This is a genomic window from Salinisphaera sp. G21_0, from assembly GCF_017744115.1.
In the GTDB taxonomy this organism is placed as follows: Bacteria; Pseudomonadota; Gammaproteobacteria; order Pseudomonadales; family Endozoicomonadaceae; genus Endozoicomonas.
This window is the reverse complement of sequence record NZ_JAGHQW010000042.1, coordinates 1-54139: the sequence shown is the minus strand read 5'-3', so window position 1 is coordinate 54139 and position 54139 is coordinate 1. Positions and strand designations below refer to the sequence as shown.

The 54139-nt window shown below is 49.3% G+C and carries 47 protein-coding genes; 19 read left to right on the top strand and 28 right to left on the bottom strand.

Annotated features, from left to right (window positions below; genetic code table 11):
* Positions 1–225: 225 nt before the first annotated feature.
* The 4 genes from J7439_RS18235 (at position 226) to J7439_RS18220 (ending at position 3122) form a co-directional block, all read left to right on the top strand.
* The gene (locus J7439_RS18235) at positions 226–801 is read left to right on the top strand and encodes an LPS-assembly lipoprotein LptE (RefSeq protein WP_209203380.1); all 576 of its coding nucleotides are present in this window, start codon (positions 226–228) and stop codon (positions 799–801) included.
* Positions 798–1847 carry a DNA polymerase III subunit delta gene (gene holA / locus J7439_RS18230; RefSeq protein ID WP_209203379.1) on the top strand — a complete coding sequence of 350 codons (1050 nt, stop codon included), beginning with the start codon at positions 798–800 and terminating at the stop codon, positions 1845–1847. Before J7439_RS18235 ends, holA begins: the two co-directional genes overlap by 4 nt.
* A 148-nt stretch (positions 1848–1995) precedes the next feature.
* Complete coding sequence (locus tag J7439_RS18225; protein WP_101746040.1) at positions 1996–2433, top strand: hypothetical protein; 438 nt, start codon at positions 1996–1998, stop codon at positions 2431–2433.
* A gap of 74 nt (positions 2434–2507) precedes the next feature.
* Positions 2508–3122, top strand: a complete 615-nt coding sequence (locus J7439_RS18220) for a LysE family translocator (RefSeq protein ID WP_209203378.1) — start codon at positions 2508–2510, stop codon at positions 3120–3122.
* Position 3123: 1 nt separating this feature from the next.
* Here the strand turns inward: J7439_RS18220 and ilvD are convergent, their stop codons facing one another.
* Positions 3124–4965 carry a dihydroxy-acid dehydratase gene (ilvD, locus tag J7439_RS18215; protein ID WP_209203377.1) on the bottom strand — a complete coding sequence of 614 codons (1842 nt, stop codon included), beginning with the start codon at positions 4963–4965 and terminating at the stop codon, positions 3124–3126.
* A 277-nt stretch (positions 4966–5242) separates the two neighbouring features.
* Entirely contained in the window at positions 5243–5953 is a 711-nt protein-coding gene (locus J7439_RS18210; protein ID WP_209203376.1) for a DUF3581 family protein, read from the bottom strand.
* Between the two features lie 416 nt (positions 5954–6369).
* Between J7439_RS18210 and J7439_RS18205 the strand changes: the two genes are divergently transcribed.
* Complete coding sequence (locus J7439_RS18205) at positions 6370–8937, top strand: tetratricopeptide repeat protein (protein WP_209203375.1); 2568 nt, start codon at positions 6370–6372, stop codon at positions 8935–8937.
* Between the two features lie 39 nt (positions 8938–8976).
* Here the strand turns inward: J7439_RS18205 and lipA are convergent, their stop codons facing one another.
* The 5 genes from lipA to J7439_RS18180 all read right to left on the bottom strand — a co-directional run bounded on the left by lipA (position 8977) and on the right by J7439_RS18180 (position 13073).
* Entirely contained in the window at positions 8977–9987 is a 1011-nt protein-coding gene (gene lipA, locus J7439_RS18200) for a lipoyl synthase (RefSeq protein ID WP_209203386.1), read from the bottom strand.
* Between the two features lie 152 nt (positions 9988–10139).
* Positions 10140–10862, bottom strand: coding sequence for a lipoyl(octanoyl) transferase LipB (gene lipB, locus J7439_RS18195; RefSeq protein ID WP_209203374.1), 723 nt, complete (start codon positions 10860–10862; stop codon positions 10140–10142).
* Positions 10862–11128, bottom strand: a complete 267-nt coding sequence (locus J7439_RS18190) for an HP0495 family protein (protein WP_209203373.1) — start codon at positions 11126–11128, stop codon at positions 10862–10864. The genes lipB and J7439_RS18190 overlap by 1 nt, the downstream gene beginning before the upstream one ends.
* A 107-nt stretch (positions 11129–11235) precedes the next feature.
* Positions 11236–12381 (bottom strand): D-alanyl-D-alanine carboxypeptidase family protein, encoded by a 1146-nt coding sequence (locus J7439_RS18185; RefSeq protein ID WP_502950428.1) that lies wholly within the window; start codon positions 12379–12381, stop codon positions 11236–11238.
* 224 nt (positions 12382–12605) lie between these two features.
* Positions 12606–13073, bottom strand: a complete 468-nt coding sequence (locus J7439_RS18180) for a GNAT family N-acetyltransferase (protein ID WP_209203371.1) — start codon at positions 13071–13073, stop codon at positions 12606–12608.
* A 267-nt stretch (positions 13074–13340) separates the two neighbouring features.
* On the opposite strand from J7439_RS18180, the gene J7439_RS18175 reads away from it, so the two are divergent.
* Positions 13341–13748, top strand: a complete 408-nt coding sequence (locus tag J7439_RS18175) for a hypothetical protein (protein ID WP_163369678.1) — start codon at positions 13341–13343, stop codon at positions 13746–13748.
* Between the two features lie 35 nt (positions 13749–13783).
* Here the strand turns inward: J7439_RS18175 and J7439_RS18170 are convergent, their stop codons facing one another.
* The 8 genes from J7439_RS18170 to J7439_RS18135 form a co-directional block, all read right to left on the bottom strand.
* Positions 13784–14677 (bottom strand): septal ring lytic transglycosylase RlpA family protein, encoded by an 894-nt coding sequence (locus tag J7439_RS18170; protein ID WP_209203370.1) that lies wholly within the window; start codon positions 14675–14677, stop codon positions 13784–13786.
* 168 nt (positions 14678–14845) lie between these two features.
* Positions 14846–15916 carry a lytic murein transglycosylase B gene (gene mltB, locus J7439_RS18165; protein ID WP_209203369.1) on the bottom strand — a complete coding sequence of 357 codons (1071 nt, stop codon included), beginning with the start codon at positions 15914–15916 and terminating at the stop codon, positions 14846–14848.
* 129 nt (positions 15917–16045) lie between these two features.
* Complete coding sequence (rodA, locus tag J7439_RS18160; RefSeq protein WP_209203368.1) at positions 16046–17191, bottom strand: rod shape-determining protein RodA; 1146 nt, start codon at positions 17189–17191, stop codon at positions 16046–16048.
* Positions 17191–19056, bottom strand: a complete 1866-nt coding sequence (gene mrdA / locus J7439_RS18155) for a penicillin-binding protein 2 (RefSeq protein WP_209203367.1) — start codon at positions 19054–19056, stop codon at positions 17191–17193. Before mrdA ends, rodA begins: the two co-directional genes overlap by 1 nt.
* 203 nt (positions 19057–19259) lie before the next feature.
* Positions 19260–19727: a 23S rRNA (pseudouridine(1915)-N(3))-methyltransferase RlmH gene (rlmH, locus tag J7439_RS18150; protein ID WP_209203366.1), complete on the bottom strand. Its 468-nt coding sequence runs from the start codon at positions 19725–19727 to the stop codon at positions 19260–19262.
* Complete coding sequence (gene rsfS, locus J7439_RS18145; RefSeq protein ID WP_209203385.1) at positions 19727–20074, bottom strand: ribosome silencing factor; 348 nt, start codon at positions 20072–20074, stop codon at positions 19727–19729. The genes rlmH and rsfS overlap by 1 nt, the downstream gene beginning before the upstream one ends.
* Positions 20075–20230: 156 nt before the next feature.
* Positions 20231–21469 (bottom strand): glutamate-5-semialdehyde dehydrogenase, encoded by a 1239-nt coding sequence (locus J7439_RS18140; protein ID WP_209203384.1) that lies wholly within the window; start codon positions 21467–21469, stop codon positions 20231–20233.
* Positions 21470–21565: 96 nt separating this feature from the next.
* A complete protein-coding gene (locus J7439_RS18135) occupies positions 21566–23122 on the bottom strand; it encodes an ATP-binding response regulator (RefSeq protein ID WP_209203365.1) in 1557 nt (518 codons plus the stop codon).
* A 246-nt stretch (positions 23123–23368) separates the two neighbouring features.
* On the opposite strand from J7439_RS18135, the gene J7439_RS18130 reads away from it, so the two are divergent.
* The gene (locus J7439_RS18130) at positions 23369–24253 is read left to right on the top strand and encodes an SDR family oxidoreductase (protein ID WP_209203364.1); all 885 of its coding nucleotides are present in this window, start codon (positions 23369–23371) and stop codon (positions 24251–24253) included.
* Between the two features lie 24 nt (positions 24254–24277).
* Positions 24278–25015 carry an FAD-binding oxidoreductase gene (locus tag J7439_RS18125; RefSeq protein WP_209203363.1) on the top strand — a complete coding sequence of 246 codons (738 nt, stop codon included), beginning with the start codon at positions 24278–24280 and terminating at the stop codon, positions 25013–25015.
* Here J7439_RS18125 and J7439_RS18120 read toward each other — a convergent pair.
* Positions 25000–26214, bottom strand: a complete 1215-nt coding sequence (locus tag J7439_RS18120) for a VTT domain-containing protein (RefSeq protein WP_209203362.1) — start codon at positions 26212–26214, stop codon at positions 25000–25002. The two genes, J7439_RS18125 and J7439_RS18120, sit on opposite strands and share 16 nt — an antisense overlap.
* Before the next feature lie 386 nt (positions 26215–26600).
* Between J7439_RS18120 and tesB the strand changes: the two genes are divergently transcribed.
* The 6 genes from tesB (at position 26601) to J7439_RS18090 (ending at position 31440) form a co-directional block, all read left to right on the top strand.
* Positions 26601–27476, top strand: coding sequence for an acyl-CoA thioesterase II (gene tesB, locus J7439_RS18115; RefSeq protein ID WP_209203361.1), 876 nt, complete (start codon positions 26601–26603; stop codon positions 27474–27476).
* Between the two features lie 337 nt (positions 27477–27813).
* A complete protein-coding gene (locus tag J7439_RS18110; protein ID WP_209203360.1) occupies positions 27814–28908 on the top strand; it encodes a polysaccharide deacetylase family protein in 1095 nt (364 codons plus the stop codon).
* A gap of 266 nt (positions 28909–29174) precedes the next feature.
* On the top strand, positions 29175–29396 hold the full coding sequence (locus tag J7439_RS18105; RefSeq protein WP_209203359.1) for a c-type cytochrome: 222 nt from the start codon (positions 29175–29177) through the stop codon (positions 29394–29396).
* Between the two features lie 170 nt (positions 29397–29566).
* A complete protein-coding gene (locus J7439_RS18100; RefSeq protein ID WP_209203358.1) occupies positions 29567–30013 on the top strand; it encodes a hypothetical protein in 447 nt (148 codons plus the stop codon).
* A 109-nt stretch (positions 30014–30122) separates the two neighbouring features.
* Positions 30123–30431, top strand: coding sequence for a hypothetical protein (locus tag J7439_RS18095; protein WP_209203357.1), 309 nt, complete (start codon positions 30123–30125; stop codon positions 30429–30431).
* A 22-nt stretch (positions 30432–30453) separates the two neighbouring features.
* Positions 30454–31440 carry a hypothetical protein gene (locus J7439_RS18090; RefSeq protein ID WP_209203356.1) on the top strand — a complete coding sequence of 329 codons (987 nt, stop codon included), beginning with the start codon at positions 30454–30456 and terminating at the stop codon, positions 31438–31440.
* On the opposite strand, the gene J7439_RS18085 is transcribed toward J7439_RS18090, so the two are convergent.
* Positions 31408–32031 (bottom strand): flavin prenyltransferase UbiX, encoded by a 624-nt coding sequence (locus tag J7439_RS18085; protein WP_209203355.1) that lies wholly within the window; start codon positions 32029–32031, stop codon positions 31408–31410. The genes J7439_RS18090 and J7439_RS18085 overlap by 33 nt on opposite strands.
* Positions 32032–32040: 9 nt before the next feature.
* Positions 32041–33414 carry a UDP-N-acetylmuramate:L-alanyl-gamma-D-glutamyl-meso-diaminopimelate ligase gene (gene mpl, locus J7439_RS18080; protein ID WP_209203354.1) on the bottom strand — a complete coding sequence of 458 codons (1374 nt, stop codon included), beginning with the start codon at positions 33412–33414 and terminating at the stop codon, positions 32041–32043.
* Positions 33415–33645: 231 nt separating this feature from the next.
* Here mpl and J7439_RS18075 point away from each other — a divergent pair, with 231 nt between their 5' ends.
* Positions 33646–34911 (top strand): 6-phosphofructokinase, encoded by a 1266-nt coding sequence (locus tag J7439_RS18075; RefSeq protein WP_209203353.1) that lies wholly within the window; start codon positions 33646–33648, stop codon positions 34909–34911.
* 172 nt (positions 34912–35083) lie between these two features.
* Here J7439_RS18075 and J7439_RS18070 read toward each other — a convergent pair whose 3' ends face one another.
* The 9 genes from J7439_RS18070 to rpiA form a co-directional block, all read right to left on the bottom strand.
* Positions 35084–36427: a two-component system response regulator gene (locus J7439_RS18070; protein ID WP_209203352.1), complete on the bottom strand. Its 1344-nt coding sequence runs from the start codon at positions 36425–36427 to the stop codon at positions 35084–35086.
* Positions 36428–36486: 59 nt separating this feature from the next.
* Positions 36487–37317 (bottom strand): CheR family methyltransferase, encoded by an 831-nt coding sequence (locus J7439_RS18065; protein WP_209203351.1) that lies wholly within the window; start codon positions 37315–37317, stop codon positions 36487–36489.
* Complete coding sequence (locus J7439_RS18060; RefSeq protein WP_209203350.1) at positions 37314–41492, bottom strand: response regulator; 4179 nt, start codon at positions 41490–41492, stop codon at positions 37314–37316. Before J7439_RS18060 ends, J7439_RS18065 begins: the two co-directional genes overlap by 4 nt.
* Before the next feature lie 677 nt (positions 41493–42169).
* Entirely contained in the window at positions 42170–42871 is a 702-nt protein-coding gene (locus J7439_RS18055) for an ABC transporter ATP-binding protein (RefSeq protein ID WP_209203383.1), read from the bottom strand.
* Positions 42872–42891: 20 nt separating this feature from the next.
* Complete coding sequence (livG, locus tag J7439_RS18050) at positions 42892–43623, bottom strand: high-affinity branched-chain amino acid ABC transporter ATP-binding protein LivG (protein WP_502950427.1); 732 nt, start codon at positions 43621–43623, stop codon at positions 42892–42894.
* Between the two features lie 54 nt (positions 43624–43677).
* The gene (locus tag J7439_RS18045; protein WP_286198428.1) at positions 43678–45018 is read right to left on the bottom strand and encodes a high-affinity branched-chain amino acid ABC transporter permease LivM; all 1341 of its coding nucleotides are present in this window, start codon (positions 45016–45018) and stop codon (positions 43678–43680) included.
* Entirely contained in the window at positions 45015–45941 is a 927-nt protein-coding gene (livH, locus tag J7439_RS18040; protein ID WP_209203348.1) for a high-affinity branched-chain amino acid ABC transporter permease LivH, read from the bottom strand. The genes J7439_RS18045 and livH overlap by 4 nt, the downstream gene beginning before the upstream one ends.
* A 170-nt stretch (positions 45942–46111) precedes the next feature.
* Positions 46112–47224: a branched-chain amino acid ABC transporter substrate-binding protein gene (locus tag J7439_RS18035; RefSeq protein WP_209203381.1), complete on the bottom strand. Its 1113-nt coding sequence runs from the start codon at positions 47222–47224 to the stop codon at positions 46112–46114.
* 280 nt (positions 47225–47504) lie between these two features.
* Positions 47505–48179 (bottom strand): ribose-5-phosphate isomerase RpiA, encoded by a 675-nt coding sequence (gene rpiA / locus J7439_RS18030; protein ID WP_209203347.1) that lies wholly within the window; start codon positions 48177–48179, stop codon positions 47505–47507.
* A 170-nt stretch (positions 48180–48349) separates the two neighbouring features.
* Here rpiA and ilvA point away from each other — a divergent pair, with 170 nt between their 5' ends.
* Together ilvA and J7439_RS18020 are read left to right on the top strand one after the other, a co-directional pair.
* Positions 48350–49867 (top strand): threonine ammonia-lyase, biosynthetic, encoded by a 1518-nt coding sequence (gene ilvA, locus J7439_RS18025; RefSeq protein ID WP_209203346.1) that lies wholly within the window; start codon positions 48350–48352, stop codon positions 49865–49867.
* Positions 49868–50238: 371 nt separating this feature from the next.
* The gene (locus tag J7439_RS18020) at positions 50239–51321 is read left to right on the top strand and encodes a hypothetical protein (protein WP_209203345.1); all 1083 of its coding nucleotides are present in this window, start codon (positions 50239–50241) and stop codon (positions 51319–51321) included.
* A gap of 79 nt (positions 51322–51400) precedes the next feature.
* Here J7439_RS18020 and J7439_RS18015 read toward each other — a convergent pair whose 3' ends face one another.
* A complete protein-coding gene (locus tag J7439_RS18015; protein ID WP_209203344.1) occupies positions 51401–52003 on the bottom strand; it encodes a LysE family translocator in 603 nt (200 codons plus the stop codon).
* A gap of 230 nt (positions 52004–52233) precedes the next feature.
* Between J7439_RS18015 and J7439_RS18010 the strand changes: the two genes are divergently transcribed.
* A complete protein-coding gene (locus J7439_RS18010) occupies positions 52234–53583 on the top strand; it encodes an aminotransferase-like domain-containing protein (RefSeq protein ID WP_209203343.1) in 1350 nt (449 codons plus the stop codon).
* 2 nt (positions 53584–53585) lie between these two features.
* The gene (locus J7439_RS18005; protein WP_209203342.1) at positions 53586–53789 is read left to right on the top strand and encodes a DUF2878 family protein; all 204 of its coding nucleotides are present in this window, start codon (positions 53586–53588) and stop codon (positions 53787–53789) included.
* Positions 53790–54139: the final 350 nt, after the last annotated feature.

The following is a 54139-nucleotide window of genomic DNA, read 5'->3' as shown; positions in this document are numbered from 1 at the left end:
AAATACGCCGCCGATTTTAAAGAAAAGATGAGCATTCAATTTGACAACTTTCTGTCAAAATGGAATTACATGGCCGTACCAGTAGGAAAATGAAATGTCGATTTTATTTCGGGACAATTACTAAGCGGCTCACAATCGCAATAATTTTCTTTTTTCTGCCTACCTCCGTCATGGTAGAGTTACAGGTCGAATTTGAACACTTGAAGCATCATTGGTGGAGAGATCATGACCTACCCCTTTCGTTCAGTGAGCACGCTGACTTTGCTGCTGTTAACCAGTCTGTTAACAGCCTGTGGCTTCCATCTGAGAGGAGAAATGAGTACGGACAGTGAGATCCACCAACTGTCCATCACCGGCAATGATCCGGTCTATATACGCTCTCTCTCCGGGGCCATGGAACGCAGTGGCATCGATATCAGCGAGACGGCTCCCTGGCGCATCAATATCATCCGCGTTGAACGTGATACTGATCAGCAGACCGTTGCCAGCGCCGGCTATTTTGAACAGAGAATTGCCATGCAGGTGGTCTACCAGTTGCAGACCGCCTCTGGCCTGCCGCTGTTCGCTCCGGTTCAGTTAACCCGTGAACGCTACATCACCCTGAACCAGGATGCGCCGAATGCGGCGGAGTCAGAACAAGGGATTATCCTTTCTGAGCTACAGCAGGAGCTGGTTGCCACAACCCTGCGCCGGATTCACAGTCTGTCTGAGGCTGAGCTGTCAGCAGCCGCTGAACAAGCCAGGGCTGCGGCGCAAGCCCAGATGGAGAACACTGAATCGAACCGGAACCCTCTGCCTTGAAGCTTCGTATTGACCAACTGGGAGCACAGCTGAAGAAACAGCTGGCACCTGTCTACATCGTCAGCGGTGATGAACCGCTTCAGGTTGCCCGGTGCTGTGATCAGATCCGCCAATATGCCAGGGACACCGGGTTTTCCGAGCGCCATGTTTATCATATTGAAAACGGCTTTGACTGGGGGGATTTTCTCAGCACGGCCAACAGCCTGTCGCTGTTTGCCCAGAAGCAGATTCTTGAGCTGCGAATCCCCAATGGCAAGCCCGGAGATGCAGGCAGTAAAGCGCTGCTGGAATACCTCAGCCACCCCTCACCGGACAATCTGCTGCTGATGATCACGGATCGTCTGGATAACACCCTGCAAAAATCAAAATGGTTCAAGGCGCTGGAACAGGCCGGAGTATTTATTCCCATCTGGCCAATCGAATCCGGACAGCTACCAGGCTGGCTCGCTCAACAGCTTAAAGTGGATGGCTACCGGGCAACCCCGGATGCCCTGAGCCTGATAGCCGAGCGTGTGGAAGGGAATCTTCTGGCGGCATCCCAGGAACTGGAAAAGCTCAAGCTTCTGGCCAGGGACAAAACCATTGATGAAGCTAATGTGCGAGAAGCGGTGTCGGACAGTGCCCGATATGATGTGTTCCAACTGCTGGACAGCGCCCTGGAAGGCAATATCAAGCAGTGTGTGCGCATCCTGGGCATTCTGAAAGGTGAAGGCATTGAGCCTCCGATCATTCTCTGGGCACTGGCCAGGGAGATACGCCTGCTTAGCCATCTCAGCCGACAGCTATCCCGGGGAATGGCAAGGGATCTGGCCATTGAACAATCCGCTAAAGCGCTGGGGTTCGTGCCATTTATGCTCAAGCGCAGGACATCATTGCTGGAAAAGGCCATTCGCCGGAGCAGCGAGCGAAACCTGCGTCAGATGCTGCTGTATACAGGAAAGATTGATCGTTGTATCAAAGGGTTAGAGAAAGGTAACGCCTGGGATAAACTGCTGACCCTGACCCTGAGTCTGGCAGGTTTACCCCCCATTCAGGTCATCAACTGACTTCAGAAAGTAGCCGGGAAACGCTGATTTCATCTGCCTGGCTCATTTATCAATAACATGCCCTGAACCCTGTCGATGAACATGACATGGAACCTAATCTGGTACGCACGGTCTAAAAAATTAAATAATGTTTAATGGACTATGCACTATGAACAGATCTTTTCTTGTTAAAAAGCCATCATTGGACGGCAAATTCTGGTGGGATAACAACAATATTCCCGGCTACCTGATGAATTCGGACATCGAAAAGGCACTTGATACCTTTCGCCGGATAAAGGAGTTTCAGTACATTGAGTTCAATCAGGGCAGACCTACTTATGTGTTTTTGATGGAAGACGTGTGTCCGTATACCCCCTACGATAAGGTAATGGTCTCCATTACTGACCGGGGCGATATGAAATATGTCTTTGTGTACAACGATCCCCGGCCAGAAGAGCGGTGGTGGATCGTTTATCAGCCCATCAATGAGTCAGGGGTGCCGATTAGCACTGAACGATGTGTGGGCTGGTTTATTGATGAGTATGCCGCGCTGGAAAAGGCCAGGGATGTCCTTGCCAAACCAGACAGAACCAGCAAAGTTAATTAAAAGACTGCTGGCAAAGCACTATACTTCGCTGCCAATACAACATCACATAAACAACACATAAAAGTAGTAGTGCAATGACAGCATCTTCCTGGTTATCCATTCTGGCCATTTGCGCGCTTGGAGCCATCTCACCGGGCCCAAGTCTGGCGGCCGTCATGAAAAGTACCGTGCAGGGTTCCAGGGCCCATGGGCTGGTTACCTCGATTTCCCATGCCCTGGGGATTGGCATTTATGCGTTTCTGGTGGCGGCGGGTATCGGTGTTGTGATTACTGAAACGCCCTGGCTCTATAAATTGATTACCTATGCAGGTTCCGCCTATCTGGCCTGGATGGGGTACAAGGCCATTACCTCCGCATCCTCGTTAATTAACGACCAGCATCAGTTACAGCAGCAGCTGAGCCTGAAACAGGCGGCAATTGACGGCTTTCTGGTCTCTTTCCTGAACCCCAAGATTGCCGTATTTTTCCTTGCGCTGTTCAGCCAGTTTGTGACGCCTGATTCCTCGGTAATGACTCAGATACTGATGGCATCCATTGTCACACTCTGCGATGGCGTCTGGTATTGCCTGGTTGCCTCAGTAGCAGGCCATGGCAAAGTGCTGCCAGCGCTGCGAAAAAGAGCCACGCTGATCAACCGGCTGTGTGGCATCCTGCTGATTCTGGTGGCTCTTCGTATTTTGTTTATGTAGTTCAGTCAAAAAGGCTCAAATCCCGAACGGCACCCTTATCCGCGCTTGTTACCATACGCGCATAAGCTTTTAGTGCAGTAGAGACCTTTCTTGGCCGGGGTTTAACCGGCTTCCAGGCATCTTTCCCCCGGGCGTCCATGGCTGCCCGTCGCACAGCCAGCTGGTCTTCGGTCAACTGGACATTAATGCTTCGGTTGGGAATATCTATCCGAATGATATCCCCATTCTCCACCAGACCAATGGCACCACCGGATGCGGCCTCAGGAGAAGCATGACCAATGGAGAGTCCGGAAGTACCACCGGAGAATCGTCCATCCGTCAGCAACGCACAGGCCTTACCCAGCCCTTTCGATTTCAGATAACTGGTCGGGTAGAGCATTTCCTGCATACCCGGCCCACCTTTTGGCCCTTCGTAACGAACGATCACCACCTCTCCCGGCTGCACCCGGTCTTCCAGAATAGCGTTGACCGCGTCCTCCTGACTTTCACAGATATGGGCCGGACCTTCGAAGACCAGGTTATCATCATCAACACCCGAGGTTTTGACCACACAGCCATCGACGGCAATATTGCCATAAAGCACAGCAAGCCCACCCTCAGTACTGAAGGCATGTTCCAGTGAGCGAATACAGCCTTCCGCCCGGTCATCATCCAGTGTTTCCCAGCGATAATCCTGACTGAATGCTTCTGTGGTACGAATGCCGGCAGGACCCGCCTTAAAGAAGGTTTTTACCGACTCATCGCTGGTCTGGATAATATCCCAGCGGGACAAGGCTTCACTGACGGTGGCGCTGCGCACCATGGGAATATCATTGTGCAATAACCCGGCACGATCCAGCTCACCAAGGATACCCATCACCCCACCCGCCCGGTGAACATCCTCCATATGGTATTTCGGGGTGTTGGGTGCCACTTTGCATAACTGCGGAATCCGACGGGATAACTCGTCAATATTACGCATATCGAAAGGTATACCACCCTCCTGTGCAGCCGCCAGCAGATGCAGGATGGTATTGGTCGATCCACCCATGGCGATGTCCAGACTCATGGCATTTTCAAACGCCTTGAAACTGGCAATGGTTCTGGGCAGTACACTCTCATCGTCGTGTTCATAATAACGCCGGGTGATATCAACAATTCGGCGAGCTGCCTCCAGAAACAGCTGCTCACGATCAGCGTGAGTAGCCAGCATGGAACCATTGCCCGGCAGGGAAAGACCCAGCGCTTCCGTCAGACAATTCATGGAGTTGGCGGTAAACATCCCTGAGCAGGAACCACAGGTTGGACAGGCTGAACGCTCATATTCGGCAACGGTTTCATCATCGGCATCTGAAGCGGCGATCACCATGGCATCAACCAGATCAAGCCCATGTTGGGACAGTTTGGTTTTACCCGCTTCCATTGGCCCACCTGAAACAAAAACCACCGGAATGTTCAGGCGCATGGCCGCCATCAACATGCCCGGAGTGATTTTGTCACAGTTGGAAATACAGACCAGCGCATCGGCTGTGTGGGCATTGACCATATATTCCACGGAGTCAGCAATGATGTCCCGGCTGGGCAGGGAATAGAGCATGCCATCGTGCCCCATGGCTATGCCGTCATCCACGGCAATGGTGTTGAACTCTTTCGCCACACCACCATGCTGCTCAATTTCACGGCAAACCAGTTGCCCCATGTCCTTCAAATGAACATGACCAGGCACGAACTGGGTAAATGAGTTAGCGACAGCAATAATGGGTTTGTTGAAATCCCCATCGTTCATACCTGTTGCCCGCCATAGCGCACGGGCTCCGGCCATGTTTCGGCCATGGGTGGATGTTCTGGAGCGATAGGCTGGCATGAAACAGTCCCTCTATAACGGTCAATGGCAAATGGTTTTATTCTTGCTTCTGTCTGTACACGGTAACTTTTAAAAAGCCAATGCACTCCATTGCTGACGGGGTTTTCATCGCCATCCAATGGCGGCCGGTTAGAATATCAAAATTCAGGCGATTTGTCTGACTATGTGGAAATACCACTGGAAAAACCGGAATAGAATCCACTCTTCAAAGTCATCACAGAAAATTAAGACGTATCCATTGAAAAGTGGCCATTACCAGAAGGGCCAAAAAAGACGCTCAGCCGGCAAACTGGTGCTGCCGGGCGCTGTGTTTTTTAATCATGATATCAATGGCTTCCTGGTCGTAGGGCCGCAAGCCGGAGAGAATCATGGTTTTCTCCCCCATCCCCACCACATCACCATTTTCACGGTAAACAAAGTTAAGCGTCACCTTACCCCGCTTGCCATTAACGTCCAAAGTCGCGCCTGCTGCTTCCAGATGCGGGTTTACCAGGTCAACACGCGCCATTTTCAAGGTCATGCTGTCGTAGATGACCAGCGGTTTGACGGCATTGATCATAACCCCATGGGACTTCATCAGCGGCACAAAGACATTGGGAAAACTCTCACCGGAAAAGGCCACATAACTGCGCACCAGCTGCTCAATCATCAACGTATCGTGGCTGCAGGCTCCGTGGCGTTCAATATCCAGATACAGCTTGCCGGAAAGATCATAAATGCTCTTATGCCCTTTTTCGTTGGTACAGATTTCCAGCTCAACACCGTCGGTGACCATGCCATTGAAAGTGACACGCATATCGCTATACAGACCTTCGCTCAGCAGGATCTTGGCAAATAGCAGATCACCCGGAACGCAGAAGCGGGAGTTATCCACATCATGCAGAGGGTTAAAATCATTGGCAATGCGCTTCGCAAACTGGCTGGCCTGTTCGCGGGTAAAGGAAAAGCGGTTGTCTGCCAGAGAGGTACAGTATTGATCAATAAACATAGTGTTAAAGCTGAATTCCTGCCGCAGTCATCCCTTCAGTCAGACGGCACTCAATGCCCCTGGCTATCGGATGTTCAGTCATTAGTGACAAATACCCATGGTAAAACAGCGAACATTCTACCTTGCTCTGGCCCACAGAACAGTAGGGACGGGAAAGCGGCTATTACTCAGAGGCATATGAGCAATAGCAAGCACCTTACCATAAGTGGTTGACCAACCACTTATTTTATGAATATCAAGCAAGCATTGCGAAGGCCGTAGTCCGGGAAATACATCTTAAGTGAGTAGCCCCCTGAAGCCTACCAGTAAATCGTAGCTTTTTGTTTAAAGCATCATTACCGAACTTAACGTTATTGCCGTGGTCTAAAAGTTTACAGTTCAACCGCACTTCAACCCCTGACGCTAGACCCAAACCGATGGCAAACTCTTTTAACCTCTCCCCTCATCTACCGTTTGTCCCCCAAACCTCAAACGATCACGGGGCATTTCTGGAAGCATTAGCGCTAACTGAAGCGATAACAACTTTGAAGTCACATCTGCCAAAAGACCTGCAAACACAGGAACCACTGGATCTACGTAACCGATCTGTCAAAGCAACTGAACACCAGGTTGTTCACTACACGAAAGCACAACTGGAAACGAAAAAGAAACTGTGTCATCGAGGTAACCATGTCACTTTAGAAAGAGAAAAACGATATTTTCAAACACCATCAGCAGAAACACTCTCTCATCTTCTGGACCAGTTCCAGACGACTTATGTGAAATTCTGGGAGCTAAAGGAAATCGTGGAATCCATACCAGAAACTGTGCCAAAGAGCTTATTAAACATAGCGGATGATCTTGAACAGTTTGAAAATCACATTATTGATTTTTTACTGAGCTGCATACCTTCCGACCCGGAGCAAATTCAAGACCTTTTCTTAATAAGTGTTTGGTTACAGTGGACAAAAAACTCTAAAGGTGAAGTAAAGTCGGCTAATCATGTTTTAATCAGCAAACGGATTTTATCATTTTTCGAAAAGGAAAAAATGGCCAATATACCACTCACAAAAATCAATCATAGAGTCACTTGCTGTGATCTGAAGAGCCAGAAAATGGAACCTTATGATGAAGACTTACTGCCCACATTCATCATCACAAGTATTACCAACTCATTAAAATACATACTTTTTTTTAGAGACACTGAAACAATAAAAGCTAATATCATTGAATTTATTCATGACTCCGAATTATTTAAAAAAGCGCAAGACACGCAACAATGGCTTGCAAAAAATTTAAACATTGCAGAATTGTGTGGGTCTGCGCTCAATTTGGTTAATAAAGTAAAATGCAGTAATCTTGCTATCATTCCCGGTTCAACAGACACTCCTGATTTAAACCCGAATTCGTTATTATTCTACGTGTTTCGGTTTGGTGAAAATGGTCAGCTGGCATATAACTCACCGGACATTAGCCTGTCAGCATTGGAACAGCTCCTCCGTTTTCTCCAGATTCCCGAATTCAAGAAGAAAGTATTACCTTTAATACAGAAATTTGCATCAACAGAAATCTACCTGCCAGTTTTGAATATTATCTGTAATTTTCTGATCAATCAAGATACCTTCCACCTTATCGATATCCCCAACAAAGACAGCAGGCTCTATTTATCCGCAGTTTTGTACTACCTGAAAAACGAACCTGAAAAAGCAGAAAGTGAGCTGTTAAAATCCCGGGTCCCTGAAGCCCGATGGTTACTCAGCAAGGTGTATGAGCAAAACAACCGGTTAGAAGAAGCCATTCACCATTCCAGACTGGCCATACAACAAGGTATCAGTGCGGCCAACCTGCAACTGGCGTTGCTGCTGATCAAGAACAGCAAGAATGATATCGGTTCAATAGAGGAAGTTATTACCCTTTTGCAGAGGGCTATAGAGCACTATGATTTTATCGATGCCAAAGACGTATCATTCTATATTCAGGGAATTATTGATGAACTGGAACTCTCCGAAACAAAACCACTCACTCTCGAAGCGACATCTGACGAAACAAAGGGATCCAGAAAACAACGACGCCGCCCAGGCTCAACCAGAAAAGAGAAAACCACAAAAATACCGGGTAAAAAAAGAGTTCAGGGAAGCTTAACCAGAGACCTGAAAGATCAAAAACAAAGCCCTGGCGAAGATCAATGTTCTATCAACGCAAGTCCTGTGTACTCCACAAGCATCGAAAAAACACCTATTCAAGGGGAAAGCATTAAATCAATCCCTCGAATCCGGCTGTCCTACATCAGCCTCTGTGTTACACAGTTATTACACAACAGCGACTTTGAACAGGCTCGAGCCGTGTTAGAACAATTCTGTCAGGAAACTCAGCTCACAATACAACAGGCAAGCTTTGCTCACATGGATTTATGGAGCCTCAGAGTGATAGCAAAAGGATCTGAACATCTGGAAGCCTTCAATGCGTCAGCTAAACAAGAACAGAAGTCCGGTGAGTTAAATATACTGGCTCAATCCGGCAAAACACTCACCGATTACGGCCTGGACCGGAAGGCTGGTGACACGGTTTTATTATCTGACGACCTTCCAAAAACCCAACAGGCCATTCGAAAACTGATTATTGATAAAGCGCTGGGATGGCTATGCTGCCTCCATCCTCTTGACCAGAATTTAGCCGACTATAAGGCTCAGTGGATCACTCAGCCATGCGCTATCGCCAGGCATCATTTAGCCGAATTTGAACATAGCCTGTCACTGACATTCGTCACCGGCTCTTTTTTATCCCTTATTGGCCACATACATGGTGATATGGCAACAGATTGTGATGACCAAAAAGAGAAAAACAGGCTCAAACAAAAATCGGGGGAGTTTTATAGCACAGCCAATGAGTTTAATAGTTGGAGAATTCGATTAAAAAACGAACCCTCGTTACGCCATCGCATCGCAAAAAAAACCCCTTTAGGCGATATTCAAAGACTAAGGAAAAAACTGGCCACAGAGCAATAGCGTCAAAGGTGGGGGGATTGCCTCCCACCCCCATTCGTATCAAAGACCAACGTTGTTCTTCTGTAAGACTTGCTCCGCACGATAACTGGATCGCACCAGCGCACCGGAAACGACTTCCAGGAAGCCTTTCTCAAGCCCCCATTGTCGATATTTTTCAAACTCTTCCGGTGTCACATAACGCTCAATGGGAAGATGATTGACGGTTGGCTGCAGGTACTGGCCAAAGGTAACAATATCCACATTAATGGCTCTCAGATCATCCAGGGCTTCCAGAATCTCATCGTCGGTTTCACCGAGCCCCAGCATCAGGCTGGTTTTCGTCAGGACATCAGGGCGGTATTTCTTGGCATGTTCCAGCACAGCCAGTGTCTGCTCATAACTGGCCCTGGGATCACGCACGGGGTGAGTCAGTCGGCGCACGGTTTCGACATTCTGGGCAAAGACCGCTATGGGGCTATCAACAACCTTTTCAACATGGGACATAACACCGAGAAAATCAGGTGTCAGAACCTCTACATCAGTATCCGGGTTTTCTTCTTTAACCCGGCGAACCACCGCAGCGTAATGTCCGGCTCCGCCATCCGACAGGTCATCCCGGTTCACCGAGGTCAGCACCAGATACTTCAGATTCATCAGCTTAACCGAGTTAGCGGTGTGCTCTGGTTCATCATGATCCAGCCACCCTTTGGGATTCCCGGTATTCACAGCGCAGAACCGGCAGGCCCGGGTACAGGTATCACCCATCAACATGATGGTTGCAGTACCGGAGCTCCAGCACTCGTTGATATTCGGGCACATGGCCTCTTCGCAGACCGTGCTGAGCTTATGCTCATGCACGGTACTTTTGACTTCTTTGTACTTTGTGCCGTGACTTGCTTTTATTCTGAGCCAGGATGGTTTCCGCTGAATCGGGGCATGCTGCCCCCCGGCACTGGCTTTAATGCCATTTTTAATGGCTGTGATACCTTTGTCATTGACAAATTTGGTGCCACTTTCTATTTTGACGCTACCGTCTATTTGCACGGTAGGAATAATGTTTTCCGGTTTCATCCGTGGGCTTTCTCCGGTGAGGCCGCTATTCACAAGCTCATGGCTTTCTACTGGCTCATGGCTGCCAAACGTTTCAAGACCGCTGTTTTCGGAATGAGTAGACATGCCTCCCCCTTTTTTTTGGATTACTGCTAACAGGACTGTTAAACGGCTTAACCTTCATCTCCGCTATCTGTTGTCAACAGCTCATCAATTGCCGTTCTTTCATCAATATTGATGTAGCTCAGTGCTTTCTGAAAGCATACCAGTAAACGCCGACTCACTTCCTCCATATCGACATTTCCCAGCAGCGATGCCATATCCACCACATTAAGCCCGGGATAACCACAGGGATTAATTCGGTTAAATGGTTCCAGATCCATATCTACGTTCAGGCTTAAACCATGGTAAGAACACATCTTACGAAAGCGGAGCCCAAGGGATGCAATCTTGGCACCATTGACATAAACACCCGGCGCATCCGGCCTGTTCTGTGCCTCTAAACCATAACTGGCCAGCATTGCAATTACGGCACTTTCCAGTGCAGAAACCACAGCCCTTGGACCACTCTTCTTCCGGCGCACATCCATCAGGAAGTAAAACACCAGCTGCCCCGGGCCATGGTAGGTAACCTGGCCACCACGATCCACCTGAATAACCGGGATATCTCCCGGGAAAAGAACATGTTCCGGCTTGCCAGCCTGCCCCTGGGTGAAAACCGGGGGATGTTCCACCACCCAGAATTCATCCCGGGTCTGATCATCCCTGTTGGCAGTAAAAGCTTTCATAGCCTGCCAAACGGGCTCGTAGTTTCTCCGCCCGAGGTAACGTACGATCAGGTCGTTTTCAATACCGTCAGACTGTTGGGTGTTTTCAGCTATCAAAGCCCTGTCCATTACAAAACCATCTGAATACGGCCACTGGCTTTCAAATCTTCAAAGAGCGCCTGCAGTTGAGGTTCGCCAGTGGCATGAATAACCACGGTCACTGACATGTACTTGCCATTTCGGCTGGTTTTCATCCTGGCATGGCCATCGAAGTCCGGTGCGTGTTTGGTCACCACCCGCAGTACAAAATCTTTATAATCGGGAGCGGAGTGCCCTACGATACGAATAGGGTAATCACAGGGGAATTCAATTTTCGGGGCCTGTGGCTCATTCATAACCATCTACCTACATCATTTTCAGACTGTACGTCGGACTATAAACAGTAAAAGCGCTGCATCCTTGTCGGGAATACAGCGCTTTTCACGCTTATCTTTAACCCGGGTTATGCAAACAGCCCGGTAAAGAACAAGACAATACTATCCCAGATACGCTTGAAGAAACCTCCTGGCTCAACAGCCTGCTGAGCAATCAGCGGCACCTCACGAACCAGTTCATCTTCCAGCATAACGTTGACTGAACCAATGGTCTGACCTTTCTTGATGGGCGCTTCCAGCTTTGGGTCGATCTTCAGAGAGGCGGTCAGGTTCTTACCCGTCCCCCTGGGCACAGTGACAATCAGGTCTTCGGTAATACCCGCAGTAATTTCACTGATGTCCCCTTTCCAGACCTTAACGGTTTGCAGAGGCTCGCCACCTTTTTTCACATCCACATTTTCAAAGAAGCGGAAACCATAGGTCAGCAGTTTCTGGGCATCATCCGCACGCTGCTTCTCACTGGCGGAGCCTAACAGCACAGCAATCAGACGGCGGTCATCACGCTCAGAGGTTACTGCCAGGTGGTAGCCGGTGTCTTCAATATGCCCGGTCTTCAGACCATCCACATAGGGGTTGGTCCAGAGCAGACGGTTACGGTTTGCCTGACGACGCAGGGGTTTGCCGGTTTTTTTATCCACGCCGTACTGAAAATACTTCTCAGCATACCAGCCGTAATATTCCGGATAGTCCTGAACGATATGCTTGCCAAGAATGGCCAGGTCACGGGCGGTCGAGTAATGGTCATCTGCTGGCCAGCCGGAAGCATTCTGGAACAGCGTGTTGTTCATGCCAAGACGCTGGGCGGTACTGGTCATCAACTGGGCAAAGGCTCCCTCGCTGCCAGCGATGTGTTCAGCAACCGCAACGCTGGCATCATTACCGGAAACGATAATGATACCTTTCAGCAAATCTTCAACCGTTACCCGTTCCCCGACTTCAATAAACATAGTGGAACCGCCCAGGCTCCATGCTTTTTCACTGACCAGAACCTGGTCATCACGGTGGATGTTGCCCGCAGCCATTTCCATTTCCGCCAGATACGCGGTCATCATCTTGGTCAGACTGGCCGGATGCATGGGCTCATCGGGATTCTGTGAGGCCAGCACTTCACCACTGGCGGCGTCCATCAGAATGTAACTTTTCAGGGACACTTCCGGTGGCGAAGGAATCTGTCCATAAGCACTGGTCTGGCCGACAAAAACAAGACCAGTCATGGCCAACGCTTTCAGCCAGCGGGGGGCCACCAGCTTATGAAGGGCCTCCAGCTTATGAAGGGCCTCCAGCGTGTGAAGGGAAGATAAAATTCTTTTGCCCATGCAGGTAAATGCTCTGAGTATATGGATTTTCATCATTATAATGTTCAAATCTTTAGAGGTTAACTGCAACTTACAGCGACTGATAACAATTCATCAATTAGCACAGCAGATCTTCCGTCAAGTCAGACGCGAGCAGGCATACTGCTCATAAGGAATATCTTTTTCCCATGATAGATATCATCATGAAAAGTACGCCAACCCAACTGCTCATAAAAGCTGACTTGATCCGGAGTATACAGGAATAGCGGACCCAGGTTCTGCTGCCGTGCATACCCCATTGCCACCTTTACCAGCTGCTGACCATAGCCATGCCCCCGCTTCGATGGTTCCACATAGACATTGGCCAGCCATGGTGAAAACTCCGGATAGTTTGGCAGATCCTCTTTGAGAATGCTGACTGATCCCCAGACACTCCCTCCCTCTGCCAGCACCCAGGTTTGCGGGATCAGGTCGGTCAGCAAAGAAGCTTCCATATCCTCCCGAAAGTCACTCAAATCACTTCCGGGGTATAAAGCCCCCCACTCCCTGTAATGCCAACGCGCAACCGTTTCGATGCATGAGGGCAGGTCTTGCAAATTAATAATCTTCATCAGGATTAATAGCAAAGAAATCTATAACCATGATTGTACCTCAAAGCACTGAAAAACCTGACCTTACGGAAAGCAGGATAGATAAAAAAATGCTACATCCCTTACGCCCCAAAGCCTTACGGTGAAAATGAATTATCTGGGCAAGGTTGCCAAACGCCCTCTATTTTTACCTGTGAATACACGACTATGAGCCATCAATGCCTTTCAACCGTAACAGTAATCAATAACTCTATGATTGATAAAACATGGGAAAGCGGGAGTGACACAATGTTAAATGAAGACCTGTACGAGTGTCTGATTGAGCTCGGTATCAATGAACCTAAAGCTCGGGCAGCGGCAAAAGAGAACGCCAAGCTGACGGAAATGAGCGAAGACATTGTTACCATACGACAAACGGTCTTTGAACTCACCCGCCAGAGCAGCGGGATGAATGAGCGCCTGATCAATGTTGAAGAACTGATGAAAGCTCTGATTCAGCGCATCAACAGTATGGAACAGTGGCAGACTCAAACCGATGAACATCTGACGGATTTTGAGGGTCGCCTGACGGGGGTAGAAGGGAAATTGATCGGTGTTTCAGGCAGGTTAACCGGCGTTGAAGATCGCCTGACCCGTGTAGAAGATGAACTGGCCGAAATCAAAGGCATGCTGAAAATACTCGTTGATAGAGAATAGGACAGAGTGACTCCATCCTATCCATACCCCGGATCTTATGGGGCTTTCACCACCTGTTCAGACTGTTCTGCCTCTACTTCAGTCACCATCTTTTCGGAAGTTCCCGCATCACCCATGGACTTTTCATCGACAGGTTTCTCATACACAAGATAGGGCGACGCAAACTCAGCAGAGCTTAACCCCTCCAGCAACTCCTCCAGATGATCAGGACTTTCTACCGGACCAATCCTCACCCGATAAAGCGGTTCTGGCGCATCCCCCTTGACCACTTTCGCCTGGACACCCGCCCGGGAAAAGAGATCACGGCGTAAAAGCTGCGCATTATGGTAGTTTTTAAAGGCGGCCAGTTGCAGGTAGAGCAACTCTCCATCCCGTTCATGGGCGGGAGAACGGGCAAAGGTCTCCGGGTCAATGCCTTCTATTGCCACATTCGCCAGCCCTGAATCAGCGAACCCCAGCTTTTTTGCCGCAACATAAGAAAGATCGATCAGTCGGTCACCATGAAATGGCCCACGGTCATTGACCCGCACCACCACCGACTGACCATTTTCCAGATTAGTGACCTTGACATAGGAGGGCAGCGGCAATGTTTTATGGGCCGCCGTCATCTTGAACATATCATAGATTTCACCGTTAGCCGTCTGCTTCCCGTGAAACTTGGTGCCATACCATGAGGCCTGGCCCTTTTCTGCATAACCATTGGCAGAGGCCATCGGCTGATAGTGAATCCCACCCAGGGTATAGGGTGTATTTTTAACAGGGACCTGTATCGGCGACGGGACTGCGTCAGGAATGGTACTGATATCAACGGAATCAGCCGGTGGGCCATCCCGGACCTGTGGACTACTGCTACAGCCAACCAGGGCTGATAGCATGACGGCCGGAACCAGCCTGAATCCCCGGGTGTTAATTCCCACGATTTTCTTCATTGATACCAGGCCTGAGAGACTGGCTCCAGATCGTCCCATTTGATCAAACATACTTTTCAACGTTAACAAATAATATTCCTGAGGGGGCGTTATCAATCAACCGGGAAGCCGCCAAAGGCTCACCTTACAGTGAGCCTTCAGCAAAGATCAGCAAACCCGGGAAAACCATCACCCCTGCTTACCTTTTGCAACCTGCTTTTGCAATGCCAGAGACCGTTTATAACTGTCCTTCACTTCTCTGGACAACTGATAAACGGCAAGGGCATACATCTGGCTACGGTTATAGCGGGTAATGACATAAAAATTATGCAGTCCGACCCAGTACTCAGCGCCAGCACTGCCTTCATGTTTCATCGCCAGAACTTTTGAGGATTTTGGTAACCTTTCCGGCACAGCCCACCCAGCCTTTTGCACAAGACTCAGTTTTTTGTCCGGTTTCAATCCTGAAGAGACGATCTGCTCATGCTTAACGCCTGAAACCTTTGCCTGAACTGCCACACCACTGCCGTATTTCCAGCCGTGTTTTTGCAGATAGTTGGCAACACTGGCGATGGCGTCTTCATCGCTAAGCCAGATATTTGCCTGCTGATCGCCGGTATAATCAACCGCATAGGCACGGTAGCTGGATGGCATGAATTGTGGAATGCCCATGGCTCCTGCATAGGACCCGGTCAATTCGTCAACGTCCAGATTCTGTTCACGGGCCAGTAACAGGAAATTTTTCAGCTCTTTGCGAAAAAACTCACCTCTTCGGGGAAAGTCAAAGCCCAGCGTCGTGAGCGCATCCAGCACTTTAAAGCCACCGGTCTGCCGACCGTAATAGGTTTCTACGCCAATAATCGCCACAATAATATTGGCTGGCACCCCCAACTCCTGTTCAACACGGGCCAGGGTTTCGGCATTTTCTTCCCAGAAGCTGACACCCTTCGCTATCCTTTCTGGCGTGATAAATATCTTGCGGTAGTCTTTCCACTCCAGAGTCCCTTCTGCAGGGCGGCTGATCAGCTCCAGTGCCCGCTCGGAACGCTCCGCCCCGGCCAGAATATCCTCAAGCTCTGTCCTGGAAAAACGGTGTTCAGTTACCAGCTCATCAATAAAAGCATCAACATCCTGCCTGCCCAGATAGTCACTGTTGTGATTTTCCTGGGCTAATGCCCAGGTGACAGGTGTAGCAACCACGGCAGCCATCAGCAGGCCACCACGAAACATTCGACGGAATACCCCGGGAAAATTTTTCATGTATCCGTACCTATTCAAAAATAACAAACTCAGGGTTCTCACAAACACTAAAACAGCTACATACATAACCCACCCTGCCTCTACATTAATCGACAGTGGTTTTGAATTCTATGGTAGAAAGGTAAAGATCTATTGGGAGGCCCTCAGAAAAGAGCGATGAGTATGTATCGACATCAGAAAACCAAAACCGGCCAGCAGGGTCACTAAAGAAGTCCCCCCCCGGCTAACCATGGGTAATGGAACACCCACTACTGGCAGGAGTCCACTGACCATCCCGATATTGACAAAGATATACACGAAAAACGTCAGAGTAATACTACCTGCCAATAAACGGCCAAAGAGCGTCTCGGCATTCAGGGTGATGAATAGTCCCCGCCCGAGAATCAGGGTATACAGGACAAAGAGCACCAGACATCCCATCAGGCCAAACTCTTCCGCCAGAACGGCAATTATAAAATCCGTATGGCTCTCTGGCAGAAAATCAAGATGCGATTGCGTGCCCTGTAACCAACCCTTGCCATAAAGCCCACCGGAACCAATGGCGATGGTGGATTGGATGATATTCCAACCGGCTCCCCACGGGTCACTTTCAGGGTTCAGAAATGTCAGCACCCTCCGCTTCTGATAGTCATACATAAAGAACTGCCAGAACACATAGATCGCCGGTGCTGCAAGACAGATGGCAGAAAATATCATGCGCTTGCGCAAACCGGCCAGCAGCAGCACAAACAGGCCCGAAGAGCCAATCAAAATAGACGTGCCAAGGTCAGGTTGTTTGGCAATAAGTACCACCGGTACAGCAATAATAATCAGTGAGAAAATCACATCTTTAAACAAGGGAGGCAGTGGACGCCTGGCCAGAAAAGCCGCCATGGTAATCGGCATAATCAGCTTGATCACTTCCGATGGTTGAAACCGGAAACCCGGCAGCTGAATCCAGCGCTGTGCACCTTTGGACTGTACGCCCATAAACAGAACGGCCAGCAATAACAGCACCCCTCCCACATAAAACCACTTGGCCCACTGCATCAGTACCCTTGGCGGAATCTGGGCCACGATTAACATTCCGGTCAGACTGATGCCCAGGTAGGTTGCCTGTCGAATAACAACCGACATATCCCGACCGGTGGCACTGTAAAGAATAAAGAGCCCCGCACCACACAGTAAAAGCAGAAACCCGAGCAGCACAAAATCAATATGCCAGCGCATGGACAGTCCCGGGCTGCGGCCAAACCCGTGGAGATCGATCTGGCGAACAAAATCCTGGTTGGCCATTATTGCTCTCCCTTCACTTGATGGCTGTTGGCCGTTAATCTTGGCAGCAGGTAGGAATCCATAACTTTTCTGGCGACATTGGCAGCACCATTGTTGTTTTCCAGAATAACAGCAACGGCAATCAGGGGATCTTCTGCCGGTGCAAATGCGACAAACAAACTGTGATCCCGCTCAAACTCTTTCAGCTTCTCAGCATCGTACTCCTCTCCCTGGGGAATACTGACCACCTGTGCTGTCCCGGTTTTACCGGCCATACGATACTTGAGTCCCCGACCGATTCGCCAGTGTGCAGTTCCCCCCGGAGAGTGAACAACATCTTCCATGGCTTTGATAATGAGTTCCCAGTTCTTGGCTTCCGCCTCGGGAGTCCGACCAATGGTGATGTCATCCCCCCAGAATTCACCCTGGATTTCAGGAATATCTTCTTTCACCAAACGGGGCTGAACATACTTGCCACGGTTGGCGATAAGCGCCGTTGACTCTGCCAGCTGCAAGGGGGTTGCCAGCATATACCCCTGCCCGATGATCGCAATCACCGTTTCACCCGGATACCAGGGCTGACCATAGGCACCCCGTTTCCACTCCCTGGAGGGCAAAAGGCCCGGACGCTCTTCCCTTATATCAATGCCGGTTTTGTGGCCAAAGCCGAATTGATCAGCAAAATCATGGAGATTATCGATACCCAGCTTCCCGGCCTGAATGTAGAAATAGGTATCATTGGATGCCGATATCGCGCGGGATAAATCAACCCAGCCATGACCGGAACGTTTCCAGTTGCGAAAACGGTGATCACTGCCCGGTAGCTGAAACCAGCCTTTATCAAAAATCCTGTCCTCTGGTTTGACGATATCATTCGCCAGCAGTGCCAGCCCCATCACCGGCTTTACTGTGGAGGCGGGTGGGTACTCACCTAATGATGCCCGGTTGTACAACGGTCGCTCGATATCTCTGTTGAGCGCATTGAATGTTTTACTATCAATCCCCGTCACAAACAGATTGGGGTCAAATGATGGGTTGCTGGCCATTGCCAGCACCCCGCCGGTTTTCGGGTCCATGGCCACCAAAGCCCCTCGGCGGCCATTGATTGCATCAATGGCCACCTTTTGCAGCTCACTGTCCAGATAAAGGTTAAGATCCTGACCGGCGTGCGGGCTAACTTTTTTCAATACGCGCAATACCCGGCCACGGGCATTGGTCTCTACCTCCTGATGACCGGGTTTACCCAGAAGTACCGACTCATAGGCGCGCTCTATGCCAATCTTGCCCGTGGTATGAGTGCCAGAGTATAGAGCCGGGTCCAGGCGTTTCAAATCCCGATCATTGATTCGGCCTACATAGCCGATGCTATGGGCAAAACGCTGTCCTTCGGGGTACTGCCGGATCAGTTCAGCGTTGATATCTACCCCCGGCAAACGGAAAAGATTCACCGAAATCCGGGCAATCTCTTCGGCAGTCAGATCAAACTTCAGAGGCACTGCTTCATAAGGTCGGCGTCGCTTAACCCGTTGATGAAAACGCTGCAGCTCACCGTCGGTCAGAGACAAAATATGACCAATATCATCCAGCAAACCGGCAAGATCTTTGGTCTGCTCCCGAACAATTGACAATATATGGCTGGGCTTGTTAACGGCAAGAAGCTTGCCATTGGTGTCGTATATCAGGCCGCGGGTGGGGGGTATTGGCTGAACCAGTACACGATTCTCATCCGATTGCGTGGACAGCTCATTGTAGCGAACAACCTGAAGATAGAAGAGGCGGGAAACCAGCCCCATAGCAAGGAGCACCATAAAGCCAATGGCAACCCAAATCCGGATATTTACCAGTCTTTTTTCTGCCCCATGGTCCTTTAAGGTATCCTGCGGCATGTTATATCTCAGTCATCAGTCGTATGGTCAAAGGGCTGCTCTTAATGCATCAACTGATACATTAGCCTGTTAATACACAAATATTAAGCGTAAAAAATGCAGTGCTTCTCAAGAAAAAACACCGCATTTCAGATAAAAACTCTCACCCTGGCCTTCACTTTTACTTGAGTGAAAGTACTTCGTCAATCAAGGTTACATCAGTTTTACTTGTGGTAGGGATGATTGTGAAGAATACTCCAGGCTCTGTAAATCTGCTCAGCCACCACAACCCGAACCAGCGGGTGAGGCAATGTTAATGGCGACAATGACCAGCGGAGATCCGCCTTTGCCAGGCATGAGGCATGCAAACCTTCCGGCCCGCCGACCAGCAAACTGACATTGCGGCCACTGTGCAGCCAAGCCCCCATATTGTCCGCCAGCGTCTCTGTGCTCCAGGCCTTGCCCATAATTTCCATGGTGACCACCAGGTCGCCTGAACCCACAGCAGCGAGCATCTGGCCAGCCTCTTTCTCCTGAAGGCGATTAATGTCAGAGCCTTTACTGCGCTTACCGAGAGGAATCTCAACGAGCTCCAGTTTCACGTCCGCACCAAGCCGACGACTGTATTCCCTGTAGCCCTCTTCAACCCAACCCGGCATTTTTGAGCCAACCGATATCAGCCGAATCCGCATCAGGAGGGCTCAGCGACAACCAGGTCAGCGCTGTCCCAAAGTCTTTCCAGGTCATAGAACTGGCGGGTAGCAGGCAGCATCAGGTGGACAACGACATCACCAAGATCCACCAGAACCCACTCGGACTTGTCCTGCCCTTCAACCCCTAACGGCCGAACACCATGTTTCTTACACTGCTCAATGACATTATCCGCCAGAGACTTTACATGACGGTTGGAGGTACCACAGGCAATCACCATAAAATCGGTAACACTGGTTTGACCCGAAACATTCAAACAGGTGATTTCATTACCTTTTACTTCTTCAATAGCTTCGACAACAAGCTGTTTTAACTCATCAGAATGCATAGACTGCAAAATTAACCTCGTATTGACGATTCGGCAGAGCATGGTTTGTTACCCTGTGCCGAATCAGGCCATTTAAACAGGGCAGGCTCTCAGCATTAATCATAGAAGTCAATGCCCGATACGCACCAGAGGCGGAAATCCACTATCAGAGCCGTATCACTGGCGAATATGTCCATCCCCAAAAACCACATACTTTTGTGAAGTCAGCCCTTCCAGGCCGACAGGCCCACGGGCATGGATTTTGTCGGTAGAGATACCAATTTCAGCACCCAGCCCATATTCAAACCCGTCGGCAAAGCGGGTGGATGCATTCACCATAACAGAGCTTGAATCCACCTCCCGCATAAAGCGGCGGGCACGGGTAAAGTCTTCAGTGGCGATGGCATCGGTATGATGGGAACCATAGTGATTGATATGAGTAATTGCTTCATCCATATCCAGGACCACTTTAATGGCCAGAACGGGACCAAGATACTCTTCCGACCAGTCTTCTTCTGTTGCTGGTACCGCACCGGGCAGAATCTCACAGGTAACAGGACATCCCCGGAGTTCAACACCCTTCTGGGAATAAAGTCCTGAAAGCTCCCGCAGCAAAGGTTGAGCCACGTCCTGATGCACCAGCAGCGTTTCCATGGCATTGCACACACCATAGCGATGGGTTTTCGCATTCATGGCAATCCGAACGGCCTTGCTATGATCGGCCCGATCATCGAGATACACATGGCAGACACCATCCAGGTGTTTAATCACCGGTACCCGGGCGTCAGCACTGATGCGCTCAATCAGTCCCTTGCCACCACGAGGTACGATCACATCGACATATTCAGGCATGGTGATCAGCACTCCGACAGCGGCACGGTCAATAGTTTCAACCACCTGAACCGCATCTTCAGGCAACCCTGCCTGGGCCAGCCCCTGCTGAATGCACCGGGCAATAGCCTGATTGGAGTGAATGGACTCACTGCCTCCACGGAGAATAACCGCATTGCCAGATTTCAGACACAGGCTCGCTGCTTCCACGGTAACGTTAGGACGGGACTCATAGATAATGCCTATAACGCCCAGTGGCACCCGCATTTTGCCTACCTGGATACCGCTGGGCACATACTTCATATCATCAATTGTACCGATGGGGTCTGGCAGGGCTGCCACCTGACGGAGACCTTCAATCATGGCATCAATTCGAGCATCGGTCAGTTCAAGGCGATCCAGCATGGCGGCATCAAGCCCACGTTCCCGGCCAGCGTCCAGATCCCGGGTATTGACAAACTTCAGCTGTGAACGATCCGCTTCCAGTGCGTCTGCTATCGCCAGAAGTGCCCTGTTTTTCATCGCAGTATCAGCAACAGCCATCTCCTTACTGGCCTGCCGGGCTCTCTGGCCCAGTCCATGCATGTACTCCGTCACTTGATCAGCCAATGTCTTTTCTCCCGGCAACTTCACCACTATCGTTTATTCTCTGCAATAAAAGGCTGTAAAACAGCCATATTATCAGTCCGCAATCGGCATGGTAAATTCAAATATCGTCCCGCCTTCCGGGTGACGCTGGAATGTCAACCGGCCACCATGGGACTGTATAATGGAGTGACACACCGTCAGTCCAATACCCATACCATCCGCCTTGGTGGTGTAAAACGGCGTAAACAGTTTTTCTTCGGCATCATCTGCCAGACCATGGCCACGGTCAATGACCGACACTTTGACAAAGTTATCATCCAGCTTTTCGGTACGAACATAGACACCGATACTGCGGGTCTCCATATCTCTCATCGCTTCCATGCCATTACGAATCAGGTTCAATGCCACCTGCTGGATCTGCACAGGGTCAACCTTCACATTCGGAAGCCCCTCTTCCTGCTCCAGATGGATTTCCATATGGTTGTTACGGGCGTCAACTTCGGCAAGCTTGTAAGTGTCCTGAATCAACCGGTTTGGATCGACGCTGCCCAGAACATGGTCCGGCTTCTTCACAAAAGAGCGAATACGGGCAATGATTTCCCCGGCCCGCCGGGCCTGGGTATTGACTTTTTCCATGGCCTCGGAAAGACCAAGATCATCCGCCAATTCCAGCCGGGCCAGCATTCTTCTGGCCACCTGGGCGTAATTGGAAATCGCGGTCAATGGCTGATTTACCTCGTGGGCAAAGCCAGCGGCCATCTCACCCATGGTGCTCAACCGGGAGACATGGGTCAGTTGCTCTTTCTGGCTTTCCAATTCATCCAGAGCCTTCTGCAGAGCTTCCTGCTGCCTTTTTTTCTCGGAAATATCCCTGAACACAACCACTGCGCCACTAGGGGAACTGTCTTCCATAATCGGCGTACAGGAAAAATCCACCGGAAATGGCGAACCGTCACTGTGCAGGAAAGTGGCATTTTCAACGGTTTTACTGACACCTTTGCTCAGGGATACCTCAATCGGTGCCAGTGGCCCTGATGGGGCATCTTCACTCCCTTTCATCAACTGAATCAGGTTCTGACCCGTCAGTTGTTCTATGGACCAGCCGGTCATGGCAGAGACTGCCGGGTTGGCAAAGGTAATCAGTCCCAGTCGATCAAGGCCGAATATCCCTTCATTCATACTTTCCAGAATGCGGGCCTTATCAGCCTCCAGCTGTCGATTTCTCGCTGAAAGTGCCTGTTCAAGCTTATGGATTTTCAACTGGGTCTGTACCCGGGCAATGACCTCTTCCGCTTGAAATGGCTTGGAGATAAAGTCCACAGCGCCGGTTTCCAGGCCCCTGACCTTGTCTTTGGTGTCATCCAGAGCGGACAGGAAAATCACCGTTATATTGCGGGTTTCAGGGCTTTCCTTGAGCCGGTGGCAGACCTCATAGCCGTCCATGCCGGGCATCATAATATCCAGCAACACTAAAGCGGGCTTTGCCTTGACAGCGATCCTGAGAGCACTCTCTCCATTCTTGGCAATAAGAAGCTTATAGCCACGGCCACTGAGGGTTTGCAGTAATACCTGCAAATTTGTCGGATTGTCATCCACAAGAAGAATACGCTCTTCTTCATGCTGCTCTACAGGAGCTTCAGCCAGATACATCGTCAGCAGACCCTGATTTCAGAAGGTTCATCAATGTAAAAATAGACGGAAATAAGTGGCTTATCTTACTATAACTTCGGCTTTTATCAGAGACCTTACTGCCATCTATCACTCTTGCCAATGTTTTCAACGTTGAGAATTCTTTTCCTGAGCCCTCTTATTTCATGTTTCAATAGAGCTATTTAGTGTATTGATCCAATGGCGTTGAATCGCCCGTGATCATTAACTCATAACGGCCGAGTGCTTATGAAAATACTATTGATTGGTGGTACCGGGCTGATCGGCCAGGAAGTACAACGGTTGTTCCTTGATAAGCAGATCCATTGTATCGCTCCGAAAAGGGATGAATTAAATCTGGAACAGCCTGAGTCCATTGATGCCTGCCTGAAAAATTATCAGCCAGATATCGTAGTCAACTGTGCAGGTTATAACGATCCGGTTAAGGCCGAAAACGAGCCCTCCAAATGCTTCCGGATAAACCGGGATGCCATGGCAACACTGGCGGATGGTTGCCACCGGCAGCAGGCCATTCTGGTCTATATTTCCACCTACCGGATTTTTGATGGCAGCAAAAAGGAAGCTTATACCGAAAAAGATATACCTAACCCTGCCGGTGTTCTGGCCACCAGCCGATGGCAGGCAGAACAGCAAATCAGTGAGCGCTGCCCAAGGCATATTATTCTCCGTCTATCCTGGGTCATCAGCCACCGGCGCACCAACCTTTTGAAGTACCTTCTGGATCAGATCAGCAAAGAGCAAGAGGTTGCCGTGGTATCCGATCAACAGGGGTGCCCGACACCCTGCGACGATTCGGCAAGAGTTATTGTCGCGATTATCCAGCAACTGGGCTGTGGGGCTGAACCCTGGGGTACTTATCATTACGCTGGTGCAGAATCTATCTCTGAAAACCGTTTTGCAGAGGTGGTGATTTCTGAGGCATCGCAATTTCAGGACCTGAAAATCCGGAAACTGCGAATGGATAAATTGAACGATCGTAATGGTATTCAGGCACCAGCCAATGCAACCCTCTCCTGCCGGAAAATTTTAAGTACCTTTGGCGTTCATAATAAACCCTGGAGAGGAACCCTCGCACGGATGATCAGAAGCTATTATGAAAGCGGTAGCTCTTAAATAACGTCATGAGGATAGCCATTAATGCCCGGTTCTCTTTTCTCTGCAAAACTCTATAAGACTGAACAGCTCAGTGCCAATACACTGCAGCTGAGCTTTGAGTTGGTACAGGACGAAGGAGCGAGTTTCAATTTTATTGCCGGACAGTTTGTGCAGCTGCAGTTTGAGATGGATGGAAAACTTCATAAACGAAGTTATAGCATTGCCAACGCACCAGAGGACTATAAGGCAACCGGCCTGCTGCAAGTAGCGCTCAGCCTGGTCAGTGGTGGGGTTGCTTCCGGGCTTTTCCAGAAAGCCCCTGCCGGAACCGAACTGAGTATTTCTGGCCCGTTCGGGGCCCTCACCCTTCCGGACACCTTTCCCGGACAGCTTCTTCTGGTGGGAACTGGCACGGGGATTGCGCCCTATCGAAGCATGATTCCGCAATTGAAAACGCTTAGTGATAAGGGAACAGCTATCACCGTTGTAAAGGGTTTCAGATATCGAGAGGAAAGCATTTACTCTGAAGATTTTGCCCAACTGCCAAACTTAAAGTACCGCACCTGTTTGAGCCGTGAGTCCACCGTAAATACAGCAAACCATGAGTATACTGGCCACGTGCAAGACCAGTTTGACGCCCTCAACCTGAACCCTGAAAACGATGTGGTTTATCTCTGCGGAAACCCCGGTATGATTGATGATTGCGTGACTCTGCTCAGAGACAGAGGGTTATCCCCCCGGCAAATCAAACGGGAAAAATATGTTTACTCCGGGCACTGACTCCGCTTTTCACCCCAGATTGTCAGCTCAAGAGCAACCAGTCCCCAGAATAAACCAAGGCACAATCCCGTCATAACGTCGCCAAACCAGTTAACCTGCAAAACCAACCGGGCAAAAGCGTCAATCATCACCAGCCCCAAAGCGGCACTGGCCGATAGCCATTGGACTTTAAATGGACGATTGACTGCCACCAGGGTAACCAAAGAAAACAGTACATAGACGATGGCTGTTGTATGCACAGAGGGGAAAGCATAAGGATCAAGCCATGTCACAGAACTGTCATTGTCTGCCAGCCCGTTGATAAGCCAGACAGAGCAAACCATTAACACACCACCAAAGAACAGGCTGAACAGAGTGGCAAGCCGATTAGAACGGTAAAGCCAGAATAAGCCACCTGCAGAAACAATACCCAAAACAGGAATGCTGCCAATCTGAACCACCCAGTACATCATCTTTTGCAACCAGGACAACTGAACGACTTTCAGCCATTGATTGACACTCTCCAGCACCCCTGCCCAGTGAGCAGCAATAAGTAAGGCAAGCAACCCTGATACCAGCACCAGATACCCAATAAACCGGGGCTTGAAGTGACGATGAGCACTGATCAGCAACGGCGGAAGCAGGATGGCAACACCGGTAATGGCTGACAACACAGCCAACAATTGATCGGGCACTTTATCATGCCACTGAAGTGCGGCTCCCGTCAGGTAACCCGGAAGCAGGTAAACCGGAGACCAGGCCAGGGCTGAGAGAATATTAACGGTAAAAAAGTACCTGGGAACCATACCCATCATACCCGCTACTGCCGGTATGATGGGGCGGACAGGACCAACAAAACGCCCGATCACAATGCTTAAAAAACCATACTCCCTGAAGAAATCTTCACCACGCTCCAACCATTGAGGATGACGATTAAATGGCCACCAGCCCCTGACTCGCTCGTGGTAATGATAGCCAAGCAGGTAACTGACCCCATCACCAACAACAGCTCCCAGAAAAGCCCACAGGAGGATTGGATAGATAGAAATGGAAGCCGACCCGGCAATAGCCGCTAATGCAAACAGCAGGGCCACACCCGGCAGAACAATGCCCACCACAACCAGTGATTCCAGACAGGCCACCATTGCTATAGCAGGACCAATCAGGCCAGTATTTTGCTGTAACCATATATGAATGGCATCAAAATAAGCGTTATCCATGAGTTACGTGGCCTTGGTGGGAAATACCTTTCTATCGATCTGGGCTGATGTGTTATCAGAATTAGACTACAGTTTCATCCTAATGGACTACCCGGTAATGACGACAGCGGAATGTTACCAGAAATTTTGTGAGTTTCTTGATCGTAGACAGCCCGACCTTACCGTTCTTAACGACCCAGCTGATAAAACCCACAATTTATCAGCCATGATGGGCAATGGCCTAATACTTCCTGTTGGCACAGCCAGATTTGCAAAGCAGGCCTGAGCGTTTAAACTGCGCCAGTTTTACAGGGTAAATGCGGGCCTGTTGTTATACCCTGTCACCCAAAGCACCAACACAATCTGCTGCCAATCTCAACAACGGTATGCAGCCAGGGAGTTACAGGATGAGTGATGTACTGGAAGAACTGATTAATCAACTGAAACTGGAACCGATTGAAAACAATATATTCCGGGGCCAGAGTCAGGACCTTGGCTGGGGGCGGGTATTTGGTGGCCAAGTATTAGGCCAGGCGCTGTCTGCGGCGAGGCAGACGGTGGAACCTGAACGCCATGTTCACTCCTTCCATAGCTATTTTCTTCGCGAGGGCGACAGCAGCAAGCCGATTGTTTACACCGTTGACTGCATTCGCGATGGCAGAAGTTTCAACACTCGCCGGGTAGTAGCCGTGCAAAATGGTCGCCCTATTTTCAATTTGTCCGCATCCTTTCATTCAAACGAAAGTGGGTTTGAACATCAGGACCCGATGCCAAACGTCATACCCCCGGATGAAGCGCTGAGCGAAAAAGCCCTGATTCAAAGGCACAGTGACCTGATTCCCAAGCCTCTGCAGAAACGACTGCTCAGCGATACTCCCATTGAGATTCGCTTTGCTGACCCGGTTGATCCAATGGCAAAAGACACCAGGGCCCCAAACCATAAAATCTGGATAAGAGCCAACGGAAAATTGCCCGATAACACGGGACTGCATAAATACCTTCTGGCCTATGCCTCAGACTTTCAGTTCTTACCCACCAGCATGTATCCCCATGGGGCTGCCGCTTTCCAGAAACCCGTTCAAATAGCCAGTCTGGACCATGCCATGTGGTTCCACCGCCCATTCAGGATGGATGAGTGGTTACTGCACTCTATTGAAAGCACCCATGCCAGCGGTGCCAGAGCGCTGGTAAGAGGCCAGATATTCAATCAGGCTGGAGTAATGGTAGCGTCTACCATCCAGGAGGGGCTTGTCAGGCCAATCAGGGTTCAGACCAAGGTCTAAAGGAAGAATGAGCTGACCGCTCATAAACTTTTAATTATTCGCTATTGAAACTTGGACCACCAATCAGCCCCTGCCTTTGCTGATCGGTGGTTTTTTTTGTCCGGGGGTTGTTAACCATTGGACATGGAACCAGTCTCTGGATACCTGAGTAGCCAAAATTGGTAATTAGTACGATAGTAAATCCCTCCTGTTGAAGGTTAATATCCAGGCTGAAACCCTGTTAGCCTGAAGCAGAGCATTCAGTTCTGTGGACATAAGACCACTGCAAATATCCCCCTGATGCAGCGAAGGCAACCAATCCAGCTGGGGGGAAACCGTATTAAGGAAAACTGTGAGCTTGTCATTTCTACTGAAGCCCGTTGTCGGTAAATTGAGGCAATACATACCCTGCATTTTTACACTGCTCTCGATAATCCCGGCCTTAAGCCAGGGATCCGGTTCTGCAGTCATATTGCAATATCACCATGTCAGTAATGAAACCCCGAAAATAACCAGCGTCACCCCCGAGACATTCAGGAAACATATCCACTATCTTGCGGAGAATAAGTTCAATGTGATGCCACTGGTTGATGTGGTTGAGGCACTTCGCAATAAAAAGGCATTACCGGAAAAAACAGTCGCCATCACTTTTGACGATGCTTATCTGAGCATTTACACCGAGGCATTTCCAATACTCAGGGAACAGGGGTTGCCATTTACCATTTTTGTCACGCCCACACCGGTGGATAAAAACTATCAGAACTTCCTCAGCTGGGTGCATCTGCGGGAAATGACGGAAGCAGGTGCTACCCTGGCAAACCACACCATGAGCCACGCCCACAGTGTAGAAAGGCTGCCCGGAGAAACCAGGGCAAAGTGGCTTTCCCGGTTCCGTCAGGACCTGTATATGACAGAAGCCAGAATCCGGGAGCAAACCGGTCAAAGTGTTAAGATGTTTGCCTGGACATTTGGCGAAACCACCCCGGAACTCAGAGTTACACTGGATAAGATGGGTTATACAGGATTTGGTCAGCAGTCCGGAGCCGCTGGTGAATATTCTGACTTCACTCGTCTGCCCCGTTTCCCCATGGCTGGTATTTATGGGTTGAATGACTTTGCCACTAAAGTCAACAGCAGGGCTCTGCCAGTGACCAGCCAGAGCCCCGACTCATCACTGATCACACAGGATAACCTTAAGCCCGAACTGGAGCTGGCCCTGGCTGAAGGGGATTACCAGAAAAAACAGCTTAAGTGTTATGCCTCCGGCCAGGGTGAGCTGAAGGTAACCTGGCTAAATAAAGAGATGACTCTGCTCAGGACTCAAGCCAATAAACCATTACCAGTAGGCCGAACTCGTTACAACTGTACTGCGCCATCCAACAGTGGTCAGCACTACTACTGGTACTCCCATGCATGGCTCAGATTGACAGATGAAGGTAAGGCACTGGATTGACAAAGCTGAATGACTGGAACTGTTGTCGTTTCGTTGCGTGCCTGCAACGAAACGTCAATAGGCTCTAACATGTATAGGCAAACGTAAAGTGGTTTATTAACCGCTCCCTCAATTTAAGTGAAGTCGATGGTTTGATGAAAATAGCCTTTAAAATCAAAAAAATAGTACCAGTCGCCGTTTTCTTTCTGGCTGGATGTACTGACCAGCAGTCTGCTACTCAAATTCAGCCTCCCCCCAAACACCTTGAAGCAGCACAGGCAAAAGCGATGCAGCTCTGCGCGGGTTGCCATGGCCCAACCGGTATTGGTACAACGCCACTTAACCCTAATCTGGCCTGTCAGAAAAAAGAGTACATGGTTAAGCAACTGCAATACTACCGAAACGGTGCCAGAACCACTCACCAGCCAATGAGTAATATTGCCAGGCTGATATCTGAAGAAGAAATCGAGAGTATCAGCGAGTGGTACTCAATAACCGGATGTTTATAAGTTTCCTCCAAATTGGGATGCCCCGGTAAATTAACAAATCCTGGATGCCCCTTAAGATCTATTTTTCTACCCATCACGCCAGGATCTATTAAATTTTCAAGTAAAGGTTGGGAACCTTAATTGCTTTAGTTGGTCTTAAGTATCAAATCGACATAATAAGTGTGCTTAAAATGACCGTATCATACCAACCTGCTGGCATTATCCCCAACGCATCAACCCCTTCTACTGATGCTTCACTGAGCCACAGTGATGAAGGTGGCAACAGCTTTGGCAGAAAAGTCGTCAGCATTTTTACCAAAATTCGTATGTCCTCCAGCTCCAGTGAAGAGCATTCCGCATGGAGTAATATCTCAAGCTTTTTCAAAGGCCTCTACAGTCGGGCAGTAAAGCTTGTTAATTATGTGTCCAGACATTTTGGTGAAATGTTACCGCCCTTTTTTACCAAAACCGGAATTGGCAGTGTGGCAGGGTTCGTTATAGGTGTCTTAACCCCTGTCGGACCGCTTTGGGGTACTGTTGGCGGATTGCTGATTGCTACAGGCTGGCAACTGGGCATTGAGTATAACACCGATCGGGATAAACCGGATTTAACCAGCCTTCAGTCGCCTCAACCTTAATTGGGGGAATCTCTTCCCCTGTTTTTATTTGTCAGGCTTGAAACCCCTCCCACAGCAACTAGTTTTATATAGGTAAACGTATTTTATCTATACAGGCATGGAGCCCATCATGGAAGATCAAAACATCGAGAAACTGGCGCTGATCATATCCGCCAACTGCATTCGTCAATCCACCATTGAAGAGTGTCAGAAAAAAGGACAGATAAACGATCAACAACTGAATCAGATCAACAAAGAAATGTCTGATCGAATCTTTACCTTCCTGACTTACCTGCTGAAAAAACCCGCTGATGAATATACCGTCATGATGGAAGCAATGGCCAAACACTACCCGGAGAACTGGGAACAGCCTGAGCTGAGCCAGCTTATTCTCCAGCAACAGGCCCAGACCGCTACTTCTGCGTCAACTCAGCATTAATAACCTGTTAAGAGAACCAGCTATGCTTGTCCCTGCGCCATCATCAGGGACAAAAACAATACCCGGCTGGAAGAGTCGATTCCATTACCGATTCAATTACCAGCGGTTTCTGGTAGGGACACTCATGTATCTTTCCATGCTTTCCCAGGCGGATACCGTCGATCCTGGTCAACACTATAAAACGCTCACGTTAACACTGGATGAACTGTTAACAGAGCTGCGCATTTCCCATGCTCCTACTCTGGAGTCAATGATCGATACCACCCAGGTCTGGCGCAGAAAACCGGGACAGGAACGGTGGGAATTACCAGGGCTGGATATATCAACGGACAAAAGGCACAGAGTCCTTGATCTGCTTGAAAAGCTTGGACTCATATCCCCCATCGGGCCATTAACCAGACAATATGATTATGCACTGCTATTGGGAGCCACTGCCCCCGGCATGAAACGCAGGCTGGACTTGTTAACTGACTGGTGGCGTCAGGGTATCCGATTCAAGCGTTTGATTTTTCTGGTGGGCCAGCGCCCTCTCACCCCGGGGGCTGACTACCTGGACATTTTCACAAAAAAGCCTGACAAGAAGACCCCGGACCCACTCCCTTTTACCGAAACAGAGGCGGCAATCATGCTGCATCAACTGGTGTCCATGCCAGAAGCAATGAGAGCCCTGCCGGTTGAGTTTATTGATACGCCAAGAAACTGGAGGGACGGCTTCTGGCACAGGCCCAATACCCGCGACACCCTCAAGCACTGGGTGAAATCAGGCCCACTACCGGGAACTGCCCTGGTTATCTCAGAACAGCCCCATGGGATTTACCAGAAAGAAGTCGTAAGACAGGAGTTGCCGGGTTTTGACATTGATCTGGCGGCAGGTCCGGCAGACCCGGCAACCAATCTGCCCATCTATCTGGATGCCCTGGCGTTATGGCTTTACAACCTGAAACCTTTTATTCCGGGGGCAGAACAACCAGCCTCTTCAAAGACAATGATCCCCCCAGGACGGCATTAACTTCTGGGAAATTCCCAGCTGATCCAGTATCCGGGCAACAATAAAATCGACCATGTCACCCACAGTTTCCGGCCGATGGTAAAAACCGGGAGACGCAGGAAGAATAACACTGCCCATCCGGCTCAATTTCAACATATTTTCCAGATGTATTTCAGAATAGGGGGCTTCCCGGGGCACGATGATCAGCTTGCGTCGCTCCTTTAATACCACCGTTGCTGCCCGCTGTGTCAGATTATTACTTAAACCACAGGCAATGGCCGACAAGGTTCCGGTACTGCAGGGACAAATCACCATTGAGCTGGGAGCACCACTGCCTGAAGCGACAGGCGACATCCAGTCATCCTCACCAAACACACGAATCTGTCTGGGAGCAGCACGGTATCGGTTGGTAAAAAATTGCTCAATGGCGTCAGGCGTATCACCGATCTCAAGATCCATTTCTGTGGCCAGAACCACTTTTGCCGCCCTGGAAACCAGAACAAAAACCTGCCGTTCTGCCGCAACGAGGCTTTCCAGTAGCCGAAGCCCGTACTGGGCTCCGGAAGCCCCTGTGATGGCTAATGTTACTCTTTCAGGATTTGACCAACTCATCACTTAACCTTAATTTTTCGTGAGTTTCTCTTTCAAGCCACTGGCTATACGGCCATGAATCCCTTCAAACCCACCATTACTCATCACCAGCAAATGGTCGCCAGCCGAGGCGGTATCAACCAGATAACGCACAATGGCTTCTGTGGAATCCATAACCGATGACGTTACCGGGCTATCCTGCACTAACTCGGCCAATGGCCAGTCAAGCCCCTGTGGTTTAAACCAGATAACTTCCGATGCCTTGGCGGTAGAGGCGATCAATGTCTCCTGATGCACGCCCATTTTCATGGTGTTTGATCGGGGTTCAATGATCACACGAATATTCGCATTTTCCCCGAGTTTGGCTCGCTGCCCAGCCAGAGTGGTGGCAATCGCCGTTGGGTGATGGGCAAAATCATCATAAATCCGTATACCACCAACCTCCTCCACCATTTCCATCCGTCGCTTTACCCCCTGAAAGACAGAAAGCGCCTCACAGGCTGTATCTGGCAAGACACCGACATGGTGAGCCGCAGCAATGGCTGCTAAAGCATTGGCAACATTGTGATCACCTTCCTGCTGCCAGTTCACGGTTCCGACAACCGTGCCTTTATACAAAACCTGAAAGTGGCTGCCATCGCTACTGACCGGTGCAACCTGCCAAAGGCTGTGACTGCCACCCAATTCTTCCTGCTCAGACCAGCAGCCCATAGCCATAACAGCTTCTATCTCGGGAGTACCGGCAGGATAAATAATTCGACCAGTGCCCGGTATTGTCCTGACCAAATGGTGGAACTGCCGCTGAATAGCCGCAAGATCATCAAAAATATCCGCATGGTCAAACTCAAGATTATTGATAATCAGGGTTCGTGGCTGGTAGTGAATAAATTTTGAGCGCTTATCAAAAAAAGCGGTGTCGTACTCATCCGCTTCAATCACAAAAAAGGGGGTACTGCCAAGTCGCGCGGAAATCCCGAAATCTTTCGGTATGCCCCCGATCAGAAAGCCCGGAGACATACCGGCATATTCCAGGATCCAGGCAAGCATACTGCTGGTGCTGGTTTTACCGTGGGTACCAGCAGCGGCCAATACCCAGCGGTCAGGCGCTATGTACCTGGCAAAAAATTCGGGACCTGAAACGTAGGGAAGCCCCTTCTCCAACACATACTCTATAGCCGGAATCCCACGTTTCATGGCATTACCAACCACCACAAGATCCGGTGACGGGTTGAGCGCTTCAGCACCATATCCCTGAAATAATGAAATACCCTGCTCTTCGAGTTGTGTACTCATCGGGGGATAAACGTTCTCATCAGAGCCTGACACGTCAAACCCAAGCTCTCTGGCCAGCATGGCCAGACTTCCCATAAAAGTTCCACAAATACCCAGAATGTGTATGTGCATTCCCGATCTCTCCAAAAAAAAGCGCTCCAGATTTGGGCACAGATCCTAAAGTCCCTGATACCAGAATTTTGACATTGTTTTTGCCTTATGCGCAAAAGGACGTTGACATTGAAAGACCATCAGCCCATAAAATTGATACATAACAGCGCTACCAATAAACTCTTGATCGGGTATCATCTGCAACCAGTCAAGAACACAAAACAACACACAGCAACACCCGGAATTTAACCGATGACATTGAAGCACGCTTTTTACGCACAGTCTGGCGGTGTTACCGCTGTTATCAATGCCAGCGCCTGCGCGGTTATTGAAACAGCTCGTCGTTACCCGGATAAAATCGGTAAAGTCTACGCAGGGCATAATGGCATACTGGGCGCTTTGCGTGAGGAGCTTATCGACACCTCATGCGAGTCCGATGAAACCATCGGCGCATTACTAAGGACTCCCGGCGGAGCCTTTGGTTCCTGTCGTTACAAGCTGAAGTCATTTGAAGAAAGTGAAGCGGAATATCGTCGGTTAATCCAAGTCTTTCAGGCCCATAACATTGGCTACTTTTTCTACAACGGTGGCAATGACTCCATGGATACTGCCTGGAAAGTGTCCCAGCTCAGTGAAAAAATGGGATACCCGATTACCTGTATCGGAGTTCCCAAAACCATCGATAACGACCTGGCGGTTACCGACAACTGTCCGGGCTTTGGTTCGGCGGCCAAATACCTTGCCGTATCCACCAAAGAGGCCAGCCACGATATTGCTTCCATGTGCGACACCTCAACCAAGGTGTTTGTCATGGAAGTCATGGGACGACATGCCGGCTGGCTGGCAGCAGCTACCGGCCTTGCTGCCCGCCAGGATGGTGATCCACCGCATATTATCCTGTTCCCTGAGTTGCCGCTGGACAAAGAAAAATTTCTCAAAAAAGTCCATGAAACCGTCAATAACGAAGGTTATTGCGTGATCGTTGCTTCAGAGGGTGCCAAATACGACGATGGCAGTTTTATCTCCGCGTCAACAACGGTAATTGACTCCTTTGGGCACCAGCAACTTGGCGGTGTAGCTCCAGCCCTGTGTAATATGATTAAGCAGGAACTGGGTTACAAATACCATTATGCTGTCGCTGATTACCTTCAGCGCTCTGCCCGCCATATCGCTTCACGTGTTGACGTGGAGCAGGCTTACGCTGTGGGTAAAGCAGCGGTTGAACTGGCCGTAACAGGTCACAATGCCGTAATGCCTGCCATCGTTCGGGAGTCTGACATGCCATATCGCTGGGCGATCAAAGAGGTAGCACTGGAAAAAGTCGCCAACTTCGAACGTACAATGCCACTGGACTTTATTAATGAGGATGGTTTCAACATTACCCAAACCTGCCGGGGCTATCTTGAACCGTTGATTGAAGGCGAGGAGTACCCAGCTTACCTGAACGGCTTGCCTCGTTTTGCCAGGTTGAAAAAAGTGTTTGTCGAGAAACAGCTGGATACAGCATTCGACGTGTGATGTTAACTTAGCCGTTCATTGATTAACCCGGATATTTTATAAACTGCCCCGAATCTCACGCGGGACTTTGTCGCTCTAAGGGATTTTGTGAGGGAGCGCCGTACCGGGGAGTACGGTCGACTGAACAAAACTCCCTTAGAGCGGCAAAGGACAAGCGAGAGCGGGAGCACGTTTATGAAATATCCGGGTTAAGGTCGGAATAAAACCGAAAGTCATTCCGACCTTCATTCTTCGCCACATACATGGCTTCATCTGCCGCCTTGATCAAACCGTCAGCATCACTGCCATTCTCAGGGTAAAGTGCAATACCAATGCTGGTACCTACTTTTCTTGCAGTATCGCCCAGCTCATGGGGTTCCGTAAGTGCAGCAAGAATTTTATTGGCAACCGTTCTGGCATCTTCCGGGTTACTGACATCATCCAGAACCACGGCGAACTCATCACCACCCAGCCTGGCAATCAGGTCAACCTTACGGATACAACCCTCCAGACGACTGGCAACACTGGTCAGTAACTGATCCCCTGCATCATGGCCAAGCTGATCATTGATCTGTTTAAAATGATCCAGATCCAGAAACATAACCACTGTCTTATTATGGTAGCGGTCACTGCGGTCCATTGAGGACTGAAGAAACTCCCTGAATAACGTCCGGTTAGCCAGACCCGTCAGGCTATCATACTTAGCCATTTTCACTAGCTGGTCTTCCAGCTGTTTGCGCTCAGTTATATCCTGAAAGACAAACACGGCTCCCTGAACCGCGTTCCTGCTATTAACGATGGCCGCAATATTGAACTCCGCCGGAAATCTTCCCCGGCTCACGTTGATTAATTCAGTGGACTGTTTAAGTGTCCCGCCTTGTTCCAGGCACTCACGATAAATAGCTGACTTCTGCCATTGCTCCTGAGCTGTTTCACCCGTGGTGTCGTCCAAAAGAAACTGGCTGATGTGCTGATCCAGAAAAGCTGCTTCAACGCCGCCTAACAACTCACAGGCTGTCGGATTGATAAAAGTTATCTTGCCCTCTTTATCTACCCCGACAATACCTTCTCCTGCACAGTCCAGCAGCAGCTTGTTCTTCTGACTGATCCATTGCAGCTCCCTGGTTACCTGTTCAAGCTCCAGCCGCTGTTCCTCCAGTTGTAAAAATACTTTCACTTTACCCAGTAGAATTTCCGGCACAATCGGTTTCGGCAAATAGTCAACAGCCCCCGACTGATAACCCTTGGCTACGTAGTTTTGATCTTTATTAATCGCCGTCACAAAAATGATCGGGATATTAGCCGTTTGCTTGTTACTGTGCAGCAATGTAGCTGTCTCAAAGCCATCCATGCCGGGCATCTGCACGTCCAGAAGAATAACCGCAAAGTGATGGGCCAGAACTTCAGACAGTGCCTTCTCGCCAGAATCCACCTTGTGGATCTCAGCCCCCAGCGGCTTCAGTAACTTATCCATCGCCAGCAGGTTTTCCGGGCGGTCATCCACAACCAGAATTTTGACTTTGCTCTTTGTCTCCATACCAGACAATCCCTGTCTTATTCCCAAAAGGTTCCATAGATTCTGTCAGCCGACTGAATTCACGAGCCCAGCTTCCTGTATATCCGCAGCGTATTACTGACATCTTCAAGATGGTTTCTGATCTGGCTGAACTTCAGGTTCTCTCTGCGCCCGATACAGAGAAATCCCCTCGGGCATAAACTGTCGTTAATCAGAGTTAACGCCCTGTCCTGCAACTGTTCATTGAAATAAATAAGTACATTGCGGCACATCACCAAATGCATTTCGCCAAAAACCCCATCCGTCACCAGGTTGTGATTGGCAAAGGTCAGCCGTTCCGATAAACGACTGTTGACCTTGATTGAATCATAGAGGCTGACCCAATAATCACTAAGCTTATGCTTCCCACCGGCAAGGCGGTAATTGTTTTCATAAAGTTCAATATCTTCTGCCGGATAAATCCCCTTTTTGGCCAGATTCAGAGCATCATCATTGAAGTCCGTGGCGTAAATCTGACAACGATCCAGTATCCCTTCCTCTGCCAACAGGATCGCCATAGAGTACACTTCCTGACCGGATGCACACCCTGCATGCCATATCTTGATAAACGGGTAAGTCTTGAGCACAGGAACAACCTCTTCCCTCAAGACTTTAAAGACATCCGGGTCCCGAAACATTTCCGTCACCACAACGGAAATACTTTTCACAAAGCGATAAAATGCACGTTGATCGTGCAGGAACAGTGGAATCAACTCACTGATATGATTGATGCCGGTCTGCTCCATGTATTTTCTTACCCGACGGATCATGGATGCTTTGGCATAGTCATGAAAGTCATAGCCATAGTGCTTCTTGACAGCGACCAGCAGTAAGTCGAGTTCCAGATCAGCTACCGGGCAAGTCTCCATCATCGCAGCAGCCACACCTTCAGCATTGCTGTCAGCTTGTCCATATCCAGCGGTTTGGTCATGTAATCATTGGCTCCTGCCTCAAGGCATTTGGCCTTATCACCTGCCATAGCCTTGGCGGTCAGGGCTATCACCGGAAGTTCTTTGAATTCATTCATTTGCCGAATAGTGGCAGTGGCTTCATAGCCATCCATAACGGGCATCATAATATCCATTAATACCAGTTCAATGCCGTTTTCTTCCTCAAGCTTGCTGATCGCATTTTTGCCATTGTCTGCCAGCACAACTTCCAGCCCCATGCCCTGAAGGGCTTTGGAAAGAGCAAAGGTATTTCTCAAATCATCATCAACCAGCAGAATCTTGTGTCCATCAAGACGCTTCTCTGACCCGGCCACCGGCTCATCGGGCGTATCATCCACCTGATCCTTATTAACGGTATGCAAGAACAGGCTGACTTCATCCGTGATTCTTTCCAGGGCTCTATCACCTTTCATCACCATGGCATTGGTGAATTCCTGCAACCGGGAATGTTCTGTCTTATCTACAGGTTGCGCGGTGTGAATGACCACTGACGGCATATCTGATCCCAACTTGCCTGTCATTTTTTCCAGGAACTCCAGCCCTCGCACTTCTCCGAGTTCCAGATCCATAATCAGGCAATGCCACTGGTGATCAACAAGCCTCTTCTCAGCTTCTTCTGCTGTGCTGGCATACCCTACATGGAGCCCTTTTTGCTCCAGCATGCTGCCTACCTGGGATCTTTGCTCTTCATCCAGATCGAGAATCAGTACATCGTGAATATCCTGGCTAATGGCCTGCCCAAGTGTCAAAAACGCTTGATCAATATCGGTAACCGTCACGGGCTTTCTCAAATAACCAACAGTGCCAAGGCTGGACACCAACTGCGGATCCCGTCCCGAAACAATATGCACCGGAATATGTCTGGTTGACTCATCGCCTTTTAACTGAGCAAGTACCTCCTGCCCATCCATATCCGGTAAGCCTAAATCCAGAATAATGGCTGATGGTTGATGTTGTCGGGCCAGGGCAACTCCCTGCTCTCCTGTTTCTGCATGCAAACAGCCAAAGCGATGTTTACCCGCCAGTTGACCAAGAATGGTGACAAAATGAGGATCATCTTCAATAACCAACAGCTGGTAATCAAACGATGCCGCAGGCTCAGATAGCTCCGCCTCCTCCGGCTTATTATTTTTTTCTGGCTTTTGAGCAGGAGTCTCTGACGCTCCCACAGACTGGTCAAACACATCGGACACATAGTTTTCTGCCAGTACTTTCTCAGGGCCAAGAGAGCACACTGGATTAGTCGGCAGGAACAGGGTAAAGGTGGTTCCTTCACCTTCCTTGCTGTCCAGCTCAATAAAGCCCCCCAGAAGTTCTGCCATCTCTCTGGAGATCGCCAGACCAAGCCCGGTGCCGCCATATTTTCGGCTGGTAGACCCATCGGCCTGCTGGAATGAGCCAAAAATCGATTCCTGCTTCTCTTTGGGAATCCCAATCCCACTATCTTTAACAGCAAAACCAGTCCAGGTATCGTCTGAAAAATGGCCAGAGCGGGTTTCATTAAACATCCTTACCTGAACACTGCCTTCCTCGGTAAATTTGAACGCATTAGAAAGGAAGTTCTTAATAATTTGCATTAGCCGCTGGCTATCAGTGAAAACAGACCGGCTGGTACCGCTCTCTATGCTGATCTGAAATTGCAGACCACGGCTTTCTGCCAGTGGGTTAAACATGGCTTCAATACTGCCTTTGATCTCGTTCAGGGGCGTATCATCAAGATTGACCGACATTTTTCCCGCTTCAACCTTGGACAGATCAAGAATGTCGTTGATCAGCTCGAGTAACTCTTTACCACCGTTGTAGATCACCTGCGCAGACTCTACCTGGTCCTCTGTCAGGTTACCTTCGTCGTTTTCTGCCAGCATCTGGGAAAGGAGCAATAAAGAATTCAGGGGCGTGCGCAGCTCATGGGACATATTGGCAAGAAATTCAGATTTATATTGACTGGCCCGGGCAAGCTCCTCCGCCTTTTCCGTTATCTTTTTACTGGACAGCTCAATATCTTTATTCTTTCTCTCAATCTCTTCTTTCTGGAGCATCAGCTGTTCGCTGAGTTCTTCCAGTTCGACATTGGATTTCTGCAGCTCCTCACTCTGGGCTTTCAGCTCTTCTTCAGACTCCTCCAGAATACCGGCTCGCTTTTCCAGCTCTTCATTAACCGAACGCAGCTCTTCTTTTTGTTCCTTTAGTGCTTCGGATTGCTGGGTGGTGGTATCAAGCAGCTGATTAACCCGGGTTCGATACTGGGCAGAGTTAATGGCAATGGCAATACTTTCAACAGAATGTTGGAGAAACAGGCGCTGCTCATCCGTCATTGGACCAAGCCGTGCAAACTCAACTCCCCCTTTCAGATCATTTTCATAGCACAGCGGGACAATGATCAGATGAGTTGGTCTGGCAGAGCCCAGTCCGGACGCAATTTCAATATAGCCATCAGGTACATCGGCTATCTCCATCGTTTCCCTTTCCAATGCTGCCTGACCAATCAGCCCCTCACCCATGGCAAAAGACTTTGCATGTTGATTGCGTTTACTCCAGGCATAGGTGCCCATCAACTGCAGCCGGTTGTTATCATCTTTTACAAACATGGCACCGGAATGCATATCCAGATAGCGGGCAATATAAGTCACAATGTTACGACACAGCTCAGCCATCGCCTGCTCACCACGCACACTGTTATACAGCCCGGCCATACCTTCCTGAAGCCAGTTTTTCCGGGTATTTTCCGCACTGACGGTACGCAACCTTTCAGTCATCTGGGCAAAACTGCGACTGAGTTCGCTGATCTCATTATTACCGTTCAGGACAGTCCCTTCGGCATAGTCACCTGCGGCGACTCGATTGACCCACCGGGTAATTCGACGGATGGGCTTCACCAGTTGTCGTGTAACAAACAGAGCAATAACCACAACCAGGGCAAAAGTGATGGCGATAAGCACAAAAAGGCGTTGTTGAAAGTCCTGAACTGATGCAAAAGCATGCCGGTGCGTTACTTCTGAAAGGATGACCATAGGGGTTCCGGCAATATTTATTGGTAGATAAATCCCCAGAACTTCTTCACCATGAATGTAGCTTCGAATATGGTTCAAGCTTGCTTTAGCCGCCCGACCGAACACGTCCTGCTCGTCCAGATTTAAAGCGTCAAGACTTTCTGAAATGGATTCCAGATCATGCTCATGCTGGCCAATAGACTCAAAAGCATGACCATTATCTGCTGAGAATTCTCCGAAATGGTCCTCTTCCTCTCTGTAGCTCCCATCATCCTCAAGATGGCTTAACCATAGGTTAATGAGCGGATTATCATCGCCAAATTTAAGCTGCTCCTGATTTTCAAACCGGGTACCAAAGCGAATTTTACGATCCTTACCGACAAGAAACGACGAGAGACCGACGTCACTGGACTCACCTTTATCAAACATCACCTGAATATTCTTCGGGTGAATCTGCACCGCAATAAAACCCACCGCTTTCTGGAAGGAATCCGCCAGCGGTAATATTAAAAAGATGACTTTCTCATTGCCTATGGGCGGGTAGGCAGCAAGGTCGGCATACTTTGGCTGCTGATCATTCAGGCTGGCTTTAACAGCCAAGGAAAACAACGTATTTTCCAGTTCTGAAGAAAACAGGTTTTCTCCTAAATCACTGTATTCATTCACTGTGAAGAGAATATTGCCTGCCGCATCGCCCAGAATCACATCGGAGTAGTCATAGAATCGCAGGAAATCCACATACTCCATGGAGTACTTTTCATAGATATCCCCGTATTCCCTGGAATTAATAAACTCAGAAACCGGCTGGCTTTTAAATCCTGGAGCCATCACCAGTTCGGTAATAAATGCTTCGGAAGATGATGCCATAATGAATAAATTGGTTAACACCGTATCAAAGTATTCATTAATGCGTTGAGTTAACTGAAAATTTACTGATGAAAGCTGATCATAACGATCTTTGACAATGGCTTCTTTTCCGGTCTTGTACTCATTCAGCCCAACAATCACAACAGGCCCAATGGATAAAACAATAAACCAGAGAAAAAGCGTGAGTGCCAGACCACCCGTCTTTCGCTGCCTGTTTTCACTGGGTGATTCTGAACTCATGGCCTGATCTCTGTGCTTTGGCAAAGGATGGAGTCTGGAGCTTTTCCATCTCTTAATCATCGTTAAATAGCACAAAAAAATTAGGGTTCTGTCCCATAAGAACCAAAGAAAAATCCATCACAGAGATGACTGCTGCAGGTGGTTATAAACCAAGATGAGATCAACAGTGGGTATGCTGATGATTTGAAGGGGAGTGTTGTTCTGGACTGGTAAAAACCTTGGCGGGTACCCGCCAGGTCTTTGTAGCCATAGGCTTAACCCTGATATTGCCGGATGACTACTGAATCAGCATTCCAAGGGTAACCAGTGAACCCGCCAAAACGCTCAGTGAGCTGGCTAACATCAATACTTCCGGTGTGGTCAGCTTATCGTATTCAGGTTTCATGATGCACTTCCTTGTACTGCTAGTTCAGTTATAGGGAAAGTATAGTACTGGGAACATGGCCTTATAACCAGAACTACCACGCCACTTACTGGTTGATTTTTAAATGAATAAACAAAAAATAATGACAATTTTAATTACTATTAAAAGTTTAAATTGTTATTTTGATTCCAAAATATGGCTGATACTAAGGTTTTACCCAGTTAACCTATTGAAACCAAAGCGGCTCCTGCCAGAAGTTCTCTCAAAGCCGCGTATGGCAAACCCTTCAGAAATCAAAGGAAAAATACCGCAATCACCCTCCCAGATAGGCCTCCTGGACAGATTTATTCACTAGCAGAGCCTGTCCGGAGTCATGCAGAACAATCTTCCCATTTTCAAGCACATAGCCGCGATCAGCCAGCTTCAGTGCCTGGTTGGCATTTTGCTCAACCAGAAAGATCGTCATCCCTTCATCCCTCAGCCTGGCAATAATGTCAAAAATCTGCTGAATCACGATAGGAGCCAGGCCCAGTGAGGGTTCATCCAGCAGTAATAGCCTGGGCTTACTCATCAGTGCCCTTGCTATGGCCAGCATCTGTTGCTCACCTCCAGACATCGTGCCTGCCCGCTGGGTGAGGCGCTCCTCAAGGCGTGGGAATAGCTCAAGAACATGGCGATACAGCTGACGATAATCCTGCTCATCGGTAAAAAAGCCCCCCATGCTGAGATTTTCTTCCACGGTAAGCCGGGAGAAGACACGCCGACCTTCCGGCACCAGTGCGATACCGGAGCGCATGATATCCGCCGTATCATCCCGGGTAATTTCCCGCCCACCATAAAAGATCTGTCCACTGCTCGCCCGTGGATCACCACAGAGTGTCATCAGCAGAGAGGTTTTTCCCGCACCATTGGCACCAATTAACGTCACAATTTCACCGGCCCGGATCTCTACACTCACGTCATCCAGTGCCTGAATCTGGCCATAAAAGGTAGAAACATGCTCAAGGCTTAGCAGTGGTTTATCGTTATTCATACTCAGGATTCCCCTAAATAAGCCTTGATCACTTCAGGATGACTGCGGACTGCTTCCGGTGTTCCGGATGCCAGGGGCCTCCCCTGATTAATAACATAGATCCGGTCCGAGATTTCCATCACCAGTTTCATATCGTGTTCAATAAGCAGCACTGATACACCATGATTTTTTCTGAGATCGGAAATCAACTTATCCAGCTCCCGGGTTTCATTAGGGTTCAGTCCTGCTGCGGGCTCATCCAGCATCAACAGTTGTGGATCGGTCACCATACAGCGGGCAATTTCCAGTCGTCGCTGCTGACCGTAGGCCAGGTTTCCAGCTTCACGATTGGCAAACTCAGTCAGGCCCACTTTATCCAGCCAGTAAGCAGCCCGCTCCATGGCTTCTGCCTCACTCTTGCGAAACGAAGGCGTCTTAAAGAGCCCGGCCAACAACCCTGTGTTCAAATGACGGTGCTGGGCCACCAGCAGATTTTCCAGAACCGTCATGGCTTTAAACAAACGCACATTCTGGAAAGTTCGCACCACACCTAAACGGGCAATTGTAAAGCCAGGCAGCTTTTCTACCGCCCGGCCCTGAAAAATAATCTTCCCTCCGGTTGGCTTATAGAAGCCGGTCAGACAATTAAACACTGTCGTTTTCCCGGCACCGTTCGGGCCAATCATGGAGACAATTTCGCCTTTACGAACTTTGAGCGCCATCTGATCCACGGCCAGCAGACCGCCAAAGCGCATACTGAGATCCGATGCTTCCAGCAAACACTGACTCATCTTATAACTCCCTGCAGATTAAACGCTTTCAGCAATGGGCTGACGATTAACAGAAGCATCATCTTTTTTATCCGACTGATGATCTTTCAACTTCAGATGCGGACGTTTCATGGGCATCAATCCTTCAGGACGCCACATCATCATCAACACCATCATCAGGCCAAACATCAGCATCCGGTACTCCTGAAACTCCCGGGCAAACTCGGGCAGTACCGTCATAATAACGGCGGCAAGAATAACGCCCATCTGTGACCCCATGCCTCCCAGAACCACGATCGCAAGGATGATGGCTGACTCAATAAAGGTAAAAGACTCCGGACTAATAAAACCCTGCCGGGCTGCAAAGAAAGTACCGGCAAATCCGGCAAACGCTGCACCAATGGTAAAGGCCGACAGTTTGATGGCTGTTGGATTCAAACCCAGTGAGCGACAGGCAATATCATCTTCCCGAAGCGCTTCCCAGGCCCGGCCAATGGGCATTCTCAACAGGCGATTAATAATGTAGAGCGTTAACAGCACCAGAAGCAGCGCCAGGATATAAAGGAAAATCACTTTATAGCCGCTGCTGTAGTCAATCCCGAAGAATTCGTGAAATGGTACATTACCGTCTTCTTTGGCTCGCCGGGAAAATTCCAGACCAAACAACGTTGGTTTTGGAATCTGACTGATCCCGTTCGGCCCTCCGGTAATTGAGGTCAAGTTATTCAGCAAAATACGAATAATCTCGCCAAAGCCCAGGGTAACAATGGCCAGATAGTCTCCACGAAGCCTTAACACCGGAAACCCCAGGATAAAACCAAAGATTGCCGCCATAACCCCGCCGATCAACAGGCAGCTCCAGAAATCAAGACCAAAATATTGGCTCAGCAACGCATAGCTGTATGCTCCAACGGCATAGAAACCCACATAACCAAGATCCAGAAGACCAGCCAGACCAACAACCACGTTAAGGCCCAGACCAAGCATGACATAAATAAGTGCCAGTGTTGCCAGGTCCACCGCACCACGGGAAACAAAGAAAGGCCAGACCATCAGCCCGGCCACCACAAAACTGATCAGCAGCCGCTTCAGAGGTTTATTGTCATCCAGTGATGGCAGCTGAAACGGCGATAGTGGGTTATGTTTTTTGGCCCCCTGCCAGAAAGCAGAGATCGGGTTCCGGAATAACTGAACCAGAAAAACCAGAACAGCACCGGCAAGAATCAGGTGCCACCGTTCACTGGCCGCAAAGTAAACGACCAACTCTGTATTTTCAGTGGATAGCTGCACCCCGAGCATTAACACAGCAAGCAGCAACAGCGCTCCGGTTGCCATAAAAGCGGGAAACCAGCGCAGTGTAGTAGATGACTGACTATTCATACCTTTTCTACCTCCGGCTTGCCGAGAATCCCTGAAGGTCGGAATAACAGAATCAGTACCAGCAGACTAAAGGCGACGACGTCTTTATATTCGCTACTGAAATACCCTGCGGTAAACGCTTCGGTAACACCAAGAATCAGGCCGCCAAGTACAGCTCCCGGAATACTGCCGATGCCACCAAGAACCGCCGCTGTAAACGCTTTCAAACCCGCCAGAAAACCAATATAAGGGTTAATAACGCCGTAATAGAGACCCAGTAAAACACCGGCCACCGCAGCCAGTGCCGCACCGATAATAAAGGTCAGGGAGATAACCTGGTTGGTATTGATGCCAAGAAGCCGGGTCATGCCCAGGTCTTCTGCACATGCCCGGCAAGCACGCCCCATCCTTGATTTGGAAATAAACAGCGTCAGAAGTGTCATGGTGATAAACGTAATAATAAAAATCACCACCTGCATGTACGACAGAGTGACATTAAACTCATCAGCGGGCCCAAACGTCCAGCCACCGGTAATCAGGCTGGGCATTGCGATATCTCTCGAGCCCTGGGCGATACGGACATAATTCTGCAGAAAAATCGACATACCGATCGCCGAGATCAGGGCAATCAGTCGATTACTGTTTCTTAATGGTCGATAGGCCACCCGCTCAACGGCAAAGCCATAAGTACTGGTAATAATAATACTGATGATAAAGGCGGCGGCCAGCATCAGGGCAATACTGTCAACCCCCATCAAGGCAAGACCGGCCAGCACGGCAAAGGCAACGTAGCTGCCGATCATATATATCTCGCCGTGGGCAAAGTTGATCATTCCAATGATGCCATAGACCATCGTGTAACCGATGGCTATCAGGGCATAGGTGCTCCCGACAGTAAGGCCGTTCAGCAATTGCTGGATAAAATAATAGGCTGACTCAGGCATGGTCGAATCCATAAAAAAGGCCCGCATGTTGCAATAACGCTTATGGCGTTCTGCACTCCTTGCAGGCCTTTTACTGCTTTCTCGTTGTTAGACTGGTGCCGTCTGGTTATTCGACTGCACAGTATTTCCTTTATTGATACCCTGCCCATGCAGGCAGGGCACTGTTCCGATCACTTGGTCAGGGCAGTTTTGCTGCCATCAGAATGCCACTGATAAACGACAAAGCTGAAGTCCTTCAGGTCGCCCTTGCCATCAAAGCCAAGCTCACCGGTTGGTGTTTTGAAGTTATTGGCACGCAGGCTGCTGGCAACTTTCTCAGGGTCTTCACTGGCGGTCAGCTTCATGCCATCTGCCATGACCTGCACCGCAGAGTAAGCGGGAAAGACAAATGGGCCGGAAGGATCTTCACTCCTGGCCTTGAATGCCTCCACCAACCGGGCATTGGCCGGATCCTGATCAAAACTCTTGGGCAGAGTCACCAGCAGGCCTTCTGAGGCCTCACCGGCAATGGCAGAGATATCCTTGTTGCCGACACCTTCAGGCCCCATGAACTTAACATCCAGTCCCTTCTCTGCACTCTGGCGCAAAATCAGGCCAAGCTCAGGGTGATAACCACCGTAATAAACGAAATCAACATCCTCTTTCTTGAGCTTGGCAATCAGGGCAGAGAAGTCTTTGTCACCGGCCGTTACACCTTCATAAAGGGCGACTTTAACTCCGGCCTTCTGAACTTCATCACGAACACTGGCGGCCAGACCTTCACCGTACTGCTGCTTGTCGTGAATCACTGCCATTTTCTGTGGTTTTACCGAATCAATGATGTATTTCGCAGCCGTTGGCCCCTGCATGCTGTCCAGACCAATGGTTCTGAAAATCAGCTCATAGCCACGGTTGGTGATGTCCGGGCTGGTTGAGGCAGCGGTGATCATCAAGACACCTTCATCTTCATAAATATCAGAAGCAGGCTGAGTTGAAGAAGAACAGAGATGACCGACAACAAATCGAATATCGTCGTTTACAATCCTGTTGGCAACCGCTACGGCTTGCTTGGGGTCACAGGCATCATCGAAGACAACCCCTTCCAGCTCCTTGCCATTGACGCCACCTGCCTGGTTAATCTGCTCAATGGCCATTTTGGCACCAATAAACTGCATATCGCCGTACTGGGCAACCGGTCCGGTTACCGGGCCTGCCAGGGCAATTTTGATGGTATCTTCTGCGGATGCTATGGATGCACTGCCCAGTGCCGCTGTACCCGCTAACACGGCAGTAAAGACTGCCATTTTTTTATTGAATGATTTCAGCATGTCAGTCACTCTTTATTGTTGTTTTTCATGCCTGAGTTTACAGAGCATTCGCCAGAAAGTGGCCGCCCTCCCCCGAAACCCAGGACTAAACCACAGATTACGCTCAACGCAGGTCGCCAAGCATTTTTATTGTTAGCAATGGCTATATTAAGGATTTTTTCTATTCGATCCAGCCTAATATTGCGGTTTTTTTATGGAAACAGCGGGAGCCAACTATCAACTAAAGATCACAACTGTTCCAGAGAACCCGTTTTAATCATTTGCCGGTAATTGTTCTAACACCGTCGTTTGTACCCAACAGCAGCACATCAGCAGGACGACAGGCGAACAGACCATTGGTCACCACACCAACAATGCCATTGATCTTTTGTTCCAGTGCAACCGGGTCCAGCATCTTCATATTCCAGACATCCAGAATCACGTTACCATTATCGGTCACAACCCCTTCGCGGTAGGCAGGATCCCCTCCCAGCTTCACCAACTCCCGGCCAACATAACTGCGAGCCATGGGAATGACCTCCACCGGCAATGGGAATTCACCCAGCACACCCACCGCCTTGCTCTCATCGGCAATGCAAATGAACTCTCTGGCTACCGCTGCAATGATCTTTTCCCGGGTCAGTGCCGCACCACCCCCTTTAATCAGGTGAAGATGTTCATTGGCTTCATCTGCCCCATCAATATAAAAGCGCAGGTCAGACACCGTATTCAGATCATAGACAGGAATACCATGGGCCTTCAGCTGCTCAGTAGATGCCTCAGAGCTGGAGACACAGCCATCAAAATCATCCTTGTACTCAGCCAGCGCATCAATAAAAAAGCGCGCAGTAGAACCGGTGCCGACACCGATCACCATATCTTTTTCCAGATGGGGCAGGATATATTGCAATGCGGCTTCGGCGGTGGCCTTTTTGAGCTGATCCTGATTCATGGGGTTACCTGATAATACTGAGCGGTTAATAGGGCTGAAAACGCGCCGTATATTACACCATTTTCCGGCAAATTGGACGAGTGCCATCCTGAAGCTTATTCCTATAGAATGAGAGCTTCGCACTACTGCCTGAACTCAATAAAGCTAACAGAAGACACTAGCAGGACAGCATGCCACACCGTTATATACGAAAAATACTGGAAGCCAGGGTCTATGATGTCGCCATCGAAACCCCGATTGATGAGGCCCGCTTCCTCAGTCAGCGCCTGGATAACCGGGTTCTCCTGAAACGGGAAGACTTACAACCGGTATTCTCCTTCAAAATTCGGGGCGCTTATAACAAGCTGGCCCAGCTCACGACGGCAGAAAAAGAACGTGGCGTTATTGCCGCTTCGGCCGGGAATCATGCCCAGGGAGTGGCCCTGGCCTCCCGGGAGATGGGGATCAAGGCCACCATCGTCATGCCGGTCACCACCCCCGAGATCAAAGTAAAGTCGGTACGGGCTTACGGAGCCAGGGTTGTACTGCATGGCGACGCTTTTGACCAGGCTCTGGCACACTCTTTTACCCTGGTTGAAAAGCACGGCTACACCTTTATTCACCCTTATGATGATATCGATACCATCGCCGGTCAGGGCACTATTGGCATGGAGATCCTGCGTCAACAGACCGGTGCCCTGGATGCGGTGTTCATCCCGGTGGGCGGCGGTGGTCTGGCGGCAGGTATCAGCACCTATATCAAGTACCTGCGGCCCGACGTCAAAGTCATCGGTGTTGAGTTTGAAGAGTCGGCCTGCCTGAAGGCGGCGCTTGATGCGGGTGAACGGGTTGTCCTGCCCCATGTGGGCATCTTTGCCGATGGTGTAGCAGTGGCGCAGATTGGTGAAGAGACATTCAGGATCTGCCGGGAGTGTATTGACGAGGTTATCACCGTCACCGCCGACGAAATCTGTGCCGCGATCAAGGATATCTTTGATGATACCCGCTCTGTCTGTGAGCCCGCCGGTGCCCTGGGCATTGCCGGTATGAAGAAGTATGTCAGCCGGGACAAGGTCCGGGGCCAAACCCTGCTGGCCGTTGACAGCGGTGCCAACATCAACTTTGACCGTTTGCGCTATGTCTCGGAACGCACAGAGCTGGGTGAAAAGCGGGAAGCGATCATCGCCGTTACCATTCCGGAGCAAACCGGTAGCTTTAAACAGTTCTGTGAACTGCTGGGCCGCAGAAATATCACTGAGTTTAACTATCGCTACCATAACCCGGACAAAGCCAGAATCTTTGTCGGTGTTCAGGTCCACCCGGATCAGATGCCCATCGACCGGCTGGTTAATGAACTCCAGCAGCAAGGCTATCCCGTGGTTGACCTGACCGACAATGAAATGGCCAAACTCCATGTTCGGCACATGGTGGGCGGGCATAGCGAAGCGGTAAACAACGAACAGGTATACCGGTTTGAATTTCCGGAGCGCCCGGGAGCCTTATTAAACTTCCTGAGTAAACTGGGCCAGCGCTGGAATATCACCATGTTTCACTATCGCAACCATGGAGCGGCCTATGGACGGGTTGCGATAGGCCTGGATGTCCCGGAAGAGGAACACCAGCATATCCCGGAATATCTTGATGCCATTGGCTACCGTTACTGGTCTGAAAATGAGAATGAGGCTTATAAGGCGTTCCTGGGAGACTAGTACACCATTTCAATGAGTTTGAGGTGTATAACCTCCGTTCACCCTGAGCGGAGTTTAGACGCCATATAAAAAGAACCCATCAATTACATTGAAAACGTGTACCAGGAGGCTGACCATGCAGGTCGGCACCTGAAGAAGCCGACACCCGAACCAACCGTCATGCACCATGATCTCTAAGTTTTATGGCGTATGCCGGTGGGGCCTCGAGCCCAAAAATCCAATAAATAGATACTCACCAAACGATCCTACCTGCAACAACAAACTTCACTCTTTCCTGAGAAGAGGAACAGCCACGGAACTTATTAGTACTTTTGCACTCTAAAGGTTTTCGAGCAAATGAATCATAAGAATCAAGCAAGGGATATCATGTAATGGATCATATCAAGCTTAGTGTTTTGTCAGCACTATCACATTCATGGTGCAGACATTCAGAATCCTTACTGCTAATCAGGGTCATAAAATCCTTTGTTAATGGCATCAAGGCACTGTTTGGTCGTTATTCTGTCAGCGTTTTAGAGGGTAACACCCAAAAGCTGATGAAAGAACACCCAAATGCATGGTTTACCAAAAGACTCCATAAGCCAATAAGTGCTTATAACATAAGCATCCCGTCAGCCTGCAAGAGTTCAACCAGCTATATTTCCAATAAGATAGACAAACTGCATGATGAAGGGTGCCTACTTAAGGTTAAACTTGCTTTCAAACAGGATGGCAGTATTGCTCCAATTCCCATGTATTACTCCATTAAACTCTGGCACTCCAAGTGCCTTAATGGCTCAGCGCGTCGCTCTGATACTGACACCGTCGCACCTGGAGAAAAAATAAACTGCCGACACTTAGCCTGGGCTTATGCCACAAAAGTGTTTGGTCGAGGAAAAGAGACTTTTAAAAGAATAAACACCCCGAAAAAGATACAGTCAATCTTTGCAAATACACCTGATATTCCTTTAAAGGATGCGCTCCGTAATCCAGATGGATTAAAAAACGGCCCAATTACTAACAGATCCTTTTATGCCGATGGATATTATTTCCACGAGGGAGCGTTACCTGAGGCTCTTTCGGGACTGGTAGAAAAGTATTGGAATATGCCTGCTGGCGATGAAAAGAATTTCTACTTTCGGTCAAAAGTTAGTAAAGGCTTGGGCCACGCAATGGCCCTGAGATTAAAGAAGCAGGATGGATGCATGAAGGTTATTTTTTATGACCCTAACGAAACAATTATGCACAAAACATTCCTGCTCTCGGAACCAGGTTTGGCTGCACACATTACCAGCAAAGATCTACAAGCCAGTTACCGTAACATCTTTGATGGAGCACTAATTAATATTGATGACAGGAAGAAATCTGCTGATGAATGTGATGTCCAGTGCTTTGGTGGATCAACTGACGACTTGCGATGTTTAGCAGCAGGGCATGAACGTCATCCCTTATTCAGAGTTAGACGTAATGGTTGACAGGTCACCCCACAACTTACCTGACATTTTTTTATAAACCGGGATTAGCGGTCCCGGCTGATAAAAAATATACAGTTTCTCAGACATAAAACAACGCAACCGATGCGGCTGTCAGTGAAGCCAGAGACCAGTTAAAAGCCTTTAAACTTTGCTCGTTTTTCAGAAATCGCCTCAGTCCTGAGCCAAAAACCACCCAGACTGAACAACAAGGCAGATTGATTAGAGAAAATATCACCCCAACCAGTAAAACAGAAAGCGTGTAGTTATCACCGGGCAATGTAAAAACAACAGCACTACTGACCGCCATCATCAGGGCTTTTACATTCACAAACTGAAAACTGATGGCCTGAAGAAAAGTTATTGGTCTTTTACTGTCCGCCTGTTCTGAAACACTGGCAGCCGTGGCAATCTTCCATGCCAGCCACAATAGATACATGGACCCAATATATTTCAAACCCGTTTGCAGCTGTGGATAGCTCTCAAAGACACTCCCCAGTCCAAATGCAACCCCAAGAAACAGAATAAAGAACCCGATAGAAACACCTAGCATATGGGGAATACTTCTGGCAAAGCCATAATTTACCCCGCTGGCTGCCAGCATAATATTATTGGGCCCTGGTGTAATACTGGAGCTCAAGGCAAAGGTTACCAATGGTAACCAGAGTATCTCTATCTCATTCATTTTTCCCTCAGTATATTTTAACAATGCCCTTGAAATTGCCCCCATACAATCAAACAAACGACGATATTAAGGCTCCAATAAAGTATGATATACGGACAAAAAAGCGTGCAATTAATAAATTGTCACCATGACAAAGATATCATTTCAAACATAATAAAAAGACAATGGATAAAAAAATAAGCTTCCCGGGCTGGCTGAAATGCCTTTCCTTCAAGTCCGGCCCCAAATATATGGCTCTCGCCGATGCCATCGAGCAGGCCATTAAAAACGGGTCATTACACTCAGGCGATAAACTGCCTACTCATCGCTGGCTTGCCGATGTTCTTAACGTAACCATTGGTACTATTACCCGGGGCTATGCTGAAGCTGAAAGACGACGGTTGATTACCGCCAGAGTGGGCAGTGGAACCTTTGTTACCGGTAAGGTCTGGCAGCAGGCCCAATTCAATGTACCTCAAAAACCAGAGTCAACGCTTATTGATATGAGCCTGACCCTTCAGGTTCCGGCACCGAGAGAAGAGATACTGGCCGAGACGCTGCAAATGATTGCATCAGACCCTCTGCGCATGACTGCGCTGCTGGACTATCTGCCTGAAACCGGGCTTGAAAGGCATCGCAGTATCATTGCCAGGTGGCTTGCACCGCTGTCGATCCATGTAAATCCAGACAATATTCTCATCACCAATGGGGGCCAGCATGGCAATATGATGGCTCTTCAGGCAGCCACCCGGCCAGGGGACACCATCGTTTCCGAGTCCCTTACCTATCCGGGGTTCATTAATGCGGCAAGACAATGGCAAACTCACCATATAGGTTTGCCGATGGATGAGCATGGCCTGATTCCAGAAGCACTGGAACAATGCTGCCTGCAACACCGCCCGAAACTGCTGTATCTAATGCCATCCCTGCAAAATCCGACAGCGCTCATTATGCCAATGCAACGGCGAGAGCAAATCATTGAGATAGCACGCAGGCACAAACTGCTGATCCTGGAAGATGATGTACAATTCGTCTCTTCCGAGAAACGACTGACATCGCTCTACAGCCTTGCTCCTGACCTGGTAATTTACAGCGGCAGCTTCTCAAAAACGCTGTCGGGTGGATTAAGGACCGGCTACCTCTGCTACCCTGCTCACCTGAGAGAACGTTTGGTCATGGCCATAAGGAGCGACTGCTGGGTGCCACCACCATTGATGGCTGAAATTGCCAGTGAGTGGATTGAATCCGGTATTGCAGAACAACTGATTTGCTGGCAGACCGAAGCCATTGCCAGGCGTCAGGAACTCATGACCCACCACCTCAAAGGTATGGATATACAGGCACAAACTTATAGTTTTCATGGCTGGCTCAAGCTACCTGAACCCTGGCGGGCAGAGACTTTTGTACGACATCTGCATAATAAGGGAGTGAAAGTGCTCCAGTCAGAACTGTTTGCCGTTGGCAGCTACTCAGTTCCCCAGGCCGTACGCCTTTGTATCAGCAGCCCTGATAGTGACAATAAAGTTCAGTTCGCTTTGAAAACCATTCGGGACATCCTGACCGTAGAACTGGAACCCATCTATCGCCCACTGGTGTTCTAATAATGATGACAAACGACAAAATAAAACTGATTGCTAATTATCTGCTTTTCCAGCTTGGCTGGCTTGCTTGTGTTCTTTGGGGGGATCAAATTGCCCTGGCTGCAGCCGTAATAGTCCTTTTTATCCACTTGCTATGGATAGGTAACTGGCATAAAGAAAAACAAATACAGGCTCTTACCTTGCAATGCGGGGCGGACCATATATGACCCCGCTTTTCAGGGTGGTGATAGTGATTTTTCTTAGCAGTGAAAGCTGCTGGCTCTCTTATGTTTTCAGAAATTATGAATACGTCAGTTTTCAGGCTGTGGCAGTTGACGTGTATTCATCTGGAGTAGCTGCAACGGTGCGCTATCCAGTAACACATCCCACAGCCAGACTGCCTGACAAAACAGGTAAGGCTTCTCTGATACCGGTTGCCTGGAACTTTATCGGGCTGACAAGGTCGTACTCTATCGTTGTCATTCCCAAACGATTCTCCAATTGGAAACAGGGAGGACCTCCAAACAAACCATGCAGTCACCTTCCTCCTCAGCAGCCGCAGATACTGTATCCCGGT

What these genes read in the sequence shown, in the direction of transcription:
- J7439_RS18120 (WP_209203362.1), bottom strand. Translation starts at nt 26,214, where the DNA reads ATGGATAACGCTTATTTTGATGCCATTCATATATGGTTACAGCAAAAT.
- J7439_RS18075 (WP_209203353.1), top strand. Translation starts at nt 33,646, where the DNA reads ATGACATTGAAGCACGCTTTTTACGCACAGTCTGGCGGTGTTACCGCT.
- J7439_RS18105 (WP_209203359.1), top strand. Translation starts at nt 29,175, where the DNA reads ATGCAGCTCTGCGCGGGTTGCCATGGCCCAACCGGTATTGGTACAACG.
- J7439_RS18190 (WP_209203373.1), bottom strand. Translation starts at nt 11,128, where the DNA reads ATGAATGAGCCACAGGCCCCGAAAATTGAATTCCCCTGTGATTACCCT.
- J7439_RS18205 (WP_209203375.1), top strand. Translation starts at nt 6,370, where the DNA reads ATGGCAAACTCTTTTAACCTCTCCCCTCATCTACCGTTTGTCCCCCAA.
- lipA (WP_209203386.1), bottom strand. Translation starts at nt 9,987, where the DNA reads ATGAAACCGGAAAACATTATTCCTACCGTGCAAATAGACGGTAGCGTC.
- J7439_RS18175 (WP_163369678.1), top strand. Translation starts at nt 13,341, where the DNA reads ATGTTAAATGAAGACCTGTACGAGTGTCTGATTGAGCTCGGTATCAAT.
- J7439_RS18140 (WP_209203384.1), bottom strand. Translation starts at nt 21,469, where the DNA reads ATGCATGGACTGGGCCAGAGAGCCCGGCAGGCCAGTAAGGAGATGGCT.
- J7439_RS18045 (WP_286198428.1), bottom strand. Translation starts at nt 45,018, where the DNA reads ATGAATAGTCAGTCATCTACTACACTGCGCTGGTTTCCCGCTTTTATG.
- rodA (WP_209203368.1), bottom strand. Translation starts at nt 17,191, where the DNA reads ATGGCCAACCAGGATTTTGTTCGCCAGATCGATCTCCACGGGTTTGGC.
- J7439_RS18065 (WP_209203351.1), bottom strand. Translation starts at nt 37,317, where the DNA reads ATGATGGAGACTTGCCCGGTAGCTGATCTGGAACTCGACTTACTGCTG.
- J7439_RS18180 (WP_209203371.1), bottom strand. Translation starts at nt 13,073, where the DNA reads ATGAAGATTATTAATTTGCAAGACCTGCCCTCATGCATCGAAACGGTT.
- J7439_RS18090 (WP_209203356.1), top strand. Translation starts at nt 30,454, where the DNA reads ATGCTTGTCCCTGCGCCATCATCAGGGACAAAAACAATACCCGGCTGG.
- tesB (WP_209203361.1), top strand. Translation starts at nt 26,601, where the DNA reads ATGAGTGATGTACTGGAAGAACTGATTAATCAACTGAAACTGGAACCG.
- J7439_RS18035 (WP_209203381.1), bottom strand. Translation starts at nt 47,224, where the DNA reads ATGGCAGTCTTTACTGCCGTGTTAGCGGGTACAGCGGCACTGGGCAGT.
- J7439_RS18130 (WP_209203364.1), top strand. Translation starts at nt 23,369, where the DNA reads ATGAAAATACTATTGATTGGTGGTACCGGGCTGATCGGCCAGGAAGTA.
- J7439_RS18220 (WP_209203378.1), top strand. Translation starts at nt 2,508, where the DNA reads ATGACAGCATCTTCCTGGTTATCCATTCTGGCCATTTGCGCGCTTGGA.
- mltB (WP_209203369.1), bottom strand. Translation starts at nt 15,916, where the DNA reads ATGAAAAATTTTCCCGGGGTATTCCGTCGAATGTTTCGTGGTGGCCTG.
- J7439_RS18085 (WP_209203355.1), bottom strand. Translation starts at nt 32,031, where the DNA reads ATGAGTTGGTCAAATCCTGAAAGAGTAACATTAGCCATCACAGGGGCT.
- J7439_RS18070 (WP_209203352.1), bottom strand. Translation starts at nt 36,427, where the DNA reads ATGGAGACAAAGAGCAAAGTCAAAATTCTGGTTGTGGATGACCGCCCG.
- livG (WP_502950427.1), bottom strand. Translation starts at nt 43,623, where the DNA reads ATGCGCTTTGGCGGTCTGCTGGCCGTGGATCAGATGGCGCTCAAAGTT.
- J7439_RS18235 (WP_209203380.1), top strand. Translation starts at nt 226, where the DNA reads ATGACCTACCCCTTTCGTTCAGTGAGCACGCTGACTTTGCTGCTGTTA.
- mpl (WP_209203354.1), bottom strand. Translation starts at nt 33,414, where the DNA reads ATGCACATACACATTCTGGGTATTTGTGGAACTTTTATGGGAAGTCTG.
- rsfS (WP_209203385.1), bottom strand. Translation starts at nt 20,074, where the DNA reads ATGCATTCTGATGAGTTAAAACAGCTTGTTGTCGAAGCTATTGAAGAA.
- ilvD (WP_209203377.1), bottom strand. Translation starts at nt 4,965, where the DNA reads ATGCCAGCCTATCGCTCCAGAACATCCACCCATGGCCGAAACATGGCC.
- livH (WP_209203348.1), bottom strand. Translation starts at nt 45,941, where the DNA reads ATGCCTGAGTCAGCCTATTATTTTATCCAGCAATTGCTGAACGGCCTT.
- rpiA (WP_209203347.1), bottom strand. Translation starts at nt 48,179, where the DNA reads ATGAATCAGGATCAGCTCAAAAAGGCCACCGCCGAAGCCGCATTGCAA.
- J7439_RS18185 (WP_502950428.1), bottom strand. Translation starts at nt 12,381, where the DNA reads ATGACTGGTCTTGTTTTTGTCGGCCAGACCAGTGCTTATGGACAGATT.
- J7439_RS18010 (WP_209203343.1), top strand. Translation starts at nt 52,234, where the DNA reads ATGGCTCTCGCCGATGCCATCGAGCAGGCCATTAAAAACGGGTCATTA.
- J7439_RS18095 (WP_209203357.1), top strand. Translation starts at nt 30,123, where the DNA reads ATGGAAGATCAAAACATCGAGAAACTGGCGCTGATCATATCCGCCAAC.
- J7439_RS18015 (WP_209203344.1), bottom strand. Translation starts at nt 52,003, where the DNA reads ATGAATGAGATAGAGATACTCTGGTTACCATTGGTAACCTTTGCCTTG.
- J7439_RS18170 (WP_209203370.1), bottom strand. Translation starts at nt 14,677, where the DNA reads ATGAAGAAAATCGTGGGAATTAACACCCGGGGATTCAGGCTGGTTCCG.
- J7439_RS18210 (WP_209203376.1), bottom strand. Translation starts at nt 5,953, where the DNA reads ATGTTTATTGATCAATACTGTACCTCTCTGGCAGACAACCGCTTTTCC.
- J7439_RS18225 (WP_101746040.1), top strand. Translation starts at nt 1,996, where the DNA reads ATGAACAGATCTTTTCTTGTTAAAAAGCCATCATTGGACGGCAAATTC.
- rlmH (WP_209203366.1), bottom strand. Translation starts at nt 19,727, where the DNA reads ATGCGGATTCGGCTGATATCGGTTGGCTCAAAAATGCCGGGTTGGGTT.
- J7439_RS18060 (WP_209203350.1), bottom strand. Translation starts at nt 41,492, where the DNA reads ATGAGTTCAGAATCACCCAGTGAAAACAGGCAGCGAAAGACGGGTGGT.
- J7439_RS18020 (WP_209203345.1), top strand. Translation starts at nt 50,239, where the DNA reads ATGGATCATATCAAGCTTAGTGTTTTGTCAGCACTATCACATTCATGG.
- lipB (WP_209203374.1), bottom strand. Translation starts at nt 10,862, where the DNA reads ATGGACAGGGCTTTGATAGCTGAAAACACCCAACAGTCTGACGGTATT.
- J7439_RS18125 (WP_209203363.1), top strand. Translation starts at nt 24,278, where the DNA reads ATGCCCGGTTCTCTTTTCTCTGCAAAACTCTATAAGACTGAACAGCTC.
- ilvA (WP_209203346.1), top strand. Translation starts at nt 48,350, where the DNA reads ATGCCACACCGTTATATACGAAAAATACTGGAAGCCAGGGTCTATGAT.
- J7439_RS18100 (WP_209203358.1), top strand. Translation starts at nt 29,567, where the DNA reads ATGACCGTATCATACCAACCTGCTGGCATTATCCCCAACGCATCAACC.
- J7439_RS18135 (WP_209203365.1), bottom strand. Translation starts at nt 23,122, where the DNA reads ATGTATCTGGCTGAAGCTCCTGTAGAGCAGCATGAAGAAGAGCGTATT.
- mrdA (WP_209203367.1), bottom strand. Translation starts at nt 19,056, where the DNA reads ATGCCGCAGGATACCTTAAAGGACCATGGGGCAGAAAAAAGACTGGTA.
- J7439_RS18005 (WP_209203342.1), top strand. Translation starts at nt 53,586, where the DNA reads ATGATGACAAACGACAAAATAAAACTGATTGCTAATTATCTGCTTTTC.